This window comes from Micromonospora endolithica (assembly GCF_003626595.1).
GTDB classification, from domain to species: domain Bacteria; phylum Actinomycetota; class Actinomycetes; order Mycobacteriales; family Micromonosporaceae; genus Micromonospora; species Micromonospora endolithica.
This window is the reverse complement of record NZ_RBAK01000008.1, coordinates 115,344-172,353: the sequence shown is the minus strand read 5'-3', so window position 1 is coordinate 172,353 and position 57,010 is coordinate 115,344. Positions and strand designations below refer to the sequence as shown.

General features: G+C 72.3%; 55 protein-coding genes and 2 pseudogenes (2 of these 57 only partly in view). 32 read left to right on the top strand and 25 right to left on the bottom strand.

Going from position 1 to position 57,010, the window contains the following annotated elements; genetic code table 11:
• Positions 1-530 carry the 3' portion of an SCO6745 family protein gene (locus D7223_RS20725; RefSeq protein ID WP_120730066.1) on the top strand. Its footprint begins 217 nt before the window's first position, so the window shows 530 of its 747 coding nt (coding positions 218-747); its start codon lies beyond the left edge, outside the window; the stop codon is at positions 528-530.
• Between the two features lie 71 nt (positions 531-601).
• A complete protein-coding gene (locus D7223_RS20720) occupies positions 602-1,564 on the top strand; it encodes a GNAT family N-acetyltransferase (protein ID WP_120730065.1) in 963 nt (320 codons plus the stop codon).
• Positions 1,565-1,637: 73 nt separating this feature from the next.
• Here D7223_RS20720 and D7223_RS20715 read toward each other — a convergent pair whose 3' ends face one another.
• Positions 1,638-2,093, bottom strand: coding sequence for a gamma-glutamylcyclotransferase (locus tag D7223_RS20715; RefSeq protein ID WP_120730064.1), 456 nt, complete (start codon positions 2,091-2,093; stop codon positions 1,638-1,640).
• A 165-nt stretch (positions 2,094-2,258) separates the two neighbouring features.
• On the opposite strand from D7223_RS20715, the gene D7223_RS20710 reads away from it, so the two are divergent.
• Positions 2,259-3,668: an NAD(P)H-quinone dehydrogenase gene (locus D7223_RS20710; RefSeq protein ID WP_120730063.1), complete on the top strand. Its 1,410-nt coding sequence runs from the start codon at positions 2,259-2,261 to the stop codon at positions 3,666-3,668.
• A gap of 31 nt (positions 3,669-3,699) precedes the next feature.
• Here the strand turns inward: D7223_RS20710 and D7223_RS20705 are convergent, their stop codons facing one another.
• Both D7223_RS20705 and D7223_RS20700 read right to left on the bottom strand, forming a co-directional pair.
• The gene (locus D7223_RS20705; RefSeq protein WP_120730062.1) at positions 3,700-4,536 is read right to left on the bottom strand and encodes an NAD(P)H-binding protein; all 837 of its coding nucleotides are present in this window, start codon (positions 4,534-4,536) and stop codon (positions 3,700-3,702) included.
• A 214-nt stretch (positions 4,537-4,750) separates the two neighbouring features.
• A complete protein-coding gene (locus D7223_RS20700) occupies positions 4,751-5,386 on the bottom strand; it encodes a DedA family protein (RefSeq protein ID WP_120730061.1) in 636 nt (211 codons plus the stop codon).
• 566 nt (positions 5,387-5,952) lie between these two features.
• Here D7223_RS20700 and thrS point away from each other — a divergent pair.
• The gene (gene thrS / locus D7223_RS20695) at positions 5,953-7,164 is read left to right on the top strand and encodes a threonine--tRNA ligase (RefSeq protein ID WP_120730060.1); all 1,212 of its coding nucleotides are present in this window, start codon (positions 5,953-5,955) and stop codon (positions 7,162-7,164) included.
• Here thrS and D7223_RS20690 read toward each other — a convergent pair.
• The 4 genes from D7223_RS20690 to D7223_RS20675 form a co-directional block, all read right to left on the bottom strand.
• A complete protein-coding gene (locus tag D7223_RS20690; RefSeq protein WP_420330334.1) occupies positions 7,161-9,071 on the bottom strand; it encodes an ABC transporter ATP-binding protein in 1,911 nt (636 codons plus the stop codon). The two genes, thrS and D7223_RS20690, sit on opposite strands and share 4 nt — an antisense overlap.
• A 104-nt stretch (positions 9,072-9,175) precedes the next feature.
• Entirely contained in the window at positions 9,176-10,909 is a 1,734-nt protein-coding gene (locus D7223_RS20685) for an ABC transporter ATP-binding protein (RefSeq protein WP_120730058.1), read from the bottom strand.
• Positions 10,903-11,370, bottom strand: coding sequence for a MarR family winged helix-turn-helix transcriptional regulator (locus D7223_RS20680; protein WP_120730057.1), 468 nt, complete (start codon positions 11,368-11,370; stop codon positions 10,903-10,905). Before D7223_RS20680 ends, D7223_RS20685 begins: the two co-directional genes overlap by 7 nt.
• Before the next feature lie 24 nt (positions 11,371-11,394).
• The gene (locus D7223_RS20675) at positions 11,395-11,841 is read right to left on the bottom strand and encodes a DoxX family protein (RefSeq protein ID WP_120730056.1); all 447 of its coding nucleotides are present in this window, start codon (positions 11,839-11,841) and stop codon (positions 11,395-11,397) included.
• A 76-nt stretch (positions 11,842-11,917) separates the two neighbouring features.
• On the opposite strand from D7223_RS20675, the gene D7223_RS20670 reads away from it, so the two are divergent.
• A complete protein-coding gene (locus D7223_RS20670; protein ID WP_120730055.1) occupies positions 11,918-12,490 on the top strand; it encodes a TetR/AcrR family transcriptional regulator in 573 nt (190 codons plus the stop codon).
• Between the two features lie 53 nt (positions 12,491-12,543).
• Here the strand turns inward: D7223_RS20670 and D7223_RS20665 are convergent, their stop codons facing one another.
• Together D7223_RS20665 and D7223_RS20660 are read right to left on the bottom strand one after the other, a co-directional pair.
• A complete protein-coding gene (locus D7223_RS20665) occupies positions 12,544-13,983 on the bottom strand; it encodes a GuaB1 family IMP dehydrogenase-related protein (RefSeq protein WP_120730054.1) in 1,440 nt (479 codons plus the stop codon).
• 67 nt (positions 13,984-14,050) lie between these two features.
• Positions 14,051-14,656, bottom strand: a complete 606-nt coding sequence (locus D7223_RS20660; RefSeq protein WP_238162135.1) for a LysE/ArgO family amino acid transporter — start codon at positions 14,654-14,656, stop codon at positions 14,051-14,053.
• A 69-nt stretch (positions 14,657-14,725) separates the two neighbouring features.
• Here D7223_RS20660 and D7223_RS20655 point away from each other — a divergent pair.
• Positions 14,726-15,605, top strand: a pseudogene (locus D7223_RS20655) (LysR family transcriptional regulator ArgP).
• 152 nt (positions 15,606-15,757) lie between these two features.
• Here D7223_RS20655 and D7223_RS20650 read toward each other — a convergent pair.
• Complete coding sequence (locus tag D7223_RS20650) at positions 15,758-17,509, bottom strand: acetyl/propionyl/methylcrotonyl-CoA carboxylase subunit alpha (RefSeq protein WP_120730053.1); 1,752 nt, start codon at positions 17,507-17,509, stop codon at positions 15,758-15,760.
• A gap of 132 nt (positions 17,510-17,641) precedes the next feature.
• On the opposite strand from D7223_RS20650, the gene D7223_RS20645 reads away from it, so the two are divergent.
• The 4 genes from D7223_RS20645 to D7223_RS20630 all read left to right on the top strand — a co-directional run bounded on the left by D7223_RS20645 (position 17,642) and on the right by D7223_RS20630 (position 21,532).
• Positions 17,642-18,268, top strand: a complete 627-nt coding sequence (locus tag D7223_RS20645; RefSeq protein ID WP_238162134.1) for a PadR family transcriptional regulator — start codon at positions 17,642-17,644, stop codon at positions 18,266-18,268.
• A gap of 120 nt (positions 18,269-18,388) precedes the next feature.
• On the top strand, positions 18,389-19,348 hold the full coding sequence (locus D7223_RS20640) for an ATP-binding cassette domain-containing protein (RefSeq protein WP_120730051.1): 960 nt from the start codon (positions 18,389-18,391) through the stop codon (positions 19,346-19,348).
• 19 nt (positions 19,349-19,367) lie between these two features.
• Positions 19,368-20,123 (top strand): ABC transporter permease, encoded by a 756-nt coding sequence (locus D7223_RS20635; protein ID WP_120730050.1) that lies wholly within the window; start codon positions 19,368-19,370, stop codon positions 20,121-20,123.
• Between the two features lie 110 nt (positions 20,124-20,233).
• Positions 20,234-21,532: an MFS transporter gene (locus D7223_RS20630; protein WP_120730049.1), complete on the top strand. Its 1,299-nt coding sequence runs from the start codon at positions 20,234-20,236 to the stop codon at positions 21,530-21,532.
• Positions 21,533-21,568: 36 nt separating this feature from the next.
• On the opposite strand, the gene D7223_RS20625 is transcribed toward D7223_RS20630, so the two are convergent.
• The 3 genes from D7223_RS20625 to mycP all read right to left on the bottom strand — a co-directional run bounded on the left by D7223_RS20625 (position 21,569) and on the right by mycP (position 24,946).
• The gene (locus D7223_RS20625) at positions 21,569-22,222 is read right to left on the bottom strand and encodes an O-methyltransferase (protein ID WP_120730048.1); all 654 of its coding nucleotides are present in this window, start codon (positions 22,220-22,222) and stop codon (positions 21,569-21,571) included.
• Positions 22,223-22,231: 9 nt separating this feature from the next.
• On the bottom strand, positions 22,232-22,924 hold the full coding sequence (locus tag D7223_RS20620; protein WP_120730047.1) for a Maf family protein: 693 nt from the start codon (positions 22,922-22,924) through the stop codon (positions 22,232-22,234).
• A gap of 846 nt (positions 22,925-23,770) precedes the next feature.
• Positions 23,771-24,946, bottom strand: a complete 1,176-nt coding sequence (mycP, locus tag D7223_RS20610) for a type VII secretion-associated serine protease mycosin (RefSeq protein ID WP_238162133.1) — start codon at positions 24,944-24,946, stop codon at positions 23,771-23,773.
• A gap of 954 nt (positions 24,947-25,900) precedes the next feature.
• On the opposite strand from mycP, the gene D7223_RS34145 reads away from it, so the two are divergent.
• Positions 25,901-26,035, top strand: coding sequence for a hypothetical protein (locus tag D7223_RS34145; RefSeq protein ID WP_337589457.1), 135 nt, complete (start codon positions 25,901-25,903; stop codon positions 26,033-26,035).
• Positions 26,036-26,327: 292 nt separating this feature from the next.
• On the opposite strand, the gene D7223_RS20600 is transcribed toward D7223_RS34145, so the two are convergent.
• On the bottom strand, positions 26,328-26,789 hold the full coding sequence (locus D7223_RS20600) for a hypothetical protein (protein ID WP_120730046.1): 462 nt from the start codon (positions 26,787-26,789) through the stop codon (positions 26,328-26,330).
• A 133-nt stretch (positions 26,790-26,922) separates the two neighbouring features.
• Complete coding sequence (locus tag D7223_RS20595; RefSeq protein ID WP_120730195.1) at positions 26,923-27,135, bottom strand: acyl-CoA carboxylase subunit epsilon; 213 nt, start codon at positions 27,133-27,135, stop codon at positions 26,923-26,925.
• Between the two features lie 92 nt (positions 27,136-27,227).
• On the opposite strand from D7223_RS20595, the gene D7223_RS20590 reads away from it, so the two are divergent.
• Together D7223_RS20590 and D7223_RS20585 are read left to right on the top strand one after the other, a co-directional pair.
• Positions 27,228-29,159 carry a serine/threonine-protein kinase gene (locus tag D7223_RS20590; protein ID WP_120730045.1) on the top strand — a complete coding sequence of 644 codons (1,932 nt, stop codon included), beginning with the start codon at positions 27,228-27,230 and terminating at the stop codon, positions 29,157-29,159.
• A gap of 92 nt (positions 29,160-29,251) precedes the next feature.
• The gene (locus D7223_RS20585; protein ID WP_120730044.1) at positions 29,252-29,482 is read left to right on the top strand and encodes a hypothetical protein; all 231 of its coding nucleotides are present in this window, start codon (positions 29,252-29,254) and stop codon (positions 29,480-29,482) included.
• A gap of 99 nt (positions 29,483-29,581) precedes the next feature.
• On the opposite strand, the gene D7223_RS20580 is transcribed toward D7223_RS20585, so the two are convergent.
• Complete coding sequence (locus D7223_RS20580; protein ID WP_120730043.1) at positions 29,582-30,337, bottom strand: GH25 family lysozyme; 756 nt, start codon at positions 30,335-30,337, stop codon at positions 29,582-29,584.
• A gap of 176 nt (positions 30,338-30,513) precedes the next feature.
• On the opposite strand from D7223_RS20580, the gene D7223_RS20575 reads away from it, so the two are divergent.
• From D7223_RS20575 to D7223_RS32855, 4 genes are all read left to right on the top strand, one after another.
• Entirely contained in the window at positions 30,514-31,257 is a 744-nt protein-coding gene (locus tag D7223_RS20575; RefSeq protein ID WP_120730042.1) for a M50 family metallopeptidase, read from the top strand.
• Between the two features lie 33 nt (positions 31,258-31,290).
• Entirely contained in the window at positions 31,291-32,274 is a 984-nt protein-coding gene (locus tag D7223_RS20570) for a ketopantoate reductase family protein (RefSeq protein WP_120730041.1), read from the top strand.
• Positions 32,275-32,426: 152 nt separating this feature from the next.
• Positions 32,427-32,927, top strand: a complete 501-nt coding sequence (locus D7223_RS20565) for a SigE family RNA polymerase sigma factor (RefSeq protein WP_120730040.1) — start codon at positions 32,427-32,429, stop codon at positions 32,925-32,927.
• Positions 32,920-33,777, top strand: a complete 858-nt coding sequence (locus D7223_RS32855; RefSeq protein WP_158610919.1) for a hypothetical protein — start codon at positions 32,920-32,922, stop codon at positions 33,775-33,777. Before D7223_RS20565 ends, D7223_RS32855 begins: the two co-directional genes overlap by 8 nt.
• Positions 33,778-33,848: 71 nt before the next feature.
• On the opposite strand, the gene D7223_RS20555 is transcribed toward D7223_RS32855, so the two are convergent.
• Positions 33,849-35,432 (bottom strand): acyl-CoA carboxylase subunit beta, encoded by a 1,584-nt coding sequence (locus D7223_RS20555; RefSeq protein WP_120730039.1) that lies wholly within the window; start codon positions 35,430-35,432, stop codon positions 33,849-33,851.
• A gap of 85 nt (positions 35,433-35,517) precedes the next feature.
• Between D7223_RS20555 and D7223_RS20550 the strand changes: the two genes are divergently transcribed.
• Together D7223_RS20550 and D7223_RS20545 are read left to right on the top strand one after the other, a co-directional pair.
• Positions 35,518-36,393 carry a biotin--[acetyl-CoA-carboxylase] ligase gene (locus D7223_RS20550; protein ID WP_120730038.1) on the top strand — a complete coding sequence of 292 codons (876 nt, stop codon included), beginning with the start codon at positions 35,518-35,520 and terminating at the stop codon, positions 36,391-36,393.
• 140 nt (positions 36,394-36,533) lie between these two features.
• Positions 36,534-37,106, top strand: coding sequence for a PH domain-containing protein (locus D7223_RS20545; RefSeq protein WP_120730037.1), 573 nt, complete (start codon positions 36,534-36,536; stop codon positions 37,104-37,106).
• 12 nt (positions 37,107-37,118) lie between these two features.
• On the opposite strand, the gene D7223_RS20540 is transcribed toward D7223_RS20545, so the two are convergent.
• Complete coding sequence (locus D7223_RS20540) at positions 37,119-37,850, bottom strand: GtrA family protein (protein WP_120730036.1); 732 nt, start codon at positions 37,848-37,850, stop codon at positions 37,119-37,121.
• Between the two features lie 63 nt (positions 37,851-37,913).
• Entirely contained in the window at positions 37,914-38,444 is a 531-nt protein-coding gene (locus D7223_RS20535; RefSeq protein WP_120730035.1) for a GtrA family protein, read from the bottom strand.
• Between the two features lie 397 nt (positions 38,445-38,841).
• Here D7223_RS20535 and D7223_RS20530 point away from each other — a divergent pair, with 397 nt between their 5' ends.
• The 4 genes from D7223_RS20530 (at position 38,842) to D7223_RS20515 (ending at position 44,017) form a co-directional block, all read left to right on the top strand.
• The gene (locus D7223_RS20530; protein WP_120730034.1) at positions 38,842-40,686 is read left to right on the top strand and encodes a phosphoenolpyruvate carboxykinase (GTP); all 1,845 of its coding nucleotides are present in this window, start codon (positions 38,842-38,844) and stop codon (positions 40,684-40,686) included.
• A 37-nt stretch (positions 40,687-40,723) separates the two neighbouring features.
• Complete coding sequence (locus tag D7223_RS20525; RefSeq protein WP_120730033.1) at positions 40,724-41,575, top strand: hypothetical protein; 852 nt, start codon at positions 40,724-40,726, stop codon at positions 41,573-41,575.
• 515 nt (positions 41,576-42,090) lie between these two features.
• Entirely contained in the window at positions 42,091-43,215 is a 1,125-nt protein-coding gene (locus tag D7223_RS20520) for a geranylgeranyl reductase family protein (RefSeq protein WP_238162143.1), read from the top strand.
• A gap of 31 nt (positions 43,216-43,246) precedes the next feature.
• The gene (locus tag D7223_RS20515) at positions 43,247-44,017 is read left to right on the top strand and encodes an isoprenyl transferase (RefSeq protein ID WP_120730032.1); all 771 of its coding nucleotides are present in this window, start codon (positions 43,247-43,249) and stop codon (positions 44,015-44,017) included.
• Positions 44,018-44,046: 29 nt separating this feature from the next.
• Here the strand turns inward: D7223_RS20515 and otsB are convergent, their stop codons facing one another.
• The 3 genes from otsB to D7223_RS20500 form a co-directional block, all read right to left on the bottom strand.
• On the bottom strand, positions 44,047-44,871 hold the full coding sequence (gene otsB, locus D7223_RS20510) for a trehalose-phosphatase (RefSeq protein WP_120730193.1): 825 nt from the start codon (positions 44,869-44,871) through the stop codon (positions 44,047-44,049).
• 93 nt (positions 44,872-44,964) lie between these two features.
• On the bottom strand, positions 44,965-45,318 hold the full coding sequence (locus D7223_RS20505) for a hypothetical protein (protein ID WP_120730031.1): 354 nt from the start codon (positions 45,316-45,318) through the stop codon (positions 44,965-44,967).
• A 160-nt stretch (positions 45,319-45,478) separates the two neighbouring features.
• The gene (locus tag D7223_RS20500) at positions 45,479-45,919 is read right to left on the bottom strand and encodes a helix-turn-helix domain-containing protein (RefSeq protein WP_120730030.1); all 441 of its coding nucleotides are present in this window, start codon (positions 45,917-45,919) and stop codon (positions 45,479-45,481) included.
• Positions 45,920-46,183: 264 nt separating this feature from the next.
• Between D7223_RS20500 and D7223_RS20495 the strand changes: the two genes are divergently transcribed.
• From D7223_RS20495 to D7223_RS20470, 6 genes are all read left to right on the top strand, one after another.
• A complete protein-coding gene (locus tag D7223_RS20495; protein ID WP_120730029.1) occupies positions 46,184-46,540 on the top strand; it encodes a hypothetical protein in 357 nt (118 codons plus the stop codon).
• A gap of 31 nt (positions 46,541-46,571) precedes the next feature.
• Positions 46,572-46,922, top strand: a complete 351-nt coding sequence (locus D7223_RS20490; RefSeq protein WP_120730028.1) for a hypothetical protein — start codon at positions 46,572-46,574, stop codon at positions 46,920-46,922.
• Between the two features lie 374 nt (positions 46,923-47,296).
• Positions 47,297-48,712, top strand: a complete 1,416-nt coding sequence (locus D7223_RS20485) for a PhoH family protein (RefSeq protein WP_120730027.1) — start codon at positions 47,297-47,299, stop codon at positions 48,710-48,712.
• Between the two features lie 281 nt (positions 48,713-48,993).
• Entirely contained in the window at positions 48,994-49,707 is a 714-nt protein-coding gene (locus tag D7223_RS20480) for an aggregation-promoting factor C-terminal-like domain-containing protein (RefSeq protein ID WP_120730026.1), read from the top strand.
• Positions 49,708-49,819: 112 nt separating this feature from the next.
• Complete coding sequence (locus D7223_RS20475; protein ID WP_120730025.1) at positions 49,820-50,470, top strand: rhomboid family intramembrane serine protease; 651 nt, start codon at positions 49,820-49,822, stop codon at positions 50,468-50,470.
• Between the two features lie 115 nt (positions 50,471-50,585).
• Complete coding sequence (locus D7223_RS20470) at positions 50,586-51,554, top strand: NAD(P)/FAD-dependent oxidoreductase (protein ID WP_120730024.1); 969 nt, start codon at positions 50,586-50,588, stop codon at positions 51,552-51,554.
• 21 nt (positions 51,555-51,575) lie between these two features.
• On the opposite strand, the gene D7223_RS20465 is transcribed toward D7223_RS20470, so the two are convergent.
• A complete protein-coding gene (locus D7223_RS20465; RefSeq protein ID WP_120730023.1) occupies positions 51,576-52,265 on the bottom strand; it encodes a TetR/AcrR family transcriptional regulator in 690 nt (229 codons plus the stop codon).
• 135 nt (positions 52,266-52,400) lie between these two features.
• Here D7223_RS20465 and D7223_RS20460 point away from each other — a divergent pair.
• Positions 52,401-53,344 (top strand): annotated as a pseudogene (locus D7223_RS20460) (NAD-dependent epimerase/dehydratase family protein).
• A 27-nt stretch (positions 53,345-53,371) separates the two neighbouring features.
• Here D7223_RS20460 and D7223_RS20455 read toward each other — a convergent pair.
• Both D7223_RS20455 and glpX read right to left on the bottom strand, forming a co-directional pair.
• Entirely contained in the window at positions 53,372-54,355 is a 984-nt protein-coding gene (locus D7223_RS20455; RefSeq protein WP_120730022.1) for a DMT family transporter, read from the bottom strand.
• On the bottom strand, positions 54,352-55,386 hold the full coding sequence (gene glpX, locus D7223_RS20450) for a class II fructose-bisphosphatase (protein WP_120730021.1): 1,035 nt from the start codon (positions 55,384-55,386) through the stop codon (positions 54,352-54,354). Before glpX ends, D7223_RS20455 begins: the two co-directional genes overlap by 4 nt.
• 157 nt (positions 55,387-55,543) lie before the next feature.
• Here glpX and D7223_RS20445 point away from each other — a divergent pair, with 157 nt between their 5' ends.
• Both D7223_RS20445 and D7223_RS20440 read left to right on the top strand, forming a co-directional pair.
• The gene (locus tag D7223_RS20445) at positions 55,544-56,278 is read left to right on the top strand and encodes a DUF4245 domain-containing protein (protein WP_120730020.1); all 735 of its coding nucleotides are present in this window, start codon (positions 55,544-55,546) and stop codon (positions 56,276-56,278) included.
• A gap of 99 nt (positions 56,279-56,377) precedes the next feature.
• A protein-coding gene (locus tag D7223_RS20440) for a hypothetical protein (protein WP_238162132.1) crosses the window boundary here: on the top strand, positions 56,378-57,010 show its 5' portion. 165 nt of this gene lie beyond the right edge of the window; only the first 633 of its 798 coding nucleotides appear in the window; its start codon is at positions 56,378-56,380; its stop codon lies off the right edge, out of view.

Below are 57,010 nucleotides of genomic sequence, written 5' to 3'. Positions count from 1 at the left end.
GGTGGGACGCGACCCTGCGGATCGTCCGACCGGCCGAGGTGGCCGCCGCCACCCTCCAGGAGTGCCGCCGCTGGGGGGAGCAGCACCTGGACCAGGTGCCGGACGTCGACCGCCTCGCCGCGCTGCTCGGCCGCGCCGTCGACGCCGCCGACGCGACCGGGATGCCGCTCTTCGCCGCCTGGCGGGCGATGCCGTTGCCGGACGACGGCACCGCCGGAGCCCACGCGGCCGTCGGCCTGCGGCTGCTGCGGGAACACTTCGCCGGAGCCCACCTGCTCGCCGTCCGGGCCAGCGGGATGACCCCGCTGGAGGCGGTGCTCACCGGTCCCGAGGGCGAGGCCGGCGCGCTGGCGTGCGGCTGGCCGCCGCCGTACCCCCCGGTCGGACCGCTGGTCCGCCGCCGGCTCTGGGCGGAGGCGGTGACCGACCGGCTCACCGCCTCGGCGTTCGCCGCGCTCGGCCCGGCCGGCGGCGGGGAACTGGTGGACCTGCTCGCCGCCACCCGCGCCCAGCTTCCCCATCCGGTCTGAGCGTGCCGGGGCCGGCCGGGCCACGGTGAAAATCGGCGGCGCGCCGGCGGCCGGGCTGCCAGGATCGCCGCGTGACCCTCCCCGCCGGCTGGACCGCCCGCCGACCCATCCTGGACGACGTGCCCGCGATCCTCGCGGTCGTGCACGCCGCCGACACCTTCGCCGTCGGTCATCCCGATTTCGACGCGGCCGACGTGACGGCGGCGCTGACCGCGCCGTTCACCGACCCGTCCCGCGACGCCTGGGTGGTCACCGACCCGGACGGGACGATCGTGGCCTGGGCGACCGTGGACAACCCGACCGGCGTGGGCCGCGACTACGTCGAGGTCTACGTCGACCCGGAGCGCGGTCGTCTGCTGCGCGCGCCGCTGCTGGCCCGGATGCTCGACCGGATCGCCGAGCGGGCCACCGAGCGGGGGCTGCCCGCGCTCACCGCCCGGACCGCGGTCTTCGCGCCGGAGACCGGATGGGCGTCGGAGGTGGCGGCCGCCGGTTTCACCCGGGTGAAGCGGTACGTGCGGATGAGTCGCCCGCTGGCCGACCTGACACCGGAGCCGCCGCCCCCGGCCGGGGTGACGGTGCGTCCGCTGCGCCCCGGCGACGAGGCCGACCTGCGGGAGTTCCACCGGATCTTCGACACCGCGTTCCGGGACACCCCGGACTACGAACCGGTCGGTTTCGACCGCTGGCGCGAGCAGTTGCCCGGGTACGGCACGACCTGGGACGAGTGGTTCGTGGCCGAGGTCGACGGCGTGCCGGGCGGCGCGCTGCAATCCTCCGACCAGGCGCTGGAGCAGAACGAAGGATTCGTCCGGAGCCTGTCGGTGCTGCCCGCCCACCGGCGGCGCGGCGTCGGCGCGGCACTGCTGCGCCGGGCGTTCGCGGTGTACGCGGCGAAGGGACGCGGGTCCGCCGGCCTCGGCGTCGACCTGACCAACCCGACCGCCCCGGTCACCCTCTACCGGTCGGTCGGGCTGCGTGAGCTGCGCTGGACCGACATGTACGAGCTGGTCGTGCCCGCCAGCGGTGTGTGATTGACGACGCCCGGCCATCCCGGATAGTGGTCGCGAGCGGGGCGGGAGCAGACTGGGGGTCGTGCGACAGGCCCTACGCCGACGCGGTGCTGGTGGGGCGGGACCGCAGCTCGGTGACGTAGTCGTCCGGCGCGCCCGCCTTCTCGGCGGCGTTCGCGATCTCCGACAGGTACCACGCGGTGGGCAGGCCACCCTCGTACCCGTCGAAGACGTACACCCACGCGGTGACGTCCCCGTCGAGGGTGGAGACCCGGACGTGCAGCTTGCGGTACGTGCCGGCGGTCACCCCCTCGATCTCGTCGAGCTGGGCGGCGTCGTACGGGTGGATGTCGTAGAGCGCCACGAACACCCGGTCGCCGGGCGACTCGACGACGGTGCTGACCGCTCCCTCCCAGCCGATGACGTCCTCACCGGCGAAGGTGAGCCGCCAGCCCTCCAGCCAGCCGGTGCCCACCATCGGCGAATGCGGACAGTAGGCACGCATCCGGGCAGGGTCGAGGTTTGAGCCGTAGGCGGCGTAATGACGCACGGCGATGACGATAGTCCGCCCGGCGGGTGGGGGAGAATACGACGGTGCGTGTCGGACGCGTTCGGGAGAAGAAAGTCACTGTGAGCATCGGTCGGAGGCGAGCGCGGTGAGCGCGAGGAGTGCAGCGGAGCGGAGCCCCGCAGTCGCGAACGAAAGGACGGCCCTGTGAGCCGGATCGTGATCATCGGCGGAGGACCGGCCGGCTACGAGGCTGCGCTGGTCGCCGCCCAGTTGGACGCCGACGTCACCGTCGTGGAGGCCGAGGGTGCCGGCGGGGCGTGCGTGCTGTCCGACTGCGTACCGTCGAAGACCTTCATCGCCAGCTCCCAGGTCGTCACCGGCTACCGGGACACCGAGGAGTTCGGGGTGCACTCCGACGGTCTGGCGGCGGTCACCGTGGATGGCCTCGCGGTCAACGAGCGGGTCAAGCGGCTCGCCCTGGCCCAGTCCGCCGACATCCACGCCAAGCTGGTCAAGGCCGGGGTGACCTTCGTCGCCGGCACCGCGCGGCTCGGCGAGGACACCCTCGGTCACACCCACCGGGTGATCGTCACGCCGGCCGACGGCGGCGCGGACTACTCGATCGCCGCGTCCACCGTCCTGGTCGCCACCGGGGCCACGCCGCGCCAGCTCCCCACCGCCGTCCCGGACGGCGAGCGGATCCTGACCTGGCGGCAGGTGTACGACCTGCCCGCGTTGCCCGAGCACCTGATCGTGGTCGGCTCCGGCGTCACCGGTGCCGAGTTCGCCAGCGCCTACCTGGCGATCGGCGTGCCGGTGACCCTGGTCTCCAGCCGGGACCGGGTCATGCCGCACGAGGACGCCGACGCGGCGATGGCCATCGAGCGGGTCTTCCGCAGCCGGGGCATGACCATCCTGAACAACTCCCGTGCCGACGCCGTCCGGCGCACCCCCGACGGCGACGGCGTCGAGGTCGAGCTGTCCGACGGCCGGGTGGTCACCGGCTCGCACGCCCTCATCGCGGTCGGCTCGATCCCGAACACCGCCGACCTGGGGCTGACCGAGTACGGCGTCGAACTGGCCCGGGGCGGCTACGTCACCGTCGACCGGGTCTCCCGTACCAACGTTCCCGGCATCTACGCCGCCGGCGACTGCACCGGGGTGCTCCCGCTGGCCAGCGTCGCCGCCATGCAGGGCCGGATCGCCATGTGGCACGCGCTCGGTGAGGCGGTCCGGCCGCTGCGGCTGCGTACCGTCGCGGCGAACGTCTTCACCGACCCGGAGCTGGCCACCGTCGGCGTCTCGCAGGACGAGGTGGACGCCGGCAAGACGCCCGCCCGGCAGGTCATGCTGACGCTGGGTGGCAACGCCCGGGCCAAGATGGACGAGGTCTCCGACGGCTTCGTGAAGCTCTTCTGCCGCCCGGCCAGCGGACAGGTGATCGGTGGCGTGGTGGTCGCGCCGAAGGCCAGCGAGCTGATCCTGCCGATCACCATGGCGGTGGAGAACAACCTCACGGTCAACGAGCTGGCCCAGACGATCACCATCTACCCGAGCCTGTCCGGGTCGATCACCGAGGCGGCCCGCCAGCTCATGCTCCACGAACTGGAGTGACCGATCCGGTCACTCGGGGCGGGTGGTGGGCTCAGCGGAAGGCGTCGGCGTGGTCGGCGACCCATTCGGCGTAGGTGCGGGCGGGGTGACCGGTGATCCGCGCGACGGTGTCGGTGACCGGCTCGGGCTGCCGGCTGAAGGCCGCCCAACCGTCGAGCACCGCGTCGGCGTAGGTGGGATCGGCGAACGCCTCGGCGAGCATGCTCCGGGCCTCCTCCCGGGGCATCTCCGTCCAGCGCAGGTCCCGGCCGAGCACCCGGCCGATGGTCCGCACCTGTTCCTCCTGGGTCAGCACCTCCGGCCCGCTGAGCAGGTGGACCGCGCCGGCGTGTCCGTCCGAGGTCAGCGCCGCGACAGCCACCTCCGCGAGGTCCCGTTCGTGAATCAGCGACCTGGCGGCCCTTCCGTACGGCCAGCGCACCACGTCACCGGCACGCACCTGATCCGCCCACAGCAGGGTGTTCGCCGCGAAACCGACCGGTCGCAGGAAGGTCCACTCCGCCCCGGAACCCGCGACCGCCCGCTCCACCAGGGCCCAGAACGAGTCCGGTTGGTCGGCGGCGCCCGGCGCGGACAGGTACACGATCCGGGCTCCCCGGGCCGCGATGCCCTTCGCCAGGTCAGGTGCCACCGTCCGGGCCGTCTCCGAGTCGGTGAAGGGCCACACCAGGAGGACCGCGTCCACGCCGTCGAGGTGGGGCGCCAGCGTCGCCGGTTCGCCGAGGTCGCCGGCCACCACCTCGACGCCGTCGGGGAGTCGGGCCGCCGCGGGATCCCGGCTCAGCGCCCGGACCGGCGCGCCGCGTGCCGACAGGATCGACGTCACCTCGCGTCCCACCGTGCCGGTCGCCCCCGTCACCAGGATCATCGCGCCTCCCCGCATCGCTCGGGGCGCCGATCGCCCCGTCCACCGCGACGGTAGGAGCTCAAGCGGACTTCAGGTCAACCTCGGGAGTGGCTGTCCGCCCGTTGTCATCCCCGGCGGCTGAGTGGTCCGCAGCGCGTCATGTCTCTGTGAAATGAAAATGTCGCAGGGACATGACACATGCGGAACTCGTGGCCGCCTGGATGACCACGCGCGGTCACTCGGCCGGTGAGGTGGCGGTGCGGGCCTTGAACAGGGTCATGACCCAGCCGGCGGCGGCGAAGCCCACCGCGGCGGCACCGGCGATCAGGGCCAGTCGCCACGCCGACCCGGTCAGCGCCGTACCGCCCAGGTGCCCGACCAGCGCGCCGTACCCCGCCCAGCCCAGCGCCGCCACCGACTCGTAGAGCAGGAACAGCCGGTAGGGATACTGGCGGCGACCGGCGGAGAAACAGGCCGCCATCCGGCCGCCGGGCACGAAACGGCAGAGCAGGATCACCAGGGGACCCGGACGGCGCAGTCCCTCGGTGACCCGCCCGGCGGCCCGCCGGGCCCGGCCGGGTTCCCGGGTGCGCAGCAGCCGGCGCCGGTTGCCCCGAACCCGGGCCACCAGCCGGGACCTCGGCGCACGACGTCCGAGCAGGTAGCAGGCGAGGTCCCCGACGAAGACGCCGGCCGCACCGACCGCGATGGTGACCGGCAGGCTGAGGCCCCCGTAGACGGTGAGCGCGCCGCCGGTGATCATGAGGAGCTGGGCGGGAACCACCGGGACGAAGGCGTCCACGGCGAGCAGGCCGAGCAGGGCCAGGTACGCCCACATGGGCGACGCGACCTCGGTCAGTAGTTCGGGCACGGCTGCCACCTCGCCGGACGGGGGCGATCGGATGATGCAGAGCCTGACGGCTTGCCCGGGGTCACCGGGGACGGCCCTGGCCGGTGGTGACCACCGACACGGCGGGGCCACCCGGGATCAACGAGCGGGCGGCGCCCCGGGTTACCGGGGGAACCCATGATCCGGATGTGCCGGGCGGTCGCCGGATCGGCGTTCGTCGGCGTACCGTTGTCGGCGCGCGGCCCCGCTACCGTCGAGTCCCCCGTTCTCGACGAGTGGGTCGCCGCGGGCCGTCGGCAGGTCCCGTGCCGGCGGCCCGCACCTCTCCCGGCCGGGCGCCGCGCGTCGTCGCCGGCCCGGTCCGCGCCTCCCGTGCCCACCCCGGCCGGCGGAAAACCGGCTGCGCGGTCCGGGTGGGTGCGCATACCGTCGCGGCATGCGCAGTGCGGTAGGGACGACGACGCCGGGAACTCCCGGCGCGCCGCACTGACGTTTCCGTCGACGAGGCCCCGGGCAACCCGCCCCGGGGCCTCGTGCTGTTCCGGACGTCGGTTGCTTCGGGGTCGTACCTGATCAAGGAGCCCCACATGATCGACCACCGCAGGCTGGGCCGCGAGCTCGACCTGTTCGACTCCGACCCGCTGGCCGGCGCGGGCCTGCCGCTGTGGCTGCCGGCCGGCGCCGCCGCCCGGCACGCCGTCGAGGAGTACGTCCGGGACCTGGAGCGCCGGGCCGGCTACCGGCACGTCGTCACCCCGCCGCTGGGCAAGCGGGAGCTGTTCGAGACCTCCGGCCACCTCGGGTACTTCGCCGACGACATGTTCCCGCCGATGCGGCTCTCCGCCGACGACGAGTTCGTGCTCCGGCCGGCGCTCTGCCCGCACCACGCCCTGGTCTTCCGGGCCCGGGGCCGGTCCTACCGGGACCTGCCGCTGCGGATCGCCGAGCTGGGCGGCATGTACCGCGCCGAGCGCTCCGGCGTGCTCGGCGGGCTGGCCCGGGTACGGGCGATCTCGCTGAACGACTCGCACAACTTCTGCGCGCTGGAGCAGGTCGGCGAGGAGGTACGCGACATCCTGCGACTCATCGGCCAGGCGCACGCCGCACTCGGCGTACGGCCGGCGGGGTTCCGCCTGTCGCTGCGCGCCCCGGGGGAGCGGTACGTGGGCGACGACGCCCAGTGGGCGCGGGCCGAGGCCCTGCTCCGCGCCGCGCTCGACGGGGTGGAGTACACCGAGGCCCCGGGTGAGGCGGCGTTCTACGGGCCGAAGATCGACATCCAGATCCGGGACGCGGCCGGACGGGAGTCGACCATCTCCACCGTCCAGCTCGACTTCGACAAGCCCGAGCGGTTCGACCTGTCGTACACCGACTCGGGCGGGGCCCGGCGGCGGCCGGTGATGGTGCACCGGAGCCTGGTGGGCAGCATGGAGCGGCTCTTCGCGTACCTGATCGAGGTGCACGAGGGCGCGTTCCCGGCCTGGTGCGCCCCGGTGCAGCTGGTGCTGCTCCCGGTCGACGACGGGCAGGCCGGGGCGGCCGACGCCGTCGCCGCCGAGGCCCTGGCCGCCGGGCTGCGGGTGGAGGTGGACCGGGCCGGGTCGCTGGGTGCCCGGATCCGCGACGCCGCCCGCGGACGCGTGCCGTACGTCGGCGTGGTGGGCCGCCGCGAGGCCGCCGCCGGCCAGCTGTCCCTGCGCCTGCGCGACGGCCGGGTGCTGGACCCCCGTCCCGTCCCGGACGCCCTGGGGTTGATCGGTGGTGTGGTGGCGGCCCGCTCCCATGCCCTGCTGCCCTAGACCGACGCCGAGGTCGGGGCGGGTGCGGCGGTGAACTGGGACTGGTGCAGGCGGTGGTAGGCGCCCTTGGCGGCGAGCAGGTCCTCGTGGGTGCCCTGCTCGACGATCCGGCCGTTCTCCATCATCAGGATCAGGTCGGCGTCGCGGATGGTGGAGAGCCGGTGGGCGATGACGAAGCTGGTCCGGTCCGACCGCAGCGCCGCCATCGCGCGTTGCAGCAGCACCTCGGTGCGGGTGTCCACCGAGCTGGTCGCCTCGTCCAGGATGAGCAGCGACGGTTCGGCGAGGAACGCCCGCGCGATCGTGATGAGCTGCTTCTCGCCGGCGCTGACGTTGCTGCCCTCGGAGTCGATCACGGTGTCGTACCCGTCCGGGAGGCTGTGCACGAAGCGGTCCACGAAGGTGGCGCGGGCGGCGGCGAGGATCTCCTGCTCGGTGGCGTCCGGCCGGCCGTAGGCGATGTTCTCCCGGATGGTCCCGCCGAAGAGCCAGGTGTCCTGGAGCACCATGCCGACCCGGCCGCGCAGGTCGTCCCGGGTGAGCGTGGTGACGTCCACCCCGTCGAGCGTGATCCGGCCGGCGTCCAACTCGTAGAAGCGCATGACCAGGTTGACCAGGGTGGTCTTCCCGGCCCCGGTCGGCCCGACGATCGCCACCGTGTGTCCCGGCTCGGCGACCAGGGACAGGTCCTCGATCAGGGGCTCGTCCTCGGCGTACCGGAAGGAGACGTTCGCGAACTCCACCCGGCCGCGCGGGTCGGACACCCGGGCCGGCGGCTCCGGGTCCGGGCTCTGCTCCTGCGCGTCGAGCACGGCGAAGACCCGTTCGGCGGAGGCCACCCCGGACTGGAGCAGGTTCGCCATCGAGGCGACCTGGGTGAGTGGCTGGGTGAACTGCCGCGAGTACTGGATGAACGCCTGCACGTCACCGAGGCTCATCGTGCCGGAGGCGACCCGCAGGCCACCGACCACGGCGATGGCCACGTAGCTCAGGTTCCCGATGAACATCATCGCCGGCATGATCAGCCCGGAGACGAACTGCGCCCCGAAGCCGGCCTGGTACAGCTCGTCGTTCTTGGCGGTGAACGCGGCCTCCACCTCGTGCTGCCGGCCGAAGACCTTGACCAGCCCGTGGCCGGTGAACGCCTCCTCGATCTGGCCGTTCAGCTCCCCGGTGTGCGTCCACTGGGCGATGAACAACTTCTGCGAACGCTTGGCGATCTGGCCGGTGACCACGACCGACAGCGGCACCGCCACCAGCGCCACCAGGGCCAGCAGCGGCGAGATCCAGAACATCATGGCCAGTACGCCGACGACGGTGAGCAGCGAGGTCAGCAACTGGCTGAGGGTCTGCTGGAGGCTGGTGGAGATGTTGTCGATGTCGTTGGTGACCCGGCTCAGCAGCTCACCGCGGGGCTGCCGGTCGAAGTAGGGCAGCGGCAGCCGGTTGAGCTTGGCCTCCACGTCGGTGCGCAGCCGGTACACGGTCCGCTGCACCACGGTGTTGAGCAGCCAGCCCTGCCACCACATCAGGGCGCTCGCACCCAGGTAGAGCGCCAGCGCCAGCAGCAGCACCCGACCCAGCGCGCCGAAGTCGACGCCCACCCCGGGTACCACGTCCATCCGGGCGAGCAGGTCGGCGAAGCCGTCGTCGCCGGACGCGCGGGCCGCCGCGACGGCCTGCTCGGTGGTGGTGCCGGCGGGCAACTGCCGGCCGAGCACACCGGCGAAGATGAGGTCGGTGGCGTACCCGAGGATCTTGGGGCCGGTCACCGTGAAGCCCACGCTGAGCACCGCCAGGGCGATGATCGCGGCGAGCCGGGCCCGCTGCGGCCGGAGCCGGCCGAGCAGCCGCCGCGCGGACGGCAGGAACGTCATGGACCGCTCGGCGGGCATCCCGGCGCCCATCCACGGCGGGCCGCCGCGCTGGCCGCCGGGCGGCAGCCGCTTCGGCGTCCGCGCGTCGGCCGCCGGCTTCTGCTGGGGTACGGCGGCCGGCCCGCCCCGCCCGGTCACGCCGGCACCCCGGCGGTCTGCTGGGAGGCGACGATCTCGGCGTACGTGGGACAGTCGTCAAGCAGGTCGGCATGTCGGCCCACCCCGACCACGGCTCCGTCCTCCAGCACCACGATCTGGTCGGCGTCGACGATGGTGGAGACCCGCTGGGCCACGATCACCACGGCCGCGTCCACGGTGACCGGCCGCAGCGCGGCCCGCAGCCGGGCGTCGGTGCCGAGGTCGAGCGCGGAGAACGAGTCGTCGAAGAGGTAGATCTCGGGTTGCCGGACCAGTGCCCGGGCGATGGCCAGGCGTTGCCGCTGCCCGCCGGAGACGTTCGTGCCGCCCTGCGCGATCGGCGCGTCCAGCCGCTCCGGCATCGCCTCGACGAAGTCGCGGGCCTGGGCGATCTCCAGTGCCGCCCACAGCTCGGCGTCGGTGGCGTCCGGGTTGCCGTACCGCAGGTTGCTCGCCACCGTCCCGGTGAACAGGTACGGCTTCTGCGGCACCAGGCCGATGCGGTGCCAGAGCTGCTCCGGCGCGAGCTCGCGGACGTCCACGCCGTCGACCAGCACGGCGCCGGCGGTGACGTCGACCAGCCGGGGGATCAGCGACAGCAGGGTGGTCTTGCCCGCGCCGGTGCTGCCGACGATCGCCGTGGTGGTGCCGGGGCGGACCCGCAGGGAGACGTCCCGGAGCACCGGCTCGGCCGCGCCCGGGTACTGGAACCGCACGTCCCGCAACTCCACCTCGGCGTGCTGGTCCACCTCGGTGACCGGACGCGCGGGCGGCACCACCGACGAGTCGGTGTCCAGCACCTCGGTGATCCGCTCGGCGCAGACCGCCGCGCGGGGCACCATCATCAGCATGAAGGTGGCCATCATGACCGCCATCAGGATCTGCATCAGATATTGCAGGAAGGCGGTGAGCGCGCCGACCTGGATCGCCCCGGCGTCCACCCGCTGCGCGCCGAACCACAGCACCGCCACGCTGGAGACGTTCAGCACCAGCATCACCACGGGGAAGATCAGGGCCATCAGCCGGCCGGTCGCCAGGGCGGTCGCGGTGAGGTCGGCGTTGGCCCGGTCGAAGCGCGCCGTCTCGTACGGCTCCCGGACGAACGCCCGGACCACCCGGATGCCGGTGATCTGCTCGCGCAGCACCCGGTTGACGGTGTCGATCCGGGTCTGCATGAGCCGGAACTGCGGCACCATCCGGCGGGTGATCAGCCCCAGCGCGACGGCGAGCACCGGGACGCTGACCACCATCAACCAGGACAGCCCGATGTCCTCGCGCAGCGCCATCACCACCCCGCCGACGCTCATGATCGGCGCGGTGACCAGCATGGTGCAGCTCATCAGGACGAGCATCTGCACCTGCTGCACGTCGTTGGTGTTGCGGGTGATCAGCGAGGGCGCGCCGAACCGGGCCACCTCACGGGCGGAGAACCGGTTGACGTGGGCGAAGAGCCGGGCCCGGACGTCGCGGCCGAAGCCGGTGGCGGTCCGGGCGCCCAGGTAGACGGCGGCGACCGAACAGACGATCTGCACCACGCTCACGGCGAGCATCCACCCGCCGGTCCGCACGATGTAGCCGGTGTCGCCCCGGGCCACCCCGAGGTCGATGATGTCGGCGTTGAGGCTGGGCAGGTAGAGCGAGGCGATCGTGCCGACGAACTGGAACAGCACGACCGCCGTCAGCAGCCGGTGGTAGGGGCGCAGGAACGTGCGCAGCATCCGGGTCAGCAAGTCGGCACCTCGGGGATCGAAGTGGGCTGGTCCGCGCGGGCGATGACGGCCAGCAGGAACTCCCGGATCACCGCCGCCTTGGCGGGGTCGGCGTCGACCGGGGTGAGCGGGTCTCTGGCGCGCAGCAGGGCGGTGAGCGTCGCCGCCCGGGCGTGGCCGTCGTCGGTCAGCGCCAGCCGTACGCTCCGCCGGTCGGTCTCGTCGCGTTGTCGCTGGACCAGGCCGTCGCGCTCCAGCGTGTCGATGATGCCGGTGAGCGTCGCGGGCCGGACGAAGCACCGTTCGGCGACCGTCCGGTGCGGCAGCGCGCCGTGCTGGGCGAGCGTCAGGAGGGCGACCATGCCGGCCTGGGTGAGCCCGTGCTCCTCGGCCAGAAAGCGGTTCCACCGCTGCGAGGTGACGTGCCCGGCGACCACCAGCAGCCGCCCGAGCGGCACGTCGTCGAGAGTGACCAGATCCACGCGAGACAGGTTAGCTCAAGAACATCAGGGGCCAAACGAAATTACCGCGGCCGTGCCGACGAACACGATCTGGAGCAGCGTCCGCGTACCGAGCGGGGTGACCGGGCGTCCGCCGAGCATGAGTCCCCGGCGGGCGGCCGAGACGTTCGCGGGGAACATCGCCAGCATGAGCAGCGCCAGACCGGCGGCGGCCCAGCGCGCGGTCGTCGGGACGAGCAGTGCCACGGCGCCGGCCAGTTCGAGGATCCCGGTGACCGTGACGAGCAGGGCCGGACGGGGGAGCCCGGGCGGGACCATCGCGACGAGGTCCGCCCGCCGGGTGGCGGAGAAGTGGGCGGTGCCGGTGAGCAGCAGCATCAGCGCCAGCCCCACCCGGAGCGCGGGATGCCAGCCGTCCAGGAACCCGACGCCGGCGAGGCCGGCCAGCCGGGCCAGCGCGGTGCCGGCCACCAGGGCGTACAGAGGGATCATCGGACGTCCAATCTAGTCACTGACTAGATTGGATCCTGGCTCGGCATCTTGTCAATGGCAAGTTAGGGTTGTCGGCATGTCCTCCGGAACGCGCGGCTACCACCACGGCGACCTGCGGCGTGCCCTGCTCGCGGCGGCGGTGGATGGGATCGGGGAGGCCGGCCCGGCCACGCTGAGCCTGCGCGACCTCGCTCGCCGGGCCGGCGTCTCGCACGCCGCGCCCGCCCACCACTTCGGCGACAAGGCCGGCCTGCTGACCGCCGTGGCGGCCGAGGGCTTCGACCTGCTGGCCGAGGCGCTCCGCGCCGCCGACGGGGGACTGCTCGAACTCGGCGTGGCCTACGTGGGATTCGCCGTGGAGCACCGGGCGCACTTCGACGTCATGTTCCGCCCCGACCTGCACCGGCCCGAGGACCCCGACCTGCGGGCCGCCCGAGAACGTTCCGGTGCCGCGCTGCGGGCCGGCGTCGCGAGTCTGCCCGACCGGCGGCCGACCGCCGACGATCCCGACGGCGACGCCCTCGCGGCGTGGTCGATCGTGCACGGCTTCGCCACCCTGTGGCTGGCCGGCGTGCTGCCCCAGGAGATCGGCGACGATCCCCGCGCCGCCGCCCGCGTCGTCATCCACCGCCTGTTCCGCCAGGCGTGACCCGTCGCCCCGGTGCCGGGCCCTCGCCTGACGGGGTCAGCCCGGCGATCCGGTCACCAGCTCGTCGGCAGCGGCATCCCCTCGGTGTACCCGGCGGTGCTCTGCACCCCGACCAGCACCCGCTCGTGGAACTCGTTCAGGTTGCGCGCGCCCGCGTAGGTGAAGGCGCTGCGCACTCCGGAGACGATCTCGTCGATCAGGTCCTCCACGCCGGGTCGGTTCGGGTCGAGGTACATCCGGGCCGAGGAGATGCCCTCCTCGAAGATCGCCTTGCGGGCCCGGTCGAAGGCGCTGTCCTCGGCCGTACGCGCGCCGACCGCCCGGGCCGACGCCATCCCGAAACTCTCCTTGTACCGCCGGCCGTCCGCGTCGGCGTAGAGGTCGCCCGGCGACTCGTAGGTGCCGGCGAACCAGGAACCGATCATCACGTTGGACGCCCCGGCGGCCAGGGCGAGCGCCACGTCCCGGGGATGCCGGACACCGCCGTCGGCCCAGACGTGCCGACCCAGCTCGCGGGCGGCGGCCGAGCAGTCCAGGACGGCGGAGAACTGGGGCCGGCCGACGCCGGTCATCATCCGGGTGGTGCACATCGCGCCCGGTCCGACGCCCACCTTGATGATGTCCGCGCCGGCCTCCACGAGGTCGCGTACCCCCTCGGCGGTGACGACGTTGCCGGCCGCGACCGGGACGGACGGGTCCAGCTTGCGGACCGTGCGCAGCGCGGAGATCATCCGTTCCTGGTGGCCGTGCGCGGTGTCCACGACCAGGGTGTCCACCCCGGCCTGGAGCAGCGCGGCGGCCTTGCCCGCCACGTCGCCGTTGATGCCGACGGCCGCCGCGACCCGCAGCCGGCCCCCGTCGTCCACCGCCGGCTTGTAGAGGGTGGCCCGCAGCGCGCCCTGCCGGGTGAGCACCCCGACCAGCCGCCCGTCGGCGTCGACCACCGGCGCGAGCCGTCGTCGTCCGGCGGACAGCCGGTCGAAGCCGGTACGCGGGTCCGCGTCGGCCGGCACCGTGTGCAGCTCGGTCGACATCACGTGGCGGAGCTGGGCGAACCGGTCCACGCCGACGGTGTCCGCCTCGGTCACCACGCCGAGCGGGCGACCGGCGGTGTCCACCACCACGACCGCACCGTGGGAACGCTTCGGCAGCAGGTGGATGGCGTCGCCGACGGTGTCGGTCGGGCCCAGCGTGATGGCGGTGTCGTGCACCAGGTGGCGCTGCTTGACCCAGGCGACGACGTTCGCCACGACCTCGATGGGGATGTCCTGCGGGATCACCGCGATGGCACCCCGACGGGCGACCGTCTCGGCCATCCGCCGTCCGGCCACCGCGGTCATGTTCGACACCACCAGCGGGATGGTGGTGCCCGTGCCGTCGTCGGTGGCCAGGTCGACGTCGAGCCGTGAGCCCACCTCCGAGCGGGCCGGGGCCATGAAGACGTCGTTGTAGGTCAGGTCGTGCGCGGGGACCGCGCCATGTAGGAACCGCACCCGGCCATCATTCCTGCCGACCGCCGCCCACGCGGCCGGGTGGTCACCGAAAACACCTTCCGCGCGCTCACCCGAGCAGCAGGGCCGCGCCCACCGCGGCCATCACGACGGCGACGGCGCCGTCCAACACCCGCCAGGCCTGGGTACGCGCCAGCAGCGGGGCGAGCCGGTGCGCCCCGGCGCCCAGCGCGCTGAACCAGACGACGCTGGCCAGCATCGCGCCCCCGCCGAACGCCCAACGGTCCTCGTGCTGCTGCGCGATGCCGCCGAGGAGGAGCACCGTGTCCAGGTACACGTGCGGGTTGAGGTAGGTGAACGCGAGGCAGGCGAGCACGGTGGCCCGCAGGGTTGCCGGCGGCCGGTCGGTCGGCGCGAGGCTGCCCGGCCGCAGCGCCCGCCGCGCCGCGAGGAGGGCGTAGCCGAACAGGAAGACCGCCCCACCCACCCGTACGGCGGTGAGCAGGGCCGGACGCCCGGACACGACGGTGCCGAGGCCGGCGATCCCGGCGGCGATCAGCAGCGCGTCGGAGGCGGCGCACGCCACCACGACGGGTACGACGTGCTCCCGGCGCAGCCCCTGGCGAAGCACGAAGGCGTTCTGCGCGCCGATGGCGACGATCAGTGCGAGGGAGACGGAGAACCCGGCGAGAACGGAGGGCAGCGTTTCGGACACCCCGGCACGCTATGGCGCGGCCGTGAGACCAGTCCAGTTCATGTTTCTGATGTTCCGTAAGCTGAGCTGATGGAAGGGCTCGATTCGACGCACCTGCGGACGCTGACCGCCGTCGTGGCCGAGGGCAGCTTCGACGCGGCGGCCCGGGCACTGCACGTCACCCCGTCAGCGGTCAGCCAGCGGATCCGCGCCCTGGAGGAGGCCGTCGGGCAGGTGCTGGTCCGGCGTACCCGGCCGTGTCGGGCCACCGAGGCGGGCCGGCCGCTGCTCCGCCTCGCCGGGCAACTGGCGCTGCTGGAACGGGAGGCGCTGGCCGACGCGCGGGGCGCGCTCACCGGTCACCGGGTCGGCACCCGGCTGGCCCTGGTGGTGAACGCCGACTCCCTGGCCACCTGGTTCGTCGCCGCCCTGGCCCGGGTGCCCGACGACCTGGCGGTCCGTTTCGACGTACGCCAGGACGACCAGGACCACACCGCGGACCTGCTGCGCGACGGCACGGTCATGGCGGCGGTGACCGCGCAGCGGGAGGCGGTGCAGGGCTGCCGCGTGGTGCCGCTCGGCGCGATGCGCTACCGCGCGTTGGCCGCGTCCGACCGGGTCGGACGATGGTTCCCCGACGGGCTGACCAATCCGGCCCTGGCCGCCGCACCGAAAGGACCGCGTGCAGCACCGCTTCCTGCGCGCGGTGACCGGTCGGGACCTGGACCCGCCGGTGCACCACCTGCCGTCGGTGCCGGCGTTCGGCGAGGCGGTCCGCCGTGGGATCGGTTGGAGCCTGGTGCCCGAGCAGCTCGCCGCCGCCGACCTGGCCGACGGCACGTGCGTCGACCTGGCCCCGGGCCGGTACGTCGACGTGCCCCTGTACTGGCAGCACTGGCGGCTCGACTCGACCGTGCTGGGCGCGCTGACCGCCGCGGTACGCGCCGAGGCGGCCACCGCCCTGCGTTGAGGCCGCCACCGCCCCGCGCTGAACCGCGTCGCCCCGCGCTGAACCGCGCCGCCCCGCGCTGAAGCGCGTCGCCCCGCGTCGCCCCGCGCTGAAGCGTTAGGAAGGGGCCCTTCCTATGCACGAGGCGTTAACAAGGGGCCCTTCCTTACACCTCAGGCGATGGTGCAGATGGCGGCGCCGGCGGTGATGACCGCGCCGACCTCGGCGGCGAGGCCGCTGACGGTGCCGGCCTTGTGGGCGTGCAGCGGCTGCTCCATCTTCATCGCCTCCAGGACCACCACCAGGTCGCCCTCGGCGACGGTGTCCCCGTCGGCGACGGCGATCTTGACGATCGTGCCCTGCATGGGCGAGGCGAGCGCGTCACCGCTGACCGCGCCGCCGGCCTTCGCGGAGCCGCCCCGGCGACCGGGCTTCTTCGCGGCGGAGGTGGCGGCGGCCGTACCCGCGCCGAGACCGGCGGGCAGCGTCACCTCCAGCCGCTTGCCGCCGACCTCGACCACGACGGTCTCGCGCTCGGCCGGGCCCTCGGCCGTGCCGGCGGGGGCGGTGAAGGCCGGTACGGTGTTGTCGAACTCGGTCTCGATCCAGCGGGTGTGCACGGTGAACGGCTCGGCGGTGAACGCCTCGTCCCGGACCACCAGCCGGTGGAACGGCAGCGCGGTGGCCATCCCCTCGACCACCATCTCGTCGAGGGCGCGGCGGGCCCGCTCGATCGCCTCGGTACGCGTCTCGCCGGTGATGATCACCTTGGCCAGCAGTGAGTCGAAGTTGCCGCCGATCACGTCGCCGGCCGAGATGCCGGTGTCCACCCGGACACCCGGGCCGGTGGGCAGGCGTAGCGCGGTGACGGTGCCGGGGGCGGGCAGGAAGTTGCGGCCCGGGTCCTCGCCGTTGATCCGGAACTCGATCGAGTGCCCACGCGGCGTGGGGTCGCCGTCGAAGCGCAGCTTCTCGCCGTCGGCGATCCGGAACTGCTCGCGGACCAGGTCGACGCCGGCGGTCTCCTCGGTCACCGGGTGCTCCACCTGGAGGCGGGTGTTGACCTCCAGGAAGGAGATGGTGCCGTCCGCGCCGACCAGGTATTCCACCGTGCCGGCGCCGTGGTAGCCGGCCTCCCGGCAGATCGCCTTGGCGGACTCGTGGATCTGGGTGCGCTGCGCCTCGGTGAGGAACGGCGCGGGGGCCTCCTCGACAAGCTTCTGGTGCCGGCGTTGCAGTGAGCAGTCCCGGGTGCCCATGACCACCACGTTGCCGTGCTGGTCGGCGAGGACCTGCGCCTCGACGTGCCGGGGCTTGTCCAGGTAACGCTCGACGAAGCACTCACCCCGGCCGAACGCGGCGACCGCCTCCCGGGTGGCCGACTCGAACAGGTGCGGGATCTCCTCCAGGGTGCGGGCCACCTTGAGGCCGCGGCCGCCGCCGCCGAAGGCCGCCTTGATGGCGACCGGCAGGCCGTGGTCGGCGGCGAAGGCGATCACCTCGTCGGCGTCGGCCACCGGGTCGGGGGTGCCGGGGACCAGCGGCGCGCCCGCGCGCTGGGCGATGTGCCGGGCGGTGACCTTGTCGCCGAGGTCCCGGATGGCCTGCGGGGTGGGGCCGATCCAGGTCAGCCCGGCGTCGAGGACCGCCTGGGCGAAGTCGGCGTTCTCCGACAGGAAGCCGTAGCCGGGGTGGACCGCGTCGGCGCCGGCCCGCGTGGCCACGTCGATCAGCTTGTCGATGCGCAGGTAGCTCTCCGCCGCGGTGTCGCCGCCCAGCGCGTACGCCTCGTCGGCCAGCGTCGCGTGCAGGGCGTCCCGGTCGGAGTCCGCATAGACGGCGACGCTGCCCAGGCCGGCGTCGCGGCAGGCGCGGATGACGCGGACGGCGATCTCGCCGCGGTTGGCGATGAGTACCTTGCGCACCTTGGTGGCTCCTCCCGGGAGGTCGTTGACCGGGAGTGTATCGGCCGACCTGATGCCCCTAACGATCGCTCAGTGTGGGATGTGGCACTGCCGAACGCCGCTCTAGTCAAACTTGTCTAATACGCTTGTCGGATGTCCGCCACGCGAATGATGATCCTGGGTCTGGTCCGCTGGATGCAGCCGGTGCACGGCTACGACGTACGCCGCGAACTGCTCAGTTGGAACGCTGACAGGTGGGCCAACGTGCAGCCGGGCTCGATCTACCACGCCCTGCGCAAGCTGACCCAGGAGGGGTTGCTCCGCGAGGTGGCGACCGAGCAGGTCGGTGCCCGCCCGGCCCGCACCACGTACGAGATCACCGCGAAGGGCGAGGACGAGTTCGAGACGTTGCTGCGGGGCCTGTGGTGGCGGTTGCACGAGCCGCAGGACCCGTTCGCGGCGGCGTTCTCCTTCCTTCCCGCGCTGCCCCGGGACGAGGCGTCGGCGGCCCTGCGCAACCGGGCCAACCAGCTCCGTGCCGGTGTCGAGTGGATGCGTAGCTCGTTGAACTCGGATTGGCTGCGTACCACCAAGCCGGTGCACGTGGCCTGGATGTTCGAGCTGTGGACGGATCGTGCCGAGGTGGAGATCGCCTGGTGCGAGCGCATCGCGGGGCGGATCGACGAGGGGTTGCCCTATCTGCCGGAGGGGTTGGACAAGGCGCAGGGCTGGACGGCGTGGGAGGAGCGCCTGCCGGAGCGCGGGTCCACTCTCGAATAATCAACGTTGACCATAAAAGCTATATCGCGTTAGTCTTCGCCGGTGCGACGGGTGGGGTGTCCCTCCGCGCACGGAGAGCACGGCCGGCCGTCGTCGGCCCCGGGGGAGCAGGAGTCAGAGATGATCGAGACCAGAGGGCTGCGGAAGTCGTTCCGCTCCCGAGCCGGTCGGGAGACGAAAACGGTCGACGCCGTACGCGGGGTCGACCTCACGGTGACCGAGGGGGAGATCTTCGGCTTCCTCGGCCCCAACGGCGCCGGCAAGACCACCACCCTGCGGATGCTGGCCACCCTCATCGAGCCGGACGGCGGCGAGGCCACGGTCGCCGGGGCGGACCTGCTCAAGGACCCGGCCGAGGTGCGCCGCCGGATCGGCTACGTCGCCCAGGGCGGCAGCACCTGGGACGAGTCGACCGCCCGCGAGGAGCTGGTCCTCCAGGCCCGGATGTACGGCATCGGCCGGGCCGAGGCGAACCGCCGCGCCACCCGCTCGCTGGACGCCTTCCAGCTCAGCGATTACGCCGACCGCAAGTGCAAGACCTACTCCGGCGGCCAGCGCCGGCGGGTGGAGATCGCGCTCGGCATCATCCACGAGCCCCGGATCGTGTTCCTCGACGAGCCCACCACCGGCCTCGACCCGCAGAGCCGCGCGCACATGTGGGACGAGATCCGGCGGCTGCGCGCGGACGGCATGACCGTCTTCATCACCACGCACTACCTGGACGAGGCCGACGCCCTCTGCGACCGGATCGCGATCATGGACAACGGCGAGGTGGTCGCCGAGGGCACGCCCACCGACCTCAAGCGGGAGATCTCCGGCGACGTGGTCCTGGTCGGGTTGGACGTGGCGACCACCCCGCGCGCCGCCGAGCTGCTCGACAGCGAGCCGTACGTCAACAAGCTGGAGACCGCCGACGAGGGGGGCGTTCGCCTCTACGTCGACGAGGGCGCCACCGCCATCCCGCAGATCCTGCGCCGGATCGACCACGCCGGCCTCGAACTCACCTCGATCGAGCTGCACCGTCCCAGCCTCGACGACGTCTTCCTGACCAAGACCGGCCGCTCGCTGCGCGAGTCCTGAGACACCCCGGAGCGACATCGTGAAACTTGCCCGCGACACCTGGCTGATCTTCGAACGGCAACTCCAGCTGCTCCTGCGCAACCCGGTCTGGGTCTTCGTCGGCATCTTCCAGCCGGTGATGTACCTGCTTCTCTTCGCCCCCCTGCTCAAGCCCGCCCTGAACGCGCCCACCCAGGCCGAGGCCTACAAGATCTTCGTGCCCGGCCTGCTGGTCCTGCTGGCCATCTTCGGCGGCCTGTTCCAGGGCTTCGGCCTGATCGCCGAACTCCGGGCCGGGGTCATCGAACGGTCCCGGGTCACCCCGATCAGCCGGCTCGCCCTGCTGCTCGGCCGCTCGCTGCGGGACGTGGTCTCGCTGCTCGTGCAGGCGGTCATCATCACCCTGCTCGCGCTCCTGTTCGACCTGCGGGTGTTCATCGGCGACCTGCTGCTGGCGTACCTGCTGCTCGCGCTCATCGCGCTGATGACCTCGGCCGTCTCGTACGGGGTCGCGCTCAAGGTCAAGAGCGAGGACGCCCTCGCCCCGCTGATGAACACCGTCGCCCAGCCGGTGCTGCTGCTCTCCGGCATCCTGCTCCCGCTGACCTTCGCGCCGGGCTGGTTGCAGGGCGTCGCCAACTGGAACCCGTTCTCCTGGGCGGTCGACGGCACCCGCGCCCTCTTCGCCGGCGACCTCGGCGACGACAAGGTCTGGCAGGGGCTGGCCATCATCGCGGTCCTCGCCGCCGCCGGCGTGTTCTGGGCCGCCCGCCAGTTCGCCCGCAGCGTCCGCTGAAAGGAAGGGCCCCCTATTAACGCCTCGTGTATAGGAAGGGCCCCTTCCTCACACCCCAACCCGCGGGACCTGGAGCGGGGCGCGCCCCACGCGCTTGTACCGTAAGGGGCGTGCCCCGCTTCACCCGTGACCGGACGACCTGGCTGTCGTACGCCCAGCTGGGCCTCTGGGGTTTCTTCCTCTACGGCTTCGGCCCGGTCGTCCCGCTGCTCCGCGACGAGCAGGGCACCTCCGCCGCGGTCGCCGGCCTGCACAGCACCGGCATCGCCGTCGGTGCGCTGCTCGGCGGGGCGCTCTTCGCGCCGCTCGCCCGCCGCGTCGGCCGCGCCCGCGCCATCTGGACCGGCCTGGCCGGGGTCGCGGCGGGCGTCACCGCGTTCGGCACGCTACGCCCGCTGCCGGCCACCATCGCCGCCGTCGCGGTGGTCGCCACCTTCGGCATGATGGTCATCAGCGGCGTGTCCGTCGTACTCACCGCGCACCACGGACCGGCCGCGCCGGCCGCGCTCACCGAGGCCAACGCGGCCTGCGCCGGCCTCGGCATCCTCGCCCCGGTCGTGATCGGCGCCAGCGTCGCCGCCGGCTGGGGCTGGCGACCCGTGATGGCCGTCGAGGTCGGCCTGATCGCGCTGGTCGCGCTTGCTTTTCGGGTACGCCGACCGCAGGCCGACCCCGCTGCCGCGGCTCCCGGCGCCCCCCTCGTCGCCCCGGCGTCCGCTCCGGTCCCCACCCGCGCCGCGCCCGCCAACCCCGTGTTAGGAAGGGACCCTTCCTATACACCAGGCGTTAACAAGGGGCCCTTCCTTTCACAGCGGCTTCCCGTGGCGTACTGGATCGCGTGGACCCTGATGGCCGTGACCGGTTCGATCGAGGTGTGCCTGTCGTTGTGGACGGCCGACGTGCTGCGCGACCACGCCGGCCTGGACGCCGGTGCGGCCTCCGCCTCGGTGGCCGCGATCGTCGGCGGGATGTTCGTCGGACGGTTGGTCGGTGGCCGGTTCGCCCTGCGGTACCGCCCCATACCGCTGCTGCTCGCCGCCCTCGGCCTCTCGCTGGCCGGGTTCACCGTCTTCTGGACCGCGACGGTCGGCTGGCTGGCGGTGCTCGGGCTGGTCGTCCTCGGGCTCGGCAACGCGCTGCACTATCCGCTGGCCATCTCGATCGCGCTCGCCGTCGCCGGGCCGGCCACGGACAAGGCGGCGGGCTGGTCGGCGTACTCCATGGGAGTCGGCTTCGGGATCGCGCCGGTGGCCCTGGGGTGGGTGGCCGACGGCGTCGGACCGCACCTGGCGTTCCTGCTGCTGCCGGGCTTCATCGCGGTCGCCGCGGCGCTGGCGGCGCGGCTCGGTCGGGCGCTGCGCCCCCCGCCTGCGGACGTGCCGGTCCCGACCCCGGTCGGGGCGGCGTGATCCGCTCGGTGTCGGGTGGACCTCGGTCGGGCCCCGTCAGAGCACCCGGGCCAGGGTGAGGCCGTCGGCGACCGGGAGCATCACCGCGTCGACCCGGACGTCGGCCAGCACCTCGTCGTTGAACGCCGCGATGGCTCGGTCGTCAGCGTTCCCCGGGGCGATCACCCGGCCGCCGCGCAGCACGTTGTCGACCGCGATCACCCCGCCTGGACGCATTCGCGGCACCAGCTCCGACCAGTAGACCGGGTACCCGGTCTTGTCCGCGTCGATGAACGCGAAGTCGATGTCCCGCTGGTACGGCAGTTCGCGCAACGTCTCCCCGGCCGGACCGATCCGCAGGTCGATACGGTCCTGCACGCCGGCCCGAGCCCAGTACCGGCGGGCGACCCCGGTGAACTCCTCGGAGATGTCGAAGCAGGTGAGGTGCCCGCCCTCGGCCAGCCCACGCGCGATGGCGAGCGCGGACAGCCCGGTGAAGGTTCCCACCTCGACGGCCCGCCGCGCGCCGAGCAGCCGGGTGAGGAAGGTCAGGAACGCGGCCTGCTCCGGTGCGACCTGCATCCGGGCGTCGTCGGGCAGGGCCGCCCGGGTCTCCTCGATCAGCTCCCGCATGATCTCGTCCGGTGGCGAGCCGTGCGCCACCAGGTACGCGTGCAGATCGTCGGTGAGCGGGATCGACTTGGTGGTCATGACCGGACGCTAGCCCAGCGGCTCGATCGACTGGTTGCCGGGCGCGACCTTCGTCCACAAATCGGTGATCCGCAGGTCCAACTCGGCGAGGAGACGCCGCAGCAGCGGCAACGACAGCCCCACCACCGTGCCCGGATCACCCTCGATCCGCTCCACGAACGGCCCACCCAACCCGTCGATGGTGAACGCACCGGCCACCGCAAGGGGCTCGCCCGTCGCCACGTATGCGGCGATCTCGTCGTCGTCCACGTCGGCGAAGTGCACCGTGGTCGAGGCCACCGCCTCGGCCCGGCGCCCCGCCGGGTTCTGCTGATCGGCCTCGGCGCGGGGTCCTGCGGCGAGGTCGATCAGGCAGTGCCCGCTGTGCAGGACGCCGCTGCGGCCCCGCATCCGCTCCCAGCGCCGTACCGCGTCCGCCGCGTCCGCCGGTTTGCCCAGGATCTCGCCGTCGAAGGCCAGCACAGAATCGCAACCGATCACCAGGGTCCGCTGGTCGTCGGCGGGACGCAGGCGGGTTGCCACCGCTTCTGCCTTCATGCGCGCCAACTCCAGGCAGAGATCCTCGGCGCGATCGGCGACCACCAGGGACTCGTCCACCCCACTCACCAGCACGTCCGGCTCGATGCCGGCGGCCTGGAGGGACTTACGGCGGGCGGGGCTCGCGGAGGCGAGCACCAGGCGAAGAGGCAAGGAATCAGACACCCGGCCGACGTTACCCGCTGAGATGCGGTCTCCTCGGGGCGCGCCACCCGTTCCGCGCTGGCCAGCTGGAGATACTGCATACGCTTTCGGTATTCAGGGGGTGCTCATGACAGAGCCAGAGCCCTCGCCGAACTGGCCGGCCGCGGACAGGCCGGCGACTTCGACGAACTGCTGGACAAGGACGTCTACCGGTCGTGAGGCCGGCGGACTACCTGGTCGACACCAGCGCACCCGTGCGGCTACTCCGTGACGCACCACTCCGGCCGAGGTGGACCCGTCGCTGACGCCCGGCCTGTTCGCCATCTGCCCGCTTGTCTATTCGGGATTCCTGCACACCCCCAAGTGAGCTGCAGACCGTGCCTGGACTGAGGGGGGTGACTCCGGATCGTGTTCGGCTGGGTGGTCATGCCGGAACGGATCTACGAGCGGGCGGCCGCGATACAGCATGACCTCACCGGCCGGGGGTGGCACCGATCAGCAGGGGCAGTCGACCTGCTCATCGCGGCCACCGTCGAGTACCACGGACTGTCGTTGCTGCACTACGACCCGGGACTTCGACCAGATAGCCAAGGTGACCGGGCAACCGGTCCGCTGGGTGGCGCCCCCAGGCACGATCACATAGCTCTCCGGCAGCAAGCGAGCCATCCGGGGTGCCGCGCCGCCGGCAAGACGCCCAATCGGGCACAGTCCCGCGCGGCAGCCCCATGGACGGGTCCGCATCGGCTTGATTCACTCGACCTCCCAAAACCGTGCCATCCCGCACCCCGGACACCCCGACTTCAGGAACATCGAGTGGATCGAGCGGCCGCGACGATGCCCCATCGGCATTCGCCAACCGGCGTCCGGTCAGCGGCTGATGCGTGGCGGCGGGTCGATGCGGTTACGTCGCCGCCGGACAACCGCCACCCATCCGCCAACCGCGACCAGGACGCCAAGCGTCACAAGACCTCGTACGGCTGCTCGGCCATCGTCTGACCCGGTTGCCGGCCCGGCCTGGGCCGCCGTGGGCGCTGGCGATGAGGCGGCCGCGAGGGTCGAGGGGCCGGAGCCGAGCGGCGGAACGTCCGCAGTCAGTGCCGCAACAAGATCGATGACGCCGTAGCCGTACTGATCGTCACGGCCCGGCGGTCCTTTGTCGACGGCGGTGGCGGTCAGGCGATGGACGACCTCGGCCGCGGACAGGTCGGGAAACCTCGCTCGGACAAGCGCAGCAGCCCCCGCAACCATCGCCGTGGCGCTGGAGGTGCCAGTTCCTTTGGAGTACTTCCCGCCGTAACTGGTGCTAAAGATATCCACGGCAGGCGCTGTGAGGTCCACTCCTTGACCCGACACGGAAACGGCGGCGTGGACTCCCGCTCGATCTACACCGCCTACTCCTACTACGCCTTCGCGGCTTGCTGGGTGGCCGACAACTTGATCCCTTGGGAGATTTCCAACCGCCGCGACGATCACTATATTGGCAGCAATTGCCTTGTCGACTGACTGTTGCAACTGATTACTTGAGGTGCCGACGGACGAGATGCTGATTACATCTACGCCCTGGGCGATAGCGTAATCAATCCCCCGTGCAAGAGCGTTGGGGTCGCCGTATTCGTTAGGCGGGGTGCTGAAAATCGGAAGGATTTTGGACTTTGGTGCAATTCCAAGGGCGCCCGTCTGTTCAGGTTGTCCGTGCGCAGCGATTAAGCCGGCCATGGAGGTGCCATGGCCATCGCGGTCCTGCCTTCCCGAGCCGCCACCACCTGAAACGATGTCGGCGCCTGGAATGAGATTCCTGCTCAAATCGGGGTGGGGGTCAACTCCACTGTCCGGAACTGCCACCGTGACACCTTCTCCCTGGCTTATTCGATGGGCCGTAGAAACTCCCAAATAGCGCAGGTGCCACTGATCCGTGCGGATTCTTTCTGGATCACCGGATATGTGGTAGGGCCGTTCTAGTTGTTGAGAAAGTGTTGGTGGTGCTCCGGCCAGCAGTGTGAGTGTTGCGAGAGTCAGGCCTGCGTGGATGGCGTAGCCGGTCACCTCTTGAAGCCGATGGCCGGGCCAGGATCGATAGGTCCGTCCTCGTCAGGTGGGAGCACGATCGGTGCAACGCCTTGCTCCGTAGTCCAAGGCTCGTCCGGATTCCACCGCTTGGGGTGCTGCCCGTCCTCCGGCTCTGACCCACGACGCGTTGACCCTACAATTCGCGGACCGCCGCCACTGGCGGCACCGAATGTTGGGCTTTGGGGTGCGGAGCCGAAAGGAGGCATGTGGCCCATGGTGCTACCAGTGCGTCCGCCGCCGGGACGGGACCCGGCCGCTCCGGTCGGCGCTGTGCCAGCGCCACCTCCTCCGATCACGCCTCCGATGGGGTTGACACGACGCGGTTGACCATTTCCGCTTACTGGCTGCGTGAGGCCCGAGCCGGGTACGCCCCCGATGAGACCGCCCGGCGGCAATGGCCGGGCCGGTGGTGACTGGGGCGGGGAAGTAGGTACACTCCCTGCCCCCTTAGTGCCGGGTGGACTGACTTGCCCTGGGCGAATTGGCAAACCGGGCCGACTAGCCACCCCAGGTGCGATGGGCGGTTGTAGCCCACCAGCCGGTAATGATGGAACACCGACGGATGGCGAGGGGGTAGAGGGAGCAGGAGCGGTGCCTGCAGCAGCTCCGCCAAGAATTGGGCCAAGAGCGGGAGCAGTAGACGCGGCCACCGGCTTAGCGGGGGATTGCACCTTCTCTGACACGGGGGCTCTGCCGGGGCTTAGGGGTACGGCAACGATCGGCGGAATGACGGGGACAGCAGAGCCTGGATTTCCGTAGATGTCTGGATTCTGGTCCTGGGCAGGTGGGCGTGCTGGAGGGGGTTGGCGGAGCATTACTTGGGCTTGTTGGAGTTCGCTGCTCAGGCCGTACATGATGCCCCGGGCCCGTACGTTCAACCGTTCCAGTTCGTCGTCCGTCACCGGTGGCTCGGTCGTCCGGTTGCCCATGATGGCCTTCGGGTCCGCCACCGTCGCGTCGTACGCGCGTTTCTGTTGGGCTTTGGCCGCGTACTCGTCGTGGATCTTCCGGAGCGCCTCGCGGGTGGTGCCGATGGCCTGGGTGGCGGCGGACAGCGCGGTGTAGTTGGTGGCGGCGGCGTCGTGGGTGCGGCGCACCTTCTCGATGAGTTGGTCGAGTTCGGCGAGGTAGGCGCGGGATGCCTCGTTGGTCTCCGGCGGCCATGCCTCGGCGAGGCCGCGCCGGTATTCCTGGAGGCGGCCCAGGTGGGTCTGGGCGAGGTCGCAGATCTTGCGCCAGGCGGCGACCTGCCGCCAGTGGCCGGTGGTGTCCTGGTCGGCGAGGCAGGCCCACATGGTCGCCACGTCCATCAGGTACCAGTTGGTGAGGCCACCCGAGCGGCCGACGCCTCCCTCGTTCACGGCAGCACCACCGGGCCCGGGGTCGTGTCGGGGCCGGTCGGGTCGCGCAGGGCGACCGGCGGGCCGGGCGGGGTGACGGGGGTGGGTGTGGCGAGTGCCCGCTCGACGTCGACCACGCGCGCGGACGAGAACGCGTCGGAATCGCGGTAGCGCTCGGCGACCTTGCCGGCGGCGGCGGCGAGGTGGCCGGTGGCGCCGTGGACGCCCCAGACCGTCTCGGCGGTGGCCTGCTGGGTCTCGTGGTGGGCGCGCAGGAAGTGGACCAGCTCGACGAAGGCGTCCGCCGGGTTGGGCAGGGGCGTCTTCAGGTCCTCCGCGATGTATGCCAGGTGGGGGGCGTAGTTGCGCTCCACCTCGGCCTGCAACCTGTCGGCGAACTCGCGTAGTTGACGGATGTCGGCCTCGATGCCGCCGTAGCCGCGCAGCCAGGCCGCTGGGCGGTCCTCCTCGGGGATCATCGTTCCTCCCTAACCGTCACCGCACCGTTTCCCTGAGTGAGGTTAGTGGGTTCCCGACGATGTCGGCAGTCCCCACCCCGGCCACCCGGTCCGGACGAAGGCGGCCACCTGCGGTGATCCGTACGCGGAAAAGTCAGCGGGGCAGGCCGGAGGCGCGCCACGCGCCGGGGCCGGCGGCGGGGGCCGCGCCGGCCGGGCGGGCGCTGCGGGCCCACGCCGAGGTCGGGACCGGGGCGGGACCGGCGGCCGGGCGGGACCGGAGGGTGACGACGCCGACCAGGGCGGCCAGTTCCTCGGCGGTGGGCACGCCGCGGACGACCCGGAACAACGGCTCTTCGGCAGACATGCCGCCAGGGTACGCGCCGAAGAACTTGACCTTCGCCGCACAGTGGCGTGCCGGCGGTGTGAGCGTCGGGCGCGCCGGGTACCGTCTCACCGATGTCGAACGCGCCCCAACTCGTCGCTGACCGATACCGGCTCCTGTCGCCGCTCGGTCAGGGTGGCATGGGCCGGGTGTGGAAGGCGCGCGACGAGGTGCTGCACCGGGACGTGGCGATCAAGGAACTCGTCCCGCCGCCGAGCCTCACCGACGAGGAGCGCCGCGAGATGCGGGAGCGCTCGTTGCGGGAGGCGCGGGCCATCGCCCGGCTGAACCACATCAACGTCGTCCGCATCTTCGACGTGCTCCGCACCGACGGCGACCCGTGGATCGTCATGGAGTACGTGGCGTCGAAGTCGCTCCAGGACACCCTCGCCGAGGACGGGCCGGTGTCGCCGGCACGCGCGGTGGAGATCGGGCTGGGCGTGCTCGGTGCGTTGAAGGCGGCGCACAAGGCCGGCGTGATGCACCGTGACGTCAAGCCGGGCAACGTGCTGCTCGGCGAGGACGGCCGGGTGGTGCTGACCGATTTTGGTCTCGCCACGATCCCGGGTGACCCCAACGTGACCCGTACCGGCATGGTGCTCGGCTCCCCGGCCTACATCGCCCCCGAGCGGGCCCGCGACGGCACCGCCGGACCGGAGGCCGACCTGTGGTCGCTGGGCGCGACCCTCTACGCGGCGGTGGAGGGCAAGTCGCCGTACGCGCGGCCGTCCGCCATCGCCACCCTGGCCGCGCTGGCCACCGAGCCGATGCCGCCGCCGAAGAACGCGGGGCCGCTCAAGCCGGTGCTCAACGGGCTGCTCAACAAGGACCCGAACGAGCGGATCACCGCCGAGGCCGCGGAGCGCCTGCTGCGCCGCGCGGGCGGCCGACGGGCGCGCGGGATCTCACTGCTCGACGGCGTACGCCGGCCGGGGCCGAATGGTCCGCGCGAGCCGCGCCCACCGTTGGTGCCGGCCCCGCGCCCGGCCGAGGCGGACGACGCCAAACCGGCGGCCCCACCGGCCCAGCGGACCGGGGAAGCCGCCGTGGCCGGAGCCGCCGCCGGTGCCGCCGCGTCCGTGGCCGACCCGACGCCGAGCACCTCCGACGCCGTGCCGACCGCGAAGGTCGACCCACCGGAGTCCACCTCCGACGCCGCGCCGACGGCGAAGGTCGAGGCGTCGAGGCCGACCGCCGAGAAGCCGACCGCCGAGAAGCCGAAGCCGGTCAACCCGACGTCGGTCATGCCGGCGCCGGTCAGCCCGCCGTCCGGGCGGGCGACGGTGGCCGCCGGGGACGGTACGAAGCCGAACCACACGCGCCGCAACGTGCTGATCGGTGTGCTGGCCGCCCTGTTGGTGCTCGGCCTGCTCGTGATCGTCCCCCAGTTGACCGGCGGCGACGGCGAGAACGGCGGCGACACCCCGCAGGCCGGCCCCACCACCGCCGCCGCCACGTCGGCGCCCGCGCCGTCCGCGTCGGAACCGGCCGCGCCGGCACCGACCAGCGCCGCACCGAGCGTCACCCCGTCGGCCTCCGCGTCCCCGTCCCCGTCGTCGGCTGCCCTGCCCGCCGGCTGGAAGCTGCACGAAGGGCCCACCTTCTCCATCCCGATCCCGCCGGGGTGGCGGGTCACCAGCACCGGGTCCGACACGGTCATCGTCCGGCAGTCCGGCGGGGTGGGGGAGATGCTCGTCCAGTGGGGGAGCAACCCCAAGCCGGACGCGGAAGCCGATTGGGAGGCTCAGGAGTCGGCCCGTAAGAGGTTCGTCAACGACTACGACTTCCTGAGCATCAAGCCCTGCGACTGGTACCGCACGTGCGCCGACTGGGAGTGGCTGGAGAGCCGGGACGGCGCCCGGATCCACGTGCGCAACCGCGGCTTCGCCACCGCGAGCAACCGGGGTTACGCCATCCGGTGGGAGATCGCGGAGTCCGAGTGGCAGGCCAACCTGGCCGCCTTCGACCAGGTCGTCAAGGGGTTCAAGCCCGACCGGGTGAACTGAACACGCGGGATTCGCGCCCGCTGCGAGATTCGTTCGCATGGCCCTCCGTCGTACGGGGTACCTGTACGGCACGACGGAAGGGAGGGTTCGACATGGGATACCGACGGAAGAACGCCCGACCCCGGGTGGCACTGTGGATGCTGGTCGCCCTCGGCGACATCGTCCTCCTGCTGGCCAGCGTCGGCCTGCCGCTGCTGGTGGCGCTGCTCAGCGTCGTGACCGTTACCCTCGGTGGGTTGGGTGCCCGGCGGATCATGCGACGCGGTGTGCTCGCGTCGAACGACCCGGTGGCCGTTCCGGTGGCGGCCCGACGCCGGGCCTGACCGAAGGGGCGAGCCGCGTGGCGGCAGCCGGACCAGTTGTGCACCGTACGGTGACAGCCGATCCCGCTGCCGCCAACTGCCTCCCCAGGCGGCGGAACGTCAGCGGGTGTTGTTGGCCAGCGCGATCAGCCGGCTGCGGTCGCCGTTCCAGTAGTTGCGGTCCACGTCGCCGCTGATGCCGGAGACCCGACCGGTCGCGGTGTACTGCCAGAAGCTCCACACCGGGGCGCCGGCCGGCAGCGCGCCGGGCGTGCTCGACCAGCGGGCCAGCCACAGCGGGTGGTTGCCCCACGGGCCGCCCCAACTGCCGGTGCACTGGTTCCACCAGCTGGTGGTGGTGTAGATGACCGCGTACCGGCCGGTGCGCGAGCGGTAGGTGTTCAGGAAGTCCTGGATCCAGTTGCGCATGCCGGTGGTGCTGAGGCCGTAGCAGTACCCGCCGCTGTACGGGTTCGCCTCGATGTCCAGCGCCGCCGGCAGCGTGCGGCTGTCCGCCGACCAGGCGCCGCCGTTGGAGGCCAGGTAGTTGGCCTGGGTCGAGCCGGCGGAGATGTTGGGCCGGGCGAAGTGGTACGCGCCGCGGATCACCCCGGCGTTGTAGGCGTTGACGTAGTTGCTGTTGAAGTTCGGGTCCTTGTAGCTCGTACCCTCGGTGGCCTTGATGAACGCGAACTGGATGCCGGCGTTGCGGACGCTCGTCCAGTTGATGGTGCCCTGGTAGCGCGAGACGTCGATGCCGGGCACGGTGGCCGCGGCGGCCGGGCTGGCGGTGACGACCAGCGCCGCCGCCGCGGTGGCCAGGGCCGCGAGGCCGCCGGCCAGGACTCGACGCAGGGATGATCGGGTACGGGTCACGAGAACCTCCCGAGAGACAGGTATCTATTCATGCCTATCTTTGGAGGTAATCGCCCGAGATCGCAAGGGCTGCTGAGAAAACTTTCAGTGCCGGGCCGCCGGGTCGAGCCACCACCGGGTCGCGCCCGGCCGGGGGCCCCGGACCGGCACGGGTCGGGCCGGTAGGCTCGCGCCCCATGGTGTCGATCGACGGGCTCGCCGACCTCTGGAACCGGCTGCTCAGCGCGCAGCCCGACCCGCCCGCGCTGCTGGTGCTGCTCACCGGGCTCGCCGCGCTGGCGGTGGTCTCCACCCGGCTGCCCTGGCAGATCGCCCGCAACGTGGTGACCATCGCCCACGAGGGCGGGCACGCGCTGGCCGCCGTGCTGACCGGCCGGAAACTGCACGGCATCCGGCTGCACTCGGACACCTCCGGCCTGACCGTGTCCGCCGGCCGGCCCACCGGTCCCGGCATGATCCTCACGCTGCTCGCCGGTTACGTCGCCCCGCCGCTGGTCGGCCTGGCCGGCGCGTGGCTGCTCGGCGGCAACCGGATCACCCTGCTGCTCTGGGTGGCGGTGGCCCTGCTGCTGGCCATGCTGGTGGTGATCCGCAACGTCTACGGTGTCCTGTCGCTGCTGGTCACCGGCGGGGTCGTGCTCGCCGTCTCCTGGTACGCGAGCCCGCAGGTGCAGGCCGCGTTCGCGTACGCCGGGGTGTGGTTCCTGCTGCTCGGCGGCGTACGGCCGGTGGTGGAGCTGCAACGGCTGCGGGCCCGGGGCCGGATGCCCGCCTCCGACGCCGACCAGCTCGCCGGGATCACGCCGCTGCCGGCGTTCTTCTGGGTGACCGTCTTCGCGCTGGTCAACCTGGCCTCACTGGTCTTCGGCGCGCTGCTGCTGGCCGGACCGCTGCTGACCGGGGCGGGCCTCACCGGCTGAGCCGCGCCACCCCGGTACCGGCAGAATGGGCCCGTGCGATACGTGATCATCGGGGCGGGTGCGGTCGGCGGGACCATCGGCGTACGCCTGGGGGAGACCGGGCACGACGTGACCCTGGTGGCGCGCGGCGCGCACCTGGACGCGATCCGCCGGCGGGGTCTGACCCTGCGCCGGCCGGACGGCGACACCACCTGGCGGGGGCCGGCGACCGACGGGCCGGGCACCGGGCCGTTGCCGGCGGACACCGTGCTGGTGCTGACGGTGAAGTCGCAGGACACAGACGCCGCGCTGGCCGCGTGGGCCGACGCGCCGGTGGTCGGCGGCGGTACGGCGGCGCAGCGGCTGCCGCTGTTCACCGCGCAGAACGGGGTGGCCAACGAGCCCGCCGCGCTGCGGCTCTTCGCCGACGTGCACGGGATCTGCGTGTGGCTGCCCGCCACCCACCTGGAGCCCGGCGTGGTGGTGGCCAACGGGTATCCGCACCCGGGGATGCTGCACCTCGGCCGGTTCCCGTCCGGGGCGGACGACATCGACCGGTCGGTCGCCGCTGACCTCACCGCCGCCGGCTTCGTCGCCCCGGTGCGGGCGGACGTGATGCGCTGGAAGTACGGCAAGCTGCTGGCCAACCTCGGCAACGGCCTCCAGGCGCTGCTCGGCCGGGACGTCCCCGACGACCTGCGGGAGCGGGTACGCGCCGAGGGCGAGGCGGTGCTGGCCGCCGCCGGCATCCCGCACACCGACCGGGCGGAGGAGGCTGCCGAGCGGGGTGACCTGGTCGGCCACCGCCCGGTCGGCGGGGCGGAACGGGCCGGCGGTTCCACCTGGCAGAGCCTCGCCCGAGGCGCCGGCTCCGCCGAGGCCGACCATCTCAACGGCGAGGTGGTGCTGCTCGGCCGCCTGCACGGGGTACCGACCCCGGCGAACGCCGCCGTGCAACTCGGGGTCCGCCGCGCCCTGCGGGACCGCGTCCCGGCGGGTGAGTTCCCGCTCGCCGAGCTGGCGGCGCTGCTCGGCTGACGGTTCACGCCGCCCGCTGTTCGGCTGACCCGGCGGGCGCGCTCGTCGCTGCTCGGCTGGGCGGCTCGCCCGGCGGAGAAACCTCGTCCCGACCGGCAACCGGACCGGTCCGCCGGTGCGTGTCTCCTGGGACCGCCGCGGGGAGGTAGCAGGTGTCCGACGTCGACGGGTTCGACGACTTCTACCGGGGCAGCCGGCAACGGCTGCTCGGGTTCGTCTACGTGCTCACCGGTGATCTCGGCGAGGCGCAGGACGCCGTGCAGGAGGCGTACATCCGGGCGTGGCAACGCTGGTCGACGGTGGGCGGGTACGACGACCCGGAGGCGTGGGTGCGGGTGGTGGCGAGCCGGATCGCGGTCAGCCGCTGGCGGAACCTGCGCAGCCGGGCGCGGGCCTACCTGCGGCACGGCGCGGTGGAGAGCGTCCCCGGCCCGGGTACCGACACCCTGGCTGTGGTGGAGGCGATGCGCCGCCTGCCGGAGGAACAGCGCGTCGCCATCGCCCTGTACTACCTGGTCGGCATGCCGGTCGCCGACGTCGCCCGGGAGACCGAGGCGCCGGTCGGCACGGTCAAGGCCCGACTCTCCCGGGGGCGTGTCGCGCTCGCCGGGCTGCTCGCCGTCTCTGACCTGGAGGAGGCCGCCGATGCGTGACGACCTGCCCATCGCCGAACTGGTGCACCGGGACCTGCGGGACGTCCGCTGGGCCGAGCCCGCCGAGATCCGCGCGCGGGCCCGCCGGCGCCGTCGGCGTACGGTCGTGTCGGCGGGGCTGGCGCTGGTCCTCGTCACGACCGGCGGGTACGGCGTGTGGCGGGTGGACCGGCCCGCCCCGGCGCCACCGGTCGCCGCGCACCCCACCGGGTCGCCGTTCGTGGAGATCCCGCACGAGACGATGCTGCGACCGGCTGACCTGGGCGTGCCGGCGGACCCGCCACTCAGCCAGGCCGGGGCGTACGAGCCGGTGCGGATCGCGGAGCTGCTGCGGGTGTGTGTCGAGCAGCAGGGCCGGCCGGCCGAGTGGGAGACGGCCCGGTACTCCCGCTCGGTCACCCTGCTCCGTGAGCGACCCGCCGGGTACGATCACCCGCCGAGCGACCTGCTGCTCAGCCAGGACGTCTACCGGGTGACGCCGGAGGTCGTCGGCCGGCTGTTCCCGCGGATCGACGAGATGCTGGCGCTGTGCGCCGCCTGGCCGTCCCGGGGTGTCGCCGTCTGGAAGGGTCGGGAAGCCCGGTCGGAGGCCGTGCACCACTGGGACACGTCGGCCCGCGACTTCGCCGGGAGCGAGTCGGTCCTGCTGCGGCACCGGGTGCCGGAGGCCCGCAACCTGGAGACCGGCGAGGTCCGACGGTCCACCGACGTCAATCGCACGGCGGTGGTGCGGGTCGGTGACCTCGTCACGGTCATCACGATGGGCCGGCGGGGCACCGAGCCGGAGTTGCGCCGGCTGGCCGGTGTCGCCGCGGACCGGCTCTGCGTCGCCGCCAACCCGGCCTGCTGAGGGTGTGGCGCGTTAGGAAGGGCCCCTTTTACAACGCCAGGCGTTAACAAGGGGCCCTTCCTTACACCTTCCTAGAGCGGGATGTTGCCGTGCTTCTTCGGGGGAAGGGTCTCCCGCTTGGTGCGCAGCACCCGCAGCGCGCGGACGATCTGGGTACGGGTCTCGTGCGGCGGGATGACCGAGTCGACGTATCCGCGCTCGGCCGCGATGTACGGGTTGGCCAGGGTGTCCTCGTACTCGGCGATCTTCTCGGCGCGGACCGCGGCCGGGTCCTCGGCGTTGGCCAGGTCCGACCGGTAGAGGATGTTCACCGCGCCCTGCGCCCCCATCACCGCGATCTGGGCGGTCGGCCAGGCGAAGTTCAGGTCCGCGCCGAGGTGCTTGGACCCCATCACGTCGTACGCGCCGCCGTACGCCTTGCGGGTGATCACGGTGACCTTCGGGACGGTCGCCTCGGCGTACGCGTAGATGAGCTTCGCGCCCCGGCGGATGATGCCGTCCCACTCCTGGCCGGTGCCGGGAAGGAAACCGGGAACGTCCACGAAGGTCAGCACCGGGATGTTGAACGCGTCGCAGGTGCGCACGAAGCGGGCGGCCTTCTCCGAGGCGGCGATGTCCAGGGTGCCGGCGAAGTGCATCGGCTGGTTGGCGACCACCCCGACCGGGCGACCCTCCACCCGGCCGTAGCCGATCAGGAGGTTCTGCGCGTACAGCGGCTGGACCTCCAGGAACTCGCCGTCGTCGAGGACGTGCTCGATGACCCGATGCATGTCGTACGGCTGGTTGGCCGAGTCGGGGATCAGGGTGTCCAGCTCCCGGTCCTCCTCGGTCACGTCGAGGTCCGCCGGCGCGTCGAACACCACCGGCTCGTCCAGGTTGTTCGACGGCAGGTACGACAGCAGCGCCTTGACGTAGTCGATCGCGTCGTCCTCGTCGCTGGCCAGGTAGTGCGCGTTGCCGCTGCGGGAGTTGTGGGTGCGGGCCCCGCCCAGCTCCTCCATCGCCACGTCCTCGCCGGTGACCGTCTTGATCACGTCCGGGCCGGTGATGAACATGTGCGAGGTCTGGTCGACCATCACGGTGAAGTCGGTGACCGCCGGGGAGTAGACCGCGCCACCCGCGCACGGGCCCATGATCAGCGAGATCTGCGGGATGACACCGCTGGCGCGTACGTTGCGGAAGAAGATCTCGCCGTAGAGACCGAGCGACGCGACGCCCTCCTGGATCCGCGCGCCACCGGAGTCGTTGATGCCGATCACCGGGCAGCCGATCTTCATGGCCAGGTCCATCACCTTGACGATCTTCTCGCCGAAGACCTCGCCGAGGGAGCCGCCGAAGACGGTGAAGTCCTGGGCGAAGACGCAGACCTGCCGGCCGTCGATGGTGCCGTAGCCGGTGATCACCCCGTCGCCGTACGGCCGGTTGCGCTCCAGCCCGAACGCCGTCGACCGGTGCCGGGCCAGCTCGTCCAGCTCGATGAAGGAGCCCTCGTCGAGCAGCAGCTCGATCCGCTCCCGTGCGGTCTTCTTGCCCCGCGCGTGCTGCTTCTCGACCGCGCGCGCCGAACCGGCGTGCACCGCCTCGTCGACCCGTCGCTCCAGGTCCGCCAGCTTGCCCGCGGTGCTGTGGATGTTGATCCCGGTCTCGGTAGTCACCCAGGGAATATAACGATGGTTCAGTCCGGCGCCGCTGTGCAGTACACCTCAGTACGCTCCGTCGACCTGGCCGTAGGCTGACAGGATGCCGGGGTCCCCGTACACCGATCTGGACCGCCCGCCGCTGTCGGCGGCGCGGCTGCGGCGGGCGCTGGTCGCCCCGCACGGCCCGTGGGCGCGGCTGGACCTGCGCGCCGAGACCGGCTCGACGAACGCCGACGTCGCGGAGGCCGCCCGGGCGGGCGAGCCGGAGGGCCTGGTGGTGGTCGCCGAGCGGCAGACCGCGGGCCGTGGCCGGCGCGGCCGGACCTGGCAGTCGCCACCGCGGGCGGGCATCGCCACCAGCGTGCTGCTCCGGCCCGGCGTGGCCGTCCCGGAGCGCGGCTGGCCGGCGGCCCCGGCGACCGGGTACGGCTGGCTGCCGCTGCTCGCCGGCGTGGCGCTGGTCGAGGCGGTGGCCCGGCTCGCCGAGCTGGACGCGTCCCTGAAGTGGCCGAACGACCTGCTGGTCGACGAGGCGAAGTGCGCCGGCATCCTGGCCGAGGCGGTGCCACCGGCCCGGGCCGGCGCGGCGCCGGCGATCGTGCTCGGCGTCGGCCTGAACGTGACGCTGCGCGCCGACGAGCTGCCGGAGAACCCGAACGGGCTGCCGGCCACCTCGCTGCAACTGGCCGGGGCCACCGCGACCGACCGGGATCCGCTGCTGCGTGCCCTGCTGCGGTCGCTGGCCGAGTGGTACGACCGGTGGCGCTCCGCCGGCGGGAACGCGGTCGCGTGCGGCCTGCGCGACGCCTACCTGGCGTCCTGCGGCACGGTCGGCCGGCAGGTACGCGTGCTGCTGCCCGGCGGCGACGAGCTGACCGGCACCGCGACCGGCGTGGACGCCGACGGGCACCTCCTGCTCGCCACCGCCACCGAGGAGCACCGCCTGACCGCTGGCGACGTCCTGCACCTGCGGTGAAAGGAAGGGCCCCCGCTTAACGCCTGCGGTAGAGGAAGGGCCCCTTGTTAACGGCGGGAAGGGCTCGCCGCGCGGCTGATCCCGTGGGTAGCGGTGGGGCGTTACGGTCTGCGCGTCCGCTTTTCGCGATGGAGGTTCCCGTGGCGTTTCCCGAGGACGTGCTCACCGAGGACGAGCACGTCGTGCTGCACCTGCACCCGCACTGGAAGGCCCTGGTCCGGCCGGTCGCGGTGCTGGTGCTCGCCGTCGCCGCGGTGGTGGCCGGCGTGGTGCTGCTCCCGTCCGGCGGTGGCGGCTCGGTGGCGCTGGCCGTCATCGGTGGGCTGGCCCTGCTGGCGGTGCTGTGGCTGGCGCTCTGGCCCTACCTGGTCTGGCGGAGCACCCACTACCTGTTCACCAACGAGCGGGTGCTGCTCCAGGAGGGTGTGCTGTCCCGGGACCGCCGGGACATCCCGCTGACCCGGATCAACGACCACGCGATGCGCCAGCGGTTCGTCGAGCGGCTGCTCGGCTGCGGCACCCTGACCATCGAGTCGGCCGGTGAGCGCGGGCAGTCCGTCCTGCACGACGTGCCGGGGGTCGGGCAGGTCCAGACCCGGCTGTACGAGCTGGTGGAGGACCACCACGACAAGCACTCGCTGGGTGACACCGAGATGCGCGACATCCTGGCCGATCTGAACGAGGGCAAACCGCTGCGGGACCCGAGCGCCTGACCGGCCGGTGGTTCAGCGGCGCGGGGCGCGGCGGGGAGTGGCCTGGAGTTCGGCGTCGAGTTCGGCGGCCAGCTCGCGGTCCAACGCGCCGCCGAGCCCCGCGTCCAGCGGCGCCGGGCGGCCCTGCGCCGGGGGACCGGTGACCGGAGCCGCGACCGGCCGGGGACCGGACGCCGGGGAGGTGCCCGGCTGACGCTGTTCCTCCTCCAGCTCGGACACCGACTCGGCCAGCTCGGCCACCGGGTCCATCTCCGCCATCGTGTCCCACTCGTCGCGCGGGATGCTGTGCCAGGTGTCGGCCGCGTGCGCTGGCGCGGGCTGGAAGACGAAGGTCCGGTACGACCAGAAGCGGAACAGCGTCGCGAGCACCACGCCGCCGGTCTTGGCGATGTTCAGCGCCAGCAGGCCGGTCACGCCGAAGCCGTACTTCGCGGCGGCCAGGACGCCCAGTTCGATGAGCAGGCCGGCGCCGTTGAAAAGGAAGAACAGGGCATACTCGCGCTGCATCGCCGATTTCGGGCGATCGCGGTACGTCCAGTGACGATTCATCAGATAAGACGTGATCGTCGCCAGCACGGTGGCAACCACCGCCGCCTTCAGCTCACCGTTGACAAAAACCGTGAGTATCAGGGCATTGAACACCGCGTAATTGATGACGGTGTTGATGCCCCCGACGATCCCGAATTTGAACGCCTCGTGGATGAACTTCTGCCAGCGCTCAGGCAGCAGACGGACAAGACGCATGCGGAACACCTTAGGGCAGTGGGCGGGACCGACCGGTCCCGGCTGGAAGAGATGGGCGCCAGGTCACGCCCCGTGTCGGTCCGGCTTCACTTCCGGAACGGTCCGGGTTCCCGATTCCACGAAGACGAACCTTCGGTAGGACCAGAAACGGAAGAGGGTGGCCAGGCCGGTGCCCACGATGTAGCTGGCGATGTTGTCGGCCAGCCGGGTCTGGAAGACCTCCGGCCAGACCTCGCCCAGCCCGTACCGGCTGATCGCCAGGCAGGCCACGGTGATGCCCAGGCCGACCCCGTTGAAGAAGAAGAACAGCGCGTACTCGCGGGCGGGGTTGGAGCCCCGGCGGTGCCGCCAGGTCCAGAACCGGTTGCCGACGAAGGCGAAGCTCGCCGCGATCACCGTGGAGATGGTCTTGGCGGTCACCTGCTCCACGCCCTGCGCCGCGGTCAGGTAGTTGAACAGCGCGAAGTCGACCAGGAACGCGATGCCACCGACGGTGGCGAACTTGCTCATCTCCCGCAGCAGGTGACCGAAACGGTCGATGAGGGAGCGGAACAGACCCGGGCGGGTCTGCCGGGAGCCTGGCTCCCCGGTCATCGTCGCGGCCACCTCGCGAGCGTACCGGTAGACGGCACGCCGTACGGGTAGCAACGGCGGGCGGCGCGGACGGTGGCGACGTCGATGAGCGGAGCGTAACCGGCCGGAGCCGGGTGGGGAGTCGCTTCCGCCGACGACCACCCGGCCGTGCCGGGGACGCCCCGGCGACGGAGGTCCACGACAAGATTTGCGTGAAACTGCGCGTGAAAGCGGGTATCAGCTCGTGATGCCGCAGCGTGGCCGTACCTTGTGCAGTTCTTCACAACCAGTCCCACTGACTGGCGACGCCGCCCGGTTTACGCTGAGGCCAATCCCAGGTTTCCACGAAGGCGGCGCTTAGTCGTCAAGACTCGTGCATCCCATAGATAGGTCAGCGTCGACCACAAGGAGATGTGTCATGGTTGCTCCGGCTACCGTTCGGGGTATCGATCAGGCCCCGACGTCCCACCCCAAACTGCTCGCCTGGGTCCGTGAGGTCGCGGAACTGACCACCCCCGACCGGGTCGTCTGGGTGGACGGGTCCGACGAGGAGTGGCGTCGCCTCACCGACGAGCTGGTCGAGGCGGGCACGCTGATCCGCCTCAACCCGGAGAAGAAGCCGAACTCCTTCTACGCCCGCACCGACCCGACGGACGTCGCCCGGGTCGAGGAGCGCACCTACATCTGCTCCGTCGACGAGGCGGACGCCGGCCCCACCAACAACTGGATGGCGCCGGCCGAGATGAAGCGGACGATGACCGAGTTGTACCGCGGCAGCATGCGCGGGCGCACCATGTACGTCATCCCGTTCTGCATGGGACCGGTCGAGGCCGAGAACCCCATGTTCGGCGTGGAGATCACGGACAGCCCGTACGTGGTCGCGTCGATGCGGATCATGACCCGGATGGGCACCGCGGTCCTCCAGGCGATGGGCGACGACGCCGACTTCGTGCACGCGTTGCACTCGATCGGCGCCCCGCTCGCGCCGGGCCAGCAGGACGTCGCGTGGCCGTGCAACGAGACGAAGTACATCTCGCACTTCCCGGAGACCCGGGAGATCTGGTCCTTCGGCTCCGGCTACGGCGGCAACTCGCTGCTCGGCAAGAAGTGCTACTCGCTGCGGATCGCCAGCGTGATGGGGCGCGACGAGGGCTGGCTGGCCGAGCACATGCTGATCCTCAAGATCACCTCGCCGGAGGGGCGGGTCTACCACATCGCCGGCGCGTTCCCGTCGGCCTGCGGCAAGACCAACCTGGCCATGCTGGAACCGACCATCCCCGGCTGGAAGGTCGAGACGATCGGTGACGACATCGCCTGGATGCGGTTCGGCGCCGACGGCCGCCTCTACGCGGTCAACCCGGAGTACGGCCTCTTCGGCGTCGCGCCGGGCACCGACTGGAAGACCAACGCCAACGCGATGCGGACGCTGGACCGCGGCAACTCCGTCTTCACCAACGTCGCCCTCACCGACGACGGCGACATCTGGTGGGAGGGCATGGGCGAGCCGCCGGCGCACCTGATCGACTGGAAGGGCAACGACTGGACGCCGGAGAGCGACAGCCTCTCCTCGCACGCGAACAGCCGGTTCTGCACCCCGATCACCCAGTGCCCGATCCTCGCCGAGGACTACTACGACCCGAACGGCGTACCGATCGACGCGATCCTCTTCGGCGGTCGCCGTCGGGACACCATCCCGCTGGTCACCGAGGCGCGCGACTGGGTGCACGGCGTCTACATGGGCGCCACCCTCTCCTCGGAGACGACCGCCGCCGCGTCCGGCGCGGTCGGCGTCGTCCGCCGCGACCCGATGGCCATGCTGCCGTTCATCGGCTACCACGCCGGCGACTACTTCCGGCACTGGATCGAGATGGGCAAGGGCACCGACGGCGACGAGGCCAAGCTGCCCAAGATCTACTACGTCAACTGGTTCCGCAAGGACGCCGAGGGCAACTTCCTCTGGCCGGGCTTCGGCGAGAACTCCCGCGTCCTCAAGTGGGTCATCGAGCGGCTCGAAGGCCGCGCGGACGCCGTGGAGACCCCGATCGGCATGGTCCCGGCCCAGGACGCGCTCGACGTCGAGGGCCTGGACATGACCCCGGAGGACGTCCGCATCGCGCTGAAGGTCGACGTCGACGAGTGGCGCAACGAGCTGCCGTTGGTCACCGAGTGGTTCGAGAAGTTCGGCGACAAGCTGCCGGGCGTCCTCTGGGCCGAGCTGGACGCCCTGCGGGCCCGGCTCGACGCGGAGCAGCCGCAGCGGTAGGTGTGACCCGCGCCCACCCGGGGCAACAGGGTTTCCCATGAGGACGGCCGCCGAGACCGAGGTCCGGCGGCCGTCCGCCGTCCGGGCGCTCACCGCACTGCTGGCGACGACCGCGGCGGCCACCGTCGTGGTCGAGCTGCTCAACTGGGTGTACGCCCCGGAGCAGGGCTTCGCCCTGGCGGTACGCACCGGCTGGGCGCTGCTCCGGTCGCTCGGGTTCCTGCTGCTCATCGGGCACGTCCGGCGCGGTCGTACGCTGGCCCGCCCGTTCGGGCTGATCCTGGCGGTGACCACGGTCTTCGCGGTGGCCCGCCTGATCGTGCCCCGGCAGGGCGTACCGCCGCTTCCCGGCCTGCTCGGCTTCGCCGTACTCACCGCGCTCTGCGTCGCCGTGGTGTGGCTGCTCTACCGTTCGTCGGCGCTCGCCGCCCACCTGGTCCGGCACCGTCCACGACTGGTCATCGACGCCCGGGGCATCTCCTGGCGGGAGACCCCGCCGCGTCGTCCCGAGGCCAACGCCTGGCTGCTCACCGCCCGGGTGGCCGCCTTCACCTACAGCCCGCTGATGCTGGTGCCGGCCCTGGTCGCCACCGGCGAGGTGCGCGGCGACCGGCTGGCCGCGCTGCCGGCCGTACTGTTCTGGTTCGGCGCCGGCATCGCCGCCAGCTACGCGGTGCTCCTGTGCACCGCCTTCCTCCTGCGCGGCCGGCGCTGGGCGGCCCGCGGCCTGGTCGTGGTCACCCTGCTCGTGCTGGCCGTCGACCTGCCGCTCTGCTGGTGGCTGCTCGGTCTCGACGGCCTGGTCCGCGACGGCGCCCCGCTGGTGACCGCCGCCGCGCTGACCTTCTACGCCCTCCGGCGCGCCGCCCGCGCCAATCCCGCACCCTGACCGTCTCCCACCCGCCCCCGCCCCGTCCCGTCCCGGGGTCTCGGTGTTGGCCCGGCTCCGCCTCTGGCTCGCTCCGCGCGCTGTCGCGCCGCGCGGGAGACGGGGTAGCGGCCCGGACGTCGAAGATCGACTCGCCTTCAGTGAAATCGGGGTGTCGCACCAACCTGGATACCCCGATATCAAGGAAGCCGAGTCGATCATGTGCCGGCGACGTACCCGGACAGTGCAAGATCGCGGGAGTGGGCAGGTCGGGTCGGGTGCGGGCGCGAGATCGGGGGTTTCGGATCGGCGATCTCGCGCCTCGGCCGGGCAGGATGACGGGGCGGGCACGGCCCCGGACCGGCTCGCGGGAAGGAGACGCGGTGACCGACGGTGGCTTGCGGCAGGACGGCGCGGGGCAGGACGGCGCGGGGCGGCGCGGGGCGTGGCAGGACGGCGTGGGGCGGCGCGCGGCGTGGCAGGACGGCGCGGGGCAGGGCGGCGCGGGGCAGGGCGGGACGGGGGACGAGTTCGACGTGGTGGTGGTCGGGGCGGGACCGGCCGGGTCGGCCGCCGCCATCGCGGCCCGCCGGGTGGGAGCGCGGGTGCTGCTGCTCGACCGGTCCGACTTTCCCCGGGACAAGGCGTGCGGGGACGGTATCGCCGCGCACGCCCTGGACGTCCTCGACGAGCTGGGGGTGCCGGACGCGGTGGCCGGGTACCCACCGCTGCCCGCCCTGCGGATGACCAGCCCGGGTGGCGCCGAGGTCGCGCGGAGGCTGCCCCGGCCGGCGTACACGGTGCCCCGGACCGTCTTCGACGCCCGGCTGGTGACGGCGGCGGTCGCCGCGGGCGCGCTGCTGCGCCGGCACACCGTCCGCACGGTCCAGGTGCGGGCCGACCGCGTGGTGCTCGACGGGGAGCTGTCCGCGCGGGCGGTGGTGGGCGCGGACGGCGCCGGTTCGGTGGTACGCCGGGCGCTCGGACACCCGGTCAACCCGGACCGGCATCTGGCGCTGGCCCTGCGGGGGTACGCGCCGGCCCGCCCCGGTCCACCCGAGCAACTCATCGTCACGTCCGCGCCGCGCTGGCCGGCGTACGCCTGGTCGTTCCCGATCGGCGACGGCCGGGCGAACGTCGGGTACGGAGAGGTGCTGCGGGGGGAGCGGCTGACCCGGGCGTACCTGGTCGACCGGCTGGCCGCGCTGCTGCCCGGCACCGATCCGGCGGCGGTGACCGACCTGCGCGCCCACCACCTGCCGCTGTCCACCCACCGCCCGGCGCCCGGACGCGGCCGGGTGGTGCTGGCCGGTGACGCGCTCTCCCTGATCAACCCGTTCACCGGGGAGGGAATCTTCTACGCCCTGCTGTCCGGTGCGCTGGCCGGCGCGGCGGCGGCCGGAGCACCCGAGCGGGCGGCCGGCCGCTACGGCGAGGCGCTGCGTCGTCGGCTCGGCGTACACCTGCGGCACAGCTCGACCGCGGCGTGGCTGGCGCGGCGGCGCTGGGTGGTGGACGCGGCGGTCCGGGCGGCCCGCCGCGACGAGCGGGTGTACCGGTCGGTGGTGGAACTGGGGCTCGGTGACGGCCGCCTGGACGCCCGGACGTTGACCATGATCGGCCGGGGTGTCGCCGCGCGAGATCGGACTCCCCGGCGCTGATCGGTGACGCCGGTCGCTACGCTGCTAGGTGATGACTCTGCGGGACCTTGTCTATTCGGTGTACGAGCGTCGGCTCACGGCGAAACTCGCCGGCAAGCCGGTGCCTCGACACGTCGGCGTGATGTGTGACGGCAACCGCCGGTGGGCCAAGGAGATGGGCTTCGTCGACCCCAACGACGGGCACCGGGTCGGCGCGGAGCGGATCAAGGAGCTGCTGCGCTGGTGCGACGCCGCCGGCGTGGGTCATGTGACGCTCTGGCTGCTCTCCACCGACAATCTCTCCCGGCCGGCGGCCGAGCTCGACCCGCTGCTCCAGATCATCGAGGATCTCACCACGGAGCTGGCCGAGGAGGGCAACCCCTGGCGGCTGCGGATGGTGGGCGCGCTCGACGTCCTGCCCGCGCAGCACGCGGCGGCGCTGAAGGCGGCGGAGGAGCGCACCCGGGACCGCAGCGGTGGCGCCCAGGTCAACATCGCGGTCGGCTACGGCGGTCGGCGGGAGATCGCCGATGCGGTGCGCTCGCTGCTGCACGAGCACGCCCGCGCCGGCACCACCCTGGAGGAACTGGCCGAGGTGCTGGAGGTGGACCACATCTCCGAGCACCTCTACACGCGGGGTCTGCCGGATCCGGACCTGATCATCCGGACCAGCGGCGAGCAGCGCCTCTCCGGGTTCATGCTCTGGCAGTCCGCGCACTCCGAGTTCTATTTCTGCGAACTCAACTGGCCGGACTTCCGGCACATCGACTTCCTCCGGGCGCTGCGCGCGTACGCCAACCGGCACCGGCGTTTCGGCAGCTGAGCCACCCGCCGGCGCGCCAGCGCCCGGCACTACCGCAGGTGCGCCAGCGCCGTGGTGAGGAAGTCGCCCAGGGCGGCGGGGGAGTCGATGGTCAGGTCGGCGGCGTCGGCGACCTCCTGGCCGGTCTCCGGGTTGGCGACCGCGACGCAGACGCCGAAGAAGCGTGGATCGGCGGCGGCCCGGGCGCGCAGCGCGGCGAACGCCTTGATGTCGGAGACGTCGTCACCGAAGTACCAGGCGGCATCGGCGTCCCGGATCACCTCGTCGATGACCATGCCCTTGTCCCGGTCGACGGGCGGCTTCAGCTCCAGCACCATCCGGCCGGCCTGGACCCGCAGCCCGAGCCGCTCGGCCTGGGCCCGACCCCAGGTCTCCACGGTGGCACCGAGCTGGGGGGCGGTGCGCCAGTGCAGGGCGACGGAGAGCCGTTTGAACTCGACGAGCGTGCCGGCGGGCAACTCGGCCCGGGCCAGGTCGGCCAGTTCCGCCATCGTCGGCACCCAGGGCAGCGCCGCCGGCTCGGTGACCGTGGCACCGCCGGAGTGGCTGTGCTCCAGGCCGTAGAGGCCGTACAGGTCGACGCCGTGGAGCCCGCCGAGATGGTCGCGGAGGAACTCCACCGGCCGCGCGGAGACGATCGCCACCCGGCGGACCACCGGGGCGAGCGCCTCGATCGCGTCCAGCACCTTCGGCGCGGGCTGCACCGCGGTCGGGTCGTCGTCGACCGGCGCGAGCGTGCCGTCGAAGTCGAAGAAGAGCACGGTCCCCGCCGCGTGGGCGGCGGTCGTACGCCAGGCGTGGTCGGCGTTCAACGGGGTCCCCGGCTGTTGGTTGCGCAGATTCAACGGCGGCACGGGCGACAGCGTACCCCGGCTCGGGCGGCCCATTCCCGGCCGCGAGGACCCGTCCGGCCGGGGGTTGCGGTCGGTGTCGCGGCCCGGTACAAGTCAGCGTTCGGCGGCTCCACGTCCGCGTCGACCGAACGGCACCACGGCGGCTTCCTGGCCCTGACTGAGCAGGTACCCCTCCACGAAGCCGCTGTTCCGGTCGCCGCTGTGCGTCTCGATCTCGTTGAGTCGCGCCACCATGAACTCGGTGAGCGCGCTGACCCGGTCGTTGAGCCGGTCGTGCAGGTCGGCGACCACGGCCAGGACGACCGCGGTGCCGGCGGTGGTGAGCGCGAACAGGTTGACCAGCAGGGGTAGCTCCCCGCCGTCGACCGCCAGCGTCACCGTGTTCCCGGTCGCGCACAGTGTCAGTGACACGGCGGCGACCACCACTGCCAACCACTTCAGGGTCATGGACAGACCCCTCCTTCTGTCCCGCAGGGCTGGGTTCGGCCTTGTCCCGTCCCCCCGCCGACGACGAGCCCAAGCAGTACAAACGGACGCTAGCGCGCCGCTTCCGGCCCGGGAGCGAAACGAATGAGTCTGACCTGGTGTTCTTTCGCCATCTGAGGAACTAGCTGGCTTCTTTCCCTCGTTTTCGGCCATCGACCGGCAGTGTCGGGCGGTATGCGAGGTATCGGATGGTTTCCCGGATGTGGAACTTCTCCGCGTCCGACACCCGGGGGTCGACCAGCCGGCGCAGCAGCGCCTCCACGTCCGGGTCCATCGGCGGGGGTGCCGGCGCGGTGCGCGGCGAGGTGGCCCGGTCCCAGCCCAGGGCGGCGAAGGCGCTCGCCGGGTTGAGGCCCAGGCCCTCGCAGAAGGCCACCACGCGTTCGGCCTCGGGATCGCTGGCCCAGTCGCCGCGGACCCACCGGTTGATCGTCTGCCGGGACACGCCGGTGCGGCGGGAGACCTCGGTGCCGCTCCAGGCCCGGGTCGCCCGTGCCTCGTCGAGCGCCCGGCGGACGAAACTGGCAAAGGCGATCTTCCGTGCGTTGGCGGTCTCGGTCACCCCGCGACGGTACGGCCAGGAGTCGGGGGGTGGCCCCGATGGCACGCGGGTGTCACGTGAACGAGACGTGTTTCGCCGTGCGCCGGTAAACGATCCGGCGCCCTTCCTGAGGGGTGTCACCTGGGCAGAATAGATGGCCGTAGGTGCGAGGGTAAACGGACGAAAAGCTGATACTGTCACGTTCATGGGACAATCTACGGTGTGTCACGTGCAGGAGACGATCAGTGCTCGTATGTGTCACGCTCCCGGTGCGAAGGAGGTGCGGTGACCGAGCTCGCCACCCGTGCCCAGGCCTTCGGCCTGATCGCGGAGGGGGTCGCCGCCGGATTGAGCGCGCCGTGGCGCCTCTACCTCGCCCGCGGTTGCCGTTACCTCTCCCTCAGCGTCGGTGACCGTGCCGAGTGGAACGCCTGGCGTACCCACCTGGGCTGCCCGGAACTCAGCGTCCGGGTCTACGACGCCGGCGGCGAGATCCGCCGCTCCTCGGTCGCCGAGGTGGTCCTGGACGGCTGCCGGATCAGCGTCGAACTGGTCGAGGAGGTCAGCACGGAGGACCTCGACCGGCTGCTGGTGATCGACCAGGTGACCGATCCCACCGCGGTCGAGCCGGAGGAACGATGACGCGGCGCGTCCGGCGGACCGGAGCCGACGGATGAGCCCCTTCCTCGCGCTCTTCCTCGTGCTCGTGCTCGGTGCCGCGAGCTACGCGGCGGGCCGCCTGCACGGGCAGCTCAGCTACCGCATCGGCTACCGGTTCGGCTACCGGCAGGGCTACTTCGACGGCGACCGGGGCGCCTGGAACCGCCGCCGCCGCGACGCCCAGGCGGCCATCGCGTCCGCCCTGGCCGGGCCACCGGTGGTGGACGCGACCGCGCAGCCGGTCCGGGCGACCGGCACGGTGGCGCGCGCCGGCACCACGTACACCGGATCGTCCTTCACCACGCCGGCCGCTCCGGTCGCGGCCCGGCACCCGGCCGGCACCCTGGTCCGCCGGACCGGTTGAGCCCGGCCGGCGGGTGGCCCGAAACCCCGCCGGCCGTACCCAGGGCGCGGTGCGCCGTCCGCGGCGGACGCGCACCGTCGGGGCCACGTCAGACCGGTGACGGTGGTCCCCACCGGCCGGGATGCGCGCAGGGGGCATGCATCCCGGCCGGTTCCGCCGTACGTTCACCCGTCGGTCTCCGGAGATCCACGATCGCCTCTAGCCTGCGGACGCGGACGCCGCTAGCGTCTAGGCATGGCACGGGGTTGTCCCGGGCCAGCCGGCCAGCCCGGTTCTGCGACCTCGCGCACGGGGCCCGCATCCGACCCCGTGTCCACCGGGCACCGGACGAGGCGGAACGCGGGTGGCGGGTGCCCATCCGTCGGAGCAGGCCTGTGACGACTCGCCGTACCTCTGCCGGTGCCGACCAGAACCCGGCCGCGACTGCCACGACCCGCCGGACCGCCCGCAGCCGCCGTGCTGCGAACGCCGCGCCGGTCGAGACCCAGGAGCCCCGACCATCGGGCCAGGCGTTCGTCCTGGACACCTCGGTCCTGCTCTCCGATCCGGCGGCGTTCCACCGGTTCGCCGAGCACGAGGTGGTGCTGCCGCTGGTGGTCATCACCGAACTGGAGGGCAAGCGCCACCACCCCGAGCTGGGCTGGTTCGCCCGGCAGTCCCTGCGCCTGCTGGACGACCTGCGCGTCCGGCACGGTCGGCTGGACACTCCGGTGCCCGCCAACGACCACGGCGGCACCCTGCGGGTGGAGCTGAACCACACCGACGACGGGGTGCTGCCGCCGGGCTTCCGCACCGAGTCCAACGACGCGCGGATCCTCTCCGTGGCGCTGAACCTCGCCGCCGAGGGACGCCAGGTCACCCTGGTCAGCAAGGACATGCCGCTGCGGGTGAAGGCGGCGTCGGTCGGCCTGCACGCCGACGAGTACCGGCACGGCCAGGCCAGCGACCCGACCTGGACCGGCATGTCCGAGCTGGAGCTGGGTGAGGAGCAGATCGGGCAGCTCTACGCCGGCGAGACGCTGGACGTGGACGCCGCGGCGGGGCTGCCGTGCCACACCGGCCTGGTCCTGCACAGCACCCGGGGGTCGGCGCTGGGCCGGGTGCTGCCGGACAAGACCGTACGGCTGGTGCGCGGCGACCGCGAGGCGTTCGGCCTGCACGGGCGCTCGGCCGAACAGCGGGTCGCGTTGGACCTGCTGCTGGACGACTCGGTGGGCATCGTCTCGCTGGGCGGCCGGGCCGGCACCGGCAAGTCCGCCCTGGCGCTCTGCGCCGGTCTGGAGGCGGTGATGGAACGCCGCCGGCACAAGAAGGTCGTGGTGTTCCGCCCGTTGTACGCCGTCGGCGGCCAGGAGCTGGGTTACCTGCCGGGTTCGGAGTCGGAGAAGATGTCGCCCTGGGCGCAGGCCGTCTTCGACACCCTCGGCGCGGTGGTGCACGAGAACGTGCTCGACGAGGTGACCTCGCGCGGCCTGCTGGAGGTGTTGCCGCTCACCCACATCCGGGGGCGCAGCCTGCACGACGCGTTCGTGATCGTGGACGAGGCGCAGTCGCTGGAGCGGGGCGTGCTGTTGACGGTGCTCTCCCGCATCGGCCAGGGCTCGCGGGTGGTGCTCACGCACGACGTGGCGCAGCGGGACAACCTGCGGGTCGGTCGGCACGACGGGGTGACCGCGGTGATCGAGGCGTTGAAGGGGCATCCGCTCTTCGCGCACGTCACCCTCACCCGTTCGGAGCGTTCCCCGATCGCCGCCGTCGTGACGGATCTTTTGGAGGACAACTCACTTTGATGACCGTTTAACGACCATTTATGCGGGTAATTTGTGTGGCACAGATCACAAAGCGGTCGGTTGGTTTCCCATCGGCCTCACTGTGCGCGATCGTGTCCCACGAGCGTCCACGCGCCTGGACGGATCGTCGGTGATCGTTCGTCCCCCGACGGACGGCATCGGCGGACACCGGTGCGTCGGCTGCGACCGGCAGGGTCGGGGCGCTCGCGACGCGGGCCCCCGGCCCCACCAGGGGCACGGCTCCCGCGTCGTGCCCATGCCCCCGACGAAGGGATCACTTCGTGAGTCGGCTGTGGAGCCGGTTGGGTGCCCGCACGGCCGCTGTCGCGCTGCTCTCCGTGGGCGTTGCCGGCGGTTTCTATCTGGGCGACGACCGCGAGAGCCCGCAGGACCCGGCCGCACGTGTCGGTGTCGCGTCCGAGCAGGCCGTCGAAGGCGACCCACCGGGCGACGGTCAGGCCCCGGTCGGCGTGCACTCCGTCCAGCAGCGGGCCGCCGAGTACCACGCGAAGCTGCGGACCGCCGCGGTGGCCGAGGCGACCGCCGAGCGCGCCCGCCGGGCCGAGGCCGCCGCCGCGTCGCGGAAGAAGGCCGAGCAGGCCGCCGCCTCGGCGGCCAGGGCCGCTGAGGCCGCCGAGAAGAAGGTCGCCAGCAAGCCGTACGACGGGCCGATCCCGTCCTCGTGTGCCGAGTACAGCGGCAACCGGAAGATCGGCTGCGCGATCATGATCGACAAGGGCTTCCCGATCTCCGAGTTCCCCTGTCTGGAGAAGCTCTGGACGAAGGAGAGCGGCTGGAACCCGAAGGCGCACAACTCCTCGTCCGGGGCGCACGGCATCCCGCAGGCGTTGCCGGGCAGCAAGATGGCCTCGGTCGGCGACGACTGGGAGACCAACCCGAGCACCCAGATCATCTGGGGCCTCGGTTACATCAAGGGCCGCTACGGCACCCCCTGCAAGGCGTGGGCACAGTCGCAGGCGCAGGGCTGGTACTAGGACGCCGACGGCGGCGGGGTGTGTGGACGGTCACACGCCCCGCCGCCGTCGTACGCCTGCCGGCGGGCCGCCCGGGTGGCGGCGGTGGCCGGTACCTGATAGCTCTTGACGGGTGACCCTGCTCCCCGGAAGCGGCGACCCGAACCGGTTCGGCACCGAGGCGTTCTACGCCTCCCTCGGCCGGGCCTTCGTGGCGATGTGCGCGGTGGTGCCCTTCCTCTTCCTCATCGAGGCCGTCGACCAGGGGCTTGCCTTCGGGCTGGACGCCTCGGCGGGGATCATCCCGAAACGCATCGAGGGGCTCGACGGGGTCTTCTTCTCGCCGTTCCTGCACCACGGCTTCGACCACCTCTACAGCAACAGCATCCCGCTGATCCTGCTCGGCACGTTCGTGCTCGCCGCCGGTGCCCGGCGGTTCCTCTGGTCGACCCTGCTCATCGTCCTGGTCAGTGGCCTCGGCGTCTGGTTCACCGGCTCGTCGAACTCGATCGTGGTGGGGGCCAGCGGCGTCATCTTCGGCTACCTTGGCATCCTGCTCACCCGGGGCATCGTCGAGCGGAGCTGGTGGAACTTCGCGGTCTTCCTGCTGGTCGGCCTGCTCTACGGGTGGCAACTCGTCAGCATCCTGCCCACCGACGACCGGATCTCCTGGCAGGGTCACCTGTTCGGGTTGCTCGGCGGGATCGTCGCCGCCATCCTCTTCCGCCGCCGGCGGGACCTGGACGGGCCCTACCGCCCGGAGTCGACGCTCTCCCTGCCCTGACGTCGCCACCGGACCCGCCGCCACGCGTGGGACGTGCTTGCCCGGCCGGGCGACCCGCCCTACCGTCGGAAGATCAGCGCACGTTGATCCGTGAGCGGGAAGTGACGGTGGGCGCATGGGCGAGGTCGATGTCGCGGTGGTCGGAGCCGGGCCGGCCGGGCTCTTCGCGGCCTACTACGCCGGTTTCCGTGGGCTCTCCGTCGCGGTGGTCGACGCGCTGCCCGAACCCGGCGGCCAGATCACCGCGATGTACCCGGAGAAGCTGATCCACGACGTCGCCGGCTTCCCGGCGGTCAAGGGCCGGGACCTGGTGGCCAACCTGGTCGCCCAGGCCGCACCGTACGACCCCCGCTACCTGCTGGGTGCCCGCGCGGAGAAGCTCTCGTACGCCGACGGCCGGCCGGTGCTCGGCCTGGCCGGCGGCGAGCAGCTCACCTGCGGCGCGGTGATCGTCACCGGTGGGCTGGGCAGCTTCACGCCCCGGCCGCTCCCGGTCGCCGACCAGTTCGCCGGGGGCGGGATCATCTACTTCGTGCCGCAGCCGACCGACCTGGCCGGTCGGGACGTGCTGATCGTCGGTGGCGGGGACTCCGCCTTCGACTGGGCGTGCGCGTTGCAGCCGCTGGCCCGCTCGGTGACGCTGGTGCACCGGCGGGAGCGGTTCCGGGCGCACGCGGCCACCGTCGCCCGGGTGCTGGCGACACCGGTGCGGGTGGTGGTCAACGCCGAGGTGACCCGGCTGCACGGCGACGGGGTGGTCACCGGCGCCGAGATCACCGTACGCGGCGGCGCGGCCGAGCTGCTGCCGGTCGACACGGTGGTCGCCGCGCTCGGATTCACCGCGGACCTCGGCCCGTTGGCCGAGTGGGGGCTCCGGCTGGACCGCCGGCACATCCTGGTGGACAGCGCGATGGCCACCAACCTGCCCCGGGTGTTCGCCGCCGGGGACATCACCGAGTACCCGGGCAAGGTCCGCCTCATCGCCACCGGCTTCGGCGAGGCGGCCACCGCGGTGAACAACGCGGCGGTGGCCATCGACCCGTCGGCGCACCTCTTCCCAGGCCACTCCTCCGACGGCACCTGAGACCCGATGCTGCCGGCCCGGTCAGGCGGGTAGGCCCATCAGGTCGGCCATCAGCCCGATCTGGTGCTCGAAGTACGCGTCGCGGTGTGGCACCGCGCGGTTGAGCCGCCCGAACAGGTCGAAGCTGATCAGCCCGAAGAGCTGTGTCCAGCCGGCCATCCCCCGGGCGAGCAGCGCCTCGGGCAGGCCGGGAAAGAAGGCCGCGACCAGCTCGCCCAGATCGGCGCGGACCGGCTCGGGCAGCACTTCTGCCGGCGGGTCGATCCGACCGGCGGCGAGCCCGTCCCGCAGGATGCCGACCAGGGTGAGCGGCGGGCGTTGGGCCGGTTCGACCGTCTCGTCCGGTGCCGCGTACCCGGGCACCGGGCTGCCGTAGAGCAGCGCGTACTCCGCCGGATGGGCCAGCGCCCAGTCCCGGGCCGCCCGGCAGGCCGCGTGCCAGCGTCCGCGCAGGTCGAGCCGGTCGGGCCCGGCGACCGCCGCGGCCACGGCGTCACCCAGCGCCTGGTACGCCTCGAGGATGAGCGCGGTGAGCAGCTCGTCCCGGCTGGGGAAGTAGCGGTAGATCGCCGAGGAGACCATGCCCATGTCGCGGGCGACCGCGCGCAGGGAGAGGTTGGCGCCGTCGGTGGCCAGGTGCCGCCGGGCCACCGCCTTGATCTCGTCGATCATCTCGGCGCGGACCCGGGCGCGGATCGAGGAAGCCGGCATGGGTTCACCCTGCCACGAACTAGAGCGGATGACAAAAGCGAGAGCAGTGCTCTTGACGGGAGGGGCGTTGGGGGTCATGCTTGTTGCGAGAGCGCCGCTCTTGTTTGTTACTACCGATCCAAAAGGGGATCCCTGATGTCATTCCACGTCGTCGTCGGCGCCGGTCCGGTCGGCACCACCACCGCCCGGCACCTCACCGCGACCGGGGCGCAGGTCCGGGTCGTCACCCGCAGCGGCACCGGACCGGACCTCCCCGGCGTCGAACGGGTTGCCGCCGACGCCGCGGACGCCGACCGGCTCACCGCGCTCACCGAGGGCGCCGCGGCCCTATACAACTGCGCCAACCCGGCGTACCACCGGTGGTCGACCGACTGGCCGCCGCTGGCGAACGCGCTGCTCACCGCCGCCGAGCGGACCGGCGCGGTGCTGGCCACCGTGGGCAACCTCTACGGCTACGGACCGGTCGACCGGCCGATGACCGAGGCCACCCCGCTCGCCGCCACCGGCGTCAAGGGGCGGGTCCGCAACCAGATGTGGGCCGACGCGCTCGACGCCCACCGGGACGGCCGGGCCCGGATCACCGAGGTACGCGGCTCCGACTACCTGGGCGCCAGCGGCACGTCGCTGCCGATGATGCTGCTGCCGGGGGTGCTCGCCGGCCGCCGGGTGGTGCTTCCGGTCGACTTCGACGCGCCGCACACCTGGACGTACATCGACGACGTCGCCCGTACCCTCGTCGTGGCCGCCGCCGACGAACGGGCCTGGGGACGGGCCTGGCACGTGCCCAGCGCGCCCCCGGTGTCCGTCCGGGAGCTGGCGACCCGGGCGGCGGCCCTGGCCGGTGCCCCCGCGCCCAGGCTGACCCGCCTGCCCTACCCGGGGCTGTGGCTGGGCGGCCTGGTCAACCCGTTCGCGCGCGAGTTGCGCGAGACCGCACACCAGTTCGCCCGGCCGTTCGTGATGGACTCCCGCGCCGCCACCGAGCTGCTCGGCGTGCCCCCACCCCGCTGGACGACGCCCTCTCCGCCACCGTCGCCGCCCTCACCGGTGCGGCGGTGCTTCCCGGGGCGCGACGTTAGGAAGGGCCCCTTCCTATACACCAGGCGTTAGGAAGGGGCCCCTCCATACCGGCGGGAGCCGGAGTTGGCGACGAGGACGGCGACCAGGGTCAGGGCCGCGCCGGCCAGGGTGGCCGGGCCGGGGTGCGAGGCCGCGGTGGGCAGCACCAGATCCAGCAGCACCGCGCCGATGATCTGCCCGGCGATGGTGGCCAGACCGAGCAGCAGCACCCCGGTGAAGCGGACGATGGCGGCGGCCAGGGCGATGAAGACGATGCCGATCGGGCCGCCCAGGTAGAGCCACGGCTCGCTCGGGAAACCGCCGGCCGGCCGGCCGCGGACCGCCACCTCCACCGCGAACGTGGCCAGCAGGGCGACCGTGCCGACCGAGAAGTTGACCAGGGTGGCGGTGAGGGCGCTGCCGGCGGCACCCCGTACCCGCCCGTTCACCGCCTGCTGCCAGGCGATGCCCACGCCGGCCAGCAGCGGCAGCAGCGCCAGGACCAACGCGCCCGGATCGCCCAGCCGGTCGCCCACCGCGAGCAGCACCGCCAGCACGGTCAGCACCGCGCCGACCAGCCGGGCCGGGGTGACCGGCTGCCGTCCGGTCGGGCCCACCCCGGCCCGGTCGACGAGCAGGCTGCTGCCGGACTGGCCGGCGACGACGGCCACCGTGAAGACGGCCACCCCGAGGGTGCCCACGGTCAGGCCCTGGGTGGCCACCAGGAACGCCCCGCACACGCCGCCCAGGCACTGCCACGGCCGCAGCGACCCGTCCCGGAGGGCGGCCCGCAGGGCGACCAGCCCGCGCCGGCCACCGGGGGTGGCCGGCACCAGCACCAGCAGCACCAGCAGACCGATGCCGAACGAGACCACCGCGGCGGCGATCCCGTCGTCCAGACGTACGCCCAGCTCGCCGTTGATCCGGGACTGCACGGCCACCGCGACCCCCGAGGCGACCGCCAGCCCGACGCCGGTGGCTCGCCGCGCGGTCGACAGCGTGTCCGGCGCCGCCGTCCCGGTGGTGGTCACTCCTGCTCGGCCAGCGGCCGGCCGTCGAAGTCGACCGCCGAGTAGAGGGCGAGCTTCTCCAGCCGGTGGTACGAGTCGATCACCCGGATGGTGCCGCTCTTGGAGCGCATCACGATCGACTGGGTGTACGCCCCACCGGCCCGGTAGCGCACGCCGCGCAGCAGGTCGCCGGAGGTGACCCCGGTGGCCACGAAGAAGCAGTTGTCGCCGGTGACCAGGTCGTCGGTGGAGAGCACCCGGTCCAGGTCGTGGCCGGCGCCGAGCGCCTTCTCCCGCTCCTCGTCGTCGCGCGGCCAGAGCTTGGCCTGCATCGCCCCGCCCATGCACTTGAGCGCGCAGGCGGAGATGATGCCCTCCGGCGTACCGCCGATACCCATCAGCACGTCGACGTCGGACTCGCCCCGGGCCGCGGCGATCGAACCGGCGATGTCGCCGTCGGAGATGAACCGGATCCCCGCCCCGGTACGCCGGATCCGCTGGACCAGCTCGTCGTGCCGGGAACGGTCCAGGACGCACACCGTCACCTCGGAGACGTCGGTGCCCTTGACCTTGGCGATCCGACGGATGTTCTCCGCCGGGCCGGCGTTGATGTCGATCACGTCGGCGTAGACCGGGCCGACCGCCAGCTTCTCCATGTAGAAGACGGCACTCGGGTCGAACATCGCGCCCCGCTCGGAGACGGCGAGCACCGCGAGGGCGTTCGGCATCCCCTTGCTCATCAGGGTGGTGCCGTCGACCGGATCGACGGCGACGTCCACCTCCGGGCCGGTGCCGTCGCCGACCTGCTCGCCGTTGAAGAGCATCGGGGCGTTGTCCTTCTCGCCCTCACCGATCACCACGGTGCCACGCATCTGGATCGAGTTGATCAACTTGCGCATGGCGTCGACGGCGGCCCCGTCGCCGCCCTCCTTGTCGCCCCGGCCGACCCAACGACCGGCGGCCATGGCCGCGGCCTCGGTGACCCGGACGAGGTCGAGGGCAAGGTTGCGGTCGAGATCCTGTGGGATCCGCGTCCTGGTGTTCGTCGTCATGACGGCTCCTCCTCGCGGCGTTGCGGGGTGGACCGGCAGGGTGCGGCGTCGCCGCTGCCGGCTTTGTCGCTGATCCTCACACGATGACGGACCCGGTGCGGTGGCGGGGCGGTGATGGCCTGGATACGCCGCCCCGGGCGGCTGAGAAGATGGCGGGGTGGAACCCGCACAACCTGCCGACCGCGTACCCGCCGACCAGACTCCGCCCGACGGCCAGCCGCCGGTGACCTCCGGCCGCCCGGCACCCGCCACCCCGGGCGTACCCGCCGGGGAGCCGGCGCTGGTCGAACCCGCCACCGGGCCCGACGGAGCCGACGGTGGGGCCGCCGCCGCGGAGGTGGGGACCGGGGAGCGGGCCGCGCCGCCGGCCCGGGCCGAGCCCGCCAAGTCGGAGCGGTCGCCGAAGGACATGGCGATCTCGCTGCTGGTGCTGCTGGTCCCGATCGCGTTGCTGCTCGCCTTCTACCGGGGCTTCCTCGGTGGTGACCAGCCGACCACGGTCGACCCGGCACCCGCGATCGGATCCGCCCGGGCGGCCAACGCCTTCCCGGTGGCCGAACCGCGCGGTCTCGGCGACGACTGGCAGACGGTGAACGCCACCTTCCGGACCGTCGAGGACGGTGCGACGCTGCGGATCGGCTACCTCACCCCGGAGGGGCGTGGGCTCCAGATCGTGCAGAGCAGCGTCCCGGCGGAACGGCTGCTGCCGGCCGAGTTGACCGACCAGGGGCAGCCGCAGGGGCAGACGGACCTGGACGGGCGGACCTGGCAGCGGTACACGGCCCGGGGCAACGAACAGGCGCTGGTGCTGCTGGAGCCGAACCGGACCGTGATCGTGGTCGGCGACGCGCGGGACAACGAACTGCGGGCGGCGGCCGGGGCGCTCGGCTGAGGTGCCCCCCACGTGCCGGTGGCATCCGTTAGGCTGCCCCGGCTCGTGCCTGGCCGCACCTCCCGGCCGGGTGTTGCCTTTTTGTGAAGAGAGACATCTGTGAACATTCGACGGTGGACCGTCGGCGTGCTCGCCGCCGCACTGCTCGTGCCCGGCATGGCCGCCTGCAACAAGTCGGAGTCGGCTGATCCGGCCGCCTCCGCCTCGGCCACCCCCGCCGACCCGAAGGAGGCCCTGCGCGCCTCCACCAAGGAGCTCGGCCAGGGCAACTTCACCTTCACCATGACCGGTGCGGGCCTGACCGGCAAGGGGCTGGTGCACAAGCCCAGCAACAGCGTGCAGTTCGACCTGACCTTCGACGACGGCTCCGGCTCGACCATGGGCATGGAGATGATCATGATCGAGTCGGACAGCTGGGTGAAGATGGACCTGGGTGAGCTGGCCGACTCCGTGCCGGCCATGGCCAAGCTCAAGGACAAGTACCAGCACATCGACAAGACCAAGATCAAGGACTCGGACGCCCTCGCGGTGGACCTGGAGAACCCGGACCCGGCCGGCGCCGACGCGCTGTTCAAGTCCATCACCGACGTGCAGGAGACCGGCAAGGGCACCTACGCCGGCAAGCTCGACGTCTCCGGTGTGACCGACTCCGGCGCCATCGACAGTGACGTGATCAAGTCGCTGGGCGACCAGGCCAAGGCGCTTCCGTTCACCGCGAAGCTGGACGACCAG

Bases quoted from the DNA above. Each gene is read 5' to 3' on its own strand.
- D7223_RS20705 (WP_120730062.1), bottom strand. From the start codon at position 4,536: ATGATCCTGGTGACGGGGGCGACCGGCACGGTGGGACGCGAGGTGACG.
- thrS (WP_120730060.1), top strand. From the start codon at position 5,953: ATGATCGACCACCGCAGGCTGGGCCGCGAGCTCGACCTGTTCGACTCC.
- D7223_RS20690 (WP_420330334.1), bottom strand. From the start codon at position 9,071: ATGGGCGCCGGGATGCCCGCCGAGCGGTCCATGACGTTCCTGCCGTCC.
- D7223_RS20675 (WP_120730056.1), bottom strand. From the start codon at position 11,841: ATGATCCCTCTGTACGCCCTGGTGGCCGGCACCGCGCTGGCCCGGCTG.
- D7223_RS20670 (WP_120730055.1), top strand. From the start codon at position 11,918: ATGTCCTCCGGAACGCGCGGCTACCACCACGGCGACCTGCGGCGTGCC.
- D7223_RS20645 (WP_238162134.1), top strand. From the start codon at position 17,642: ATGTCCGCCACGCGAATGATGATCCTGGGTCTGGTCCGCTGGATGCAG.
- D7223_RS20640 (WP_120730051.1), top strand. From the start codon at position 18,389: ATGATCGAGACCAGAGGGCTGCGGAAGTCGTTCCGCTCCCGAGCCGGT.
- D7223_RS20625 (WP_120730048.1), bottom strand. From the start codon at position 22,222: ATGACCACCAAGTCGATCCCGCTCACCGACGATCTGCACGCGTACCTG.
- D7223_RS34145 (WP_337589457.1), top strand. From the start codon at position 25,901: ATGGCCTTCGGGTCCGCCACCGTCGCGTCGTACGCGCGTTTCTGTTGG.
- D7223_RS20600 (WP_120730046.1), bottom strand. From the start codon at position 26,789: ATGATCCCCGAGGAGGACCGCCCAGCGGCCTGGCTGCGCGGCTACGGC.
- D7223_RS20595 (WP_120730195.1), bottom strand. From the start codon at position 27,135: ATGTCTGCCGAAGAGCCGTTGTTCCGGGTCGTCCGCGGCGTGCCCACC.
- D7223_RS20590 (WP_120730045.1), top strand. From the start codon at position 27,228: ATGTCGAACGCGCCCCAACTCGTCGCTGACCGATACCGGCTCCTGTCG.
- D7223_RS20585 (WP_120730044.1), top strand. From the start codon at position 29,252: ATGGGATACCGACGGAAGAACGCCCGACCCCGGGTGGCACTGTGGATG.
- D7223_RS20575 (WP_120730042.1), top strand. From the start codon at position 30,514: ATGGTGTCGATCGACGGGCTCGCCGACCTCTGGAACCGGCTGCTCAGC.
- D7223_RS32855 (WP_158610919.1), top strand. From the start codon at position 32,920: ATGCGTGACGACCTGCCCATCGCCGAACTGGTGCACCGGGACCTGCGG.
- D7223_RS20550 (WP_120730038.1), top strand. From the start codon at position 35,518: ATGCCGGGGTCCCCGTACACCGATCTGGACCGCCCGCCGCTGTCGGCG.
- D7223_RS20540 (WP_120730036.1), bottom strand. From the start codon at position 37,850: ATGCGTCTTGTCCGTCTGCTGCCTGAGCGCTGGCAGAAGTTCATCCAC.
- D7223_RS20535 (WP_120730035.1), bottom strand. From the start codon at position 38,444: ATGACCGGGGAGCCAGGCTCCCGGCAGACCCGCCCGGGTCTGTTCCGC.
- D7223_RS20530 (WP_120730034.1), top strand. From the start codon at position 38,842: ATGGTTGCTCCGGCTACCGTTCGGGGTATCGATCAGGCCCCGACGTCC.
- D7223_RS20525 (WP_120730033.1), top strand. From the start codon at position 40,724: ATGAGGACGGCCGCCGAGACCGAGGTCCGGCGGCCGTCCGCCGTCCGG.
- D7223_RS20515 (WP_120730032.1), top strand. From the start codon at position 43,247: ATGACTCTGCGGGACCTTGTCTATTCGGTGTACGAGCGTCGGCTCACG.
- D7223_RS20505 (WP_120730031.1), bottom strand. From the start codon at position 45,318: ATGACCCTGAAGTGGTTGGCAGTGGTGGTCGCCGCCGTGTCACTGACA.
- D7223_RS20490 (WP_120730028.1), top strand. From the start codon at position 46,572: ATGAGCCCCTTCCTCGCGCTCTTCCTCGTGCTCGTGCTCGGTGCCGCG.
- D7223_RS20470 (WP_120730024.1), top strand. From the start codon at position 50,586: ATGGGCGAGGTCGATGTCGCGGTGGTCGGAGCCGGGCCGGCCGGGCTC.
- D7223_RS20465 (WP_120730023.1), bottom strand. From the start codon at position 52,265: ATGCCGGCTTCCTCGATCCGCGCCCGGGTCCGCGCCGAGATGATCGAC.
- glpX (WP_120730021.1), bottom strand. From the start codon at position 55,386: ATGACGACGAACACCAGGACGCGGATCCCACAGGATCTCGACCGCAAC.